63 protein-coding genes, 2 tRNA genes and 2 pseudogenes (2 of these 67 only partly in view) are annotated in these 55,621 nt (G+C 50.4%); 46 read left to right on the forward strand and 21 right to left on the reverse strand.

The features are described from left to right. From IB214_RS09640 to ldtA, 11 genes are all read left to right on the forward strand, one after another. A protein-coding gene (locus IB214_RS09640) for a sirohydrochlorin cobaltochelatase (RefSeq protein WP_115258164.1) crosses the window boundary here: on the forward strand, positions 1 to 105 show its 3' end. The gene continues 690 nt to the left of window position 1, outside the view; 105 of the gene's 795 nt are visible here — the last part of the coding sequence; the start codon falls outside the window, past its left edge; its stop codon occupies positions 103 to 105. Beyond that, positions 102 to 815, forward strand: a complete 714-nt coding sequence (locus tag IB214_RS09645; RefSeq protein WP_117343324.1) for a cobalt-factor II C(20)-methyltransferase — start codon at positions 102 to 104, stop codon at positions 813 to 815. The genes IB214_RS09640 and IB214_RS09645 overlap by 4 nt, the downstream gene beginning before the upstream one ends. Beyond that, on the forward strand, positions 812 to 1,549 hold the full coding sequence (gene cbiM / locus IB214_RS09650; protein ID WP_117343325.1) for a cobalt ECF transporter S component CbiM: 738 nt from the start codon (positions 812 to 814) through the stop codon (positions 1,547 to 1,549). The genes IB214_RS09645 and cbiM overlap by 4 nt, the downstream gene beginning before the upstream one ends. Positions 1,550 to 1,551: 2 nt before the next feature. Beyond that, entirely contained in the window at positions 1,552 to 1,833 is a 282-nt protein-coding gene (locus IB214_RS09655) for an energy-coupling factor ABC transporter substrate-binding protein (RefSeq protein ID WP_096756667.1), read from the forward strand. Then, on the forward strand, positions 1,820 to 2,497 hold the full coding sequence (locus IB214_RS09660; protein WP_117343326.1) for an energy-coupling factor ABC transporter transmembrane protein: 678 nt from the start codon (positions 1,820 to 1,822) through the stop codon (positions 2,495 to 2,497). Before IB214_RS09655 ends, IB214_RS09660 begins: the two co-directional genes overlap by 14 nt. A gap of 8 nt (positions 2,498 to 2,505) precedes the next feature. Next, a complete protein-coding gene (locus tag IB214_RS09665; protein WP_096756669.1) occupies positions 2,506 to 3,321 on the forward strand; it encodes an energy-coupling factor ABC transporter ATP-binding protein in 816 nt (271 codons plus the stop codon). Then, positions 3,318 to 4,838 carry a cobyric acid synthase gene (locus IB214_RS09670; protein ID WP_117343327.1) on the forward strand — a complete coding sequence of 507 codons (1,521 nt, stop codon included), beginning with the start codon at positions 3,318 to 3,320 and terminating at the stop codon, positions 4,836 to 4,838. Before IB214_RS09665 ends, IB214_RS09670 begins: the two co-directional genes overlap by 4 nt. Then, a complete protein-coding gene (cobU, locus tag IB214_RS09675; protein WP_096756671.1) occupies positions 4,835 to 5,380 on the forward strand; it encodes a bifunctional adenosylcobinamide kinase/adenosylcobinamide-phosphate guanylyltransferase in 546 nt (181 codons plus the stop codon). Before IB214_RS09670 ends, cobU begins: the two co-directional genes overlap by 4 nt. Next, positions 5,377 to 6,120 carry an adenosylcobinamide-GDP ribazoletransferase gene (gene cobS, locus IB214_RS09680; protein WP_117343328.1) on the forward strand — a complete coding sequence of 248 codons (744 nt, stop codon included), beginning with the start codon at positions 5,377 to 5,379 and terminating at the stop codon, positions 6,118 to 6,120. Before cobU ends, cobS begins: the two co-directional genes overlap by 4 nt. 25 nt (positions 6,121 to 6,145) lie before the next feature. Then, complete coding sequence (gene cobT / locus IB214_RS09685) at positions 6,146 to 7,210, forward strand: nicotinate-nucleotide--dimethylbenzimidazole phosphoribosyltransferase (RefSeq protein WP_117343329.1); 1,065 nt, start codon at positions 6,146 to 6,148, stop codon at positions 7,208 to 7,210. A gap of 117 nt (positions 7,211 to 7,327) precedes the next feature. Next, entirely contained in the window at positions 7,328 to 8,254 is a 927-nt protein-coding gene (ldtA, locus tag IB214_RS09690) for a L,D-transpeptidase (RefSeq protein WP_117343330.1), read from the forward strand. Positions 8,255 to 8,284: 30 nt separating this feature from the next. Here the strand turns inward: ldtA and IB214_RS09695 are convergent, their stop codons facing one another. From IB214_RS09695 to IB214_RS09715, 5 genes are all read right to left on the reverse strand, one after another. Further along, a complete protein-coding gene (locus IB214_RS09695; protein ID WP_115258170.1) occupies positions 8,285 to 8,959 on the reverse strand; it encodes an ABC transporter ATP-binding protein in 675 nt (224 codons plus the stop codon). 10 nt (positions 8,960 to 8,969) lie between these two features. Next, complete coding sequence (locus IB214_RS09700) at positions 8,970 to 10,658, reverse strand: iron ABC transporter permease (RefSeq protein ID WP_115258171.1); 1,689 nt, start codon at positions 10,656 to 10,658, stop codon at positions 8,970 to 8,972. After that, positions 10,642 to 11,679 (reverse strand): extracellular solute-binding protein, encoded by a 1,038-nt coding sequence (locus IB214_RS09705; RefSeq protein WP_115258172.1) that lies wholly within the window; start codon positions 11,677 to 11,679, stop codon positions 10,642 to 10,644. The genes IB214_RS09700 and IB214_RS09705 overlap by 17 nt, the downstream gene beginning before the upstream one ends. 221 nt (positions 11,680 to 11,900) lie before the next feature. Beyond that, on the reverse strand, positions 11,901 to 12,968 hold the full coding sequence (dctP, locus tag IB214_RS09710) for a TRAP transporter substrate-binding protein DctP (protein WP_117343331.1): 1,068 nt from the start codon (positions 12,966 to 12,968) through the stop codon (positions 11,901 to 11,903). 52 nt (positions 12,969 to 13,020) lie between these two features. Continuing rightward, positions 13,021 to 13,611, reverse strand: coding sequence for a nuclear transport factor 2 family protein (locus IB214_RS09715; RefSeq protein ID WP_117343332.1), 591 nt, complete (start codon positions 13,609 to 13,611; stop codon positions 13,021 to 13,023). Between the two features lie 109 nt (positions 13,612 to 13,720). Here IB214_RS09715 and IB214_RS09720 point away from each other — a divergent pair, with 109 nt between their 5' ends. The 8 genes and pseudogenes from IB214_RS09720 (at position 13,721) to IB214_RS09755 (ending at position 27,993) form a co-directional block, all read left to right on the forward strand. Next, complete coding sequence (locus IB214_RS09720) at positions 13,721 to 14,608, forward strand: LysR substrate-binding domain-containing protein (protein ID WP_117343333.1); 888 nt, start codon at positions 13,721 to 13,723, stop codon at positions 14,606 to 14,608. Positions 14,609 to 14,774: 166 nt separating this feature from the next. Then, a pseudogene (locus tag IB214_RS09725) lies at positions 14,775 to 15,025 on the forward strand (IS110 family transposase); the annotation flags it as partial. A gap of 1,231 nt (positions 15,026 to 16,256) precedes the next feature. Continuing rightward, positions 16,257 to 16,760, forward strand: coding sequence for a hypothetical protein (locus tag IB214_RS09730; protein ID WP_135953068.1), 504 nt, complete (start codon positions 16,257 to 16,259; stop codon positions 16,758 to 16,760). Positions 16,761 to 17,506: 746 nt separating this feature from the next. Then, positions 17,507 to 18,361: a winged helix-turn-helix domain-containing protein gene (locus IB214_RS09735; protein WP_117343334.1), complete on the forward strand. Its 855-nt coding sequence runs from the start codon at positions 17,507 to 17,509 to the stop codon at positions 18,359 to 18,361. Beyond that, on the forward strand, positions 18,354 to 18,836 hold the full coding sequence (locus IB214_RS09740) for a hypothetical protein (RefSeq protein ID WP_115258179.1): 483 nt from the start codon (positions 18,354 to 18,356) through the stop codon (positions 18,834 to 18,836). The genes IB214_RS09735 and IB214_RS09740 overlap by 8 nt, the downstream gene beginning before the upstream one ends. A gap of 327 nt (positions 18,837 to 19,163) precedes the next feature. After that, positions 19,164 to 24,656 carry an autotransporter outer membrane beta-barrel domain-containing protein gene (locus IB214_RS09745; protein WP_117343394.1) on the forward strand — a complete coding sequence of 1,831 codons (5,493 nt, stop codon included), beginning with the start codon at positions 19,164 to 19,166 and terminating at the stop codon, positions 24,654 to 24,656. An 86-nt stretch (positions 24,657 to 24,742) separates the two neighbouring features. Further along, positions 24,743 to 25,324 (forward strand): TIGR00730 family Rossman fold protein, encoded by a 582-nt coding sequence (locus IB214_RS09750; protein WP_117343335.1) that lies wholly within the window; start codon positions 24,743 to 24,745, stop codon positions 25,322 to 25,324. Positions 25,325 to 25,728: 404 nt separating this feature from the next. Then, on the forward strand, positions 25,729 to 27,993 hold the full coding sequence (locus IB214_RS09755) for an autotransporter outer membrane beta-barrel domain-containing protein (RefSeq protein ID WP_223240379.1): 2,265 nt from the start codon (positions 25,729 to 25,731) through the stop codon (positions 27,991 to 27,993). A 272-nt stretch (positions 27,994 to 28,265) separates the two neighbouring features. On the opposite strand, the gene IB214_RS09760 is transcribed toward IB214_RS09755, so the two are convergent. Beyond that, positions 28,266 to 28,341 (reverse strand) — tRNA-Asn (locus IB214_RS09760). A gap of 160 nt (positions 28,342 to 28,501) precedes the next feature. On the opposite strand from IB214_RS09760, the gene IB214_RS09765 reads away from it, so the two are divergent. Next, complete coding sequence (locus IB214_RS09765; RefSeq protein ID WP_223240380.1) at positions 28,502 to 29,989, forward strand: EmmdR/YeeO family multidrug/toxin efflux MATE transporter; 1,488 nt, start codon at positions 28,502 to 28,504, stop codon at positions 29,987 to 29,989. Between the two features lie 99 nt (positions 29,990 to 30,088). Next, positions 30,089 to 30,164 (forward strand) — tRNA-Asn (locus IB214_RS09770). A gap of 316 nt (positions 30,165 to 30,480) precedes the next feature. Here IB214_RS09770 and purT read toward each other — a convergent pair. Then, positions 30,481 to 31,659 carry a formate-dependent phosphoribosylglycinamide formyltransferase gene (purT, locus tag IB214_RS09775; RefSeq protein WP_117343338.1) on the reverse strand — a complete coding sequence of 393 codons (1,179 nt, stop codon included), beginning with the start codon at positions 31,657 to 31,659 and terminating at the stop codon, positions 30,481 to 30,483. A gap of 131 nt (positions 31,660 to 31,790) precedes the next feature. Here purT and yebG point away from each other — a divergent pair, with 131 nt between their 5' ends. From yebG to ptrB, 4 genes are all read left to right on the forward strand, one after another. Beyond that, positions 31,791 to 32,081 carry a DNA damage-inducible protein YebG gene (gene yebG / locus IB214_RS09780; RefSeq protein WP_115258185.1) on the forward strand — a complete coding sequence of 97 codons (291 nt, stop codon included), beginning with the start codon at positions 31,791 to 31,793 and terminating at the stop codon, positions 32,079 to 32,081. A 119-nt stretch (positions 32,082 to 32,200) separates the two neighbouring features. Beyond that, positions 32,201 to 32,554, forward strand: coding sequence for a protein YebF (yebF, locus tag IB214_RS09785; RefSeq protein ID WP_096756683.1), 354 nt, complete (start codon positions 32,201 to 32,203; stop codon positions 32,552 to 32,554). Between the two features lie 93 nt (positions 32,555 to 32,647). Beyond that, positions 32,648 to 33,307: a tellurite resistance TerB family protein gene (locus tag IB214_RS09790; RefSeq protein WP_117343339.1), complete on the forward strand. Its 660-nt coding sequence runs from the start codon at positions 32,648 to 32,650 to the stop codon at positions 33,305 to 33,307. Between the two features lie 86 nt (positions 33,308 to 33,393). Beyond that, positions 33,394 to 35,454, forward strand: coding sequence for an oligopeptidase B (gene ptrB / locus IB214_RS09795; RefSeq protein WP_117343340.1), 2,061 nt, complete (start codon positions 33,394 to 33,396; stop codon positions 35,452 to 35,454). Here ptrB and exoX read toward each other — a convergent pair. The 3 genes from exoX to IB214_RS09810 all read right to left on the reverse strand — a co-directional run bounded on the left by exoX (position 35,451) and on the right by IB214_RS09810 (position 37,124). Next, on the reverse strand, positions 35,451 to 36,113 hold the full coding sequence (gene exoX, locus IB214_RS09800) for an exodeoxyribonuclease X (protein WP_117343341.1): 663 nt from the start codon (positions 36,111 to 36,113) through the stop codon (positions 35,451 to 35,453). The genes ptrB and exoX overlap by 4 nt on opposite strands. Before the next feature lie 23 nt (positions 36,114 to 36,136). Next, complete coding sequence (locus IB214_RS09805; RefSeq protein WP_115258187.1) at positions 36,137 to 36,793, reverse strand: carbon-nitrogen hydrolase family protein; 657 nt, start codon at positions 36,791 to 36,793, stop codon at positions 36,137 to 36,139. A gap of 106 nt (positions 36,794 to 36,899) precedes the next feature. Further along, the gene (locus tag IB214_RS09810; protein WP_096756688.1) at positions 36,900 to 37,124 is read right to left on the reverse strand and encodes a DNA polymerase III subunit theta; all 225 of its coding nucleotides are present in this window, start codon (positions 37,122 to 37,124) and stop codon (positions 36,900 to 36,902) included. 144 nt (positions 37,125 to 37,268) lie between these two features. Between IB214_RS09810 and yobA the strand changes: the two genes are divergently transcribed. Genes yobA through IB214_RS09825 form a run of 3 tightly spaced genes read left to right on the forward strand, consistent with a single transcriptional unit; the run spans position 37,269 to position 38,875 of the window. Next, positions 37,269 to 37,643 carry a CopC domain-containing protein YobA gene (gene yobA / locus IB214_RS09815; protein ID WP_115258189.1) on the forward strand — a complete coding sequence of 125 codons (375 nt, stop codon included), beginning with the start codon at positions 37,269 to 37,271 and terminating at the stop codon, positions 37,641 to 37,643. A gap of 4 nt (positions 37,644 to 37,647) precedes the next feature. Next, positions 37,648 to 38,520, forward strand: coding sequence for a copper homeostasis membrane protein CopD (copD, locus tag IB214_RS09820; RefSeq protein WP_115258190.1), 873 nt, complete (start codon positions 37,648 to 37,650; stop codon positions 38,518 to 38,520). Between the two features lie 16 nt (positions 38,521 to 38,536). Next, positions 38,537 to 38,875, forward strand: a complete 339-nt coding sequence (locus IB214_RS09825) for a YebY family protein (protein WP_115258191.1) — start codon at positions 38,537 to 38,539, stop codon at positions 38,873 to 38,875. Between the two features lie 336 nt (positions 38,876 to 39,211). Here IB214_RS09825 and IB214_RS09830 read toward each other — a convergent pair whose 3' ends face one another. From IB214_RS09830 to IB214_RS09875, 10 genes are all read right to left on the reverse strand, one after another. Then, entirely contained in the window at positions 39,212 to 40,297 is a 1,086-nt protein-coding gene (locus tag IB214_RS09830) for a tyrosine-type recombinase/integrase (protein ID WP_117343343.1), read from the reverse strand. After that, the gene (locus IB214_RS09835; RefSeq protein ID WP_032170291.1) at positions 40,266 to 40,538 is read right to left on the reverse strand and encodes an excisionase; all 273 of its coding nucleotides are present in this window, start codon (positions 40,536 to 40,538) and stop codon (positions 40,266 to 40,268) included. The genes IB214_RS09830 and IB214_RS09835 overlap by 32 nt, the downstream gene beginning before the upstream one ends. A 63-nt stretch (positions 40,539 to 40,601) precedes the next feature. Further along, positions 40,602 to 40,844 carry a DUF4060 family protein gene (locus tag IB214_RS09840; protein WP_117343344.1) on the reverse strand — a complete coding sequence of 81 codons (243 nt, stop codon included), beginning with the start codon at positions 40,842 to 40,844 and terminating at the stop codon, positions 40,602 to 40,604. Further along, a complete protein-coding gene (locus IB214_RS09845) occupies positions 40,831 to 41,463 on the reverse strand; it encodes a hypothetical protein (protein ID WP_117343345.1) in 633 nt (210 codons plus the stop codon). Before IB214_RS09845 ends, IB214_RS09840 begins: the two co-directional genes overlap by 14 nt. Continuing rightward, on the reverse strand, positions 41,456 to 41,800 hold the full coding sequence (locus IB214_RS09850) for a hypothetical protein (RefSeq protein ID WP_117343346.1): 345 nt from the start codon (positions 41,798 to 41,800) through the stop codon (positions 41,456 to 41,458). The genes IB214_RS09845 and IB214_RS09850 overlap by 8 nt, the downstream gene beginning before the upstream one ends. A 34-nt stretch (positions 41,801 to 41,834) precedes the next feature. Beyond that, on the reverse strand, positions 41,835 to 42,947 hold the full coding sequence (locus tag IB214_RS09855) for a RecT family recombinase (RefSeq protein WP_117343347.1): 1,113 nt from the start codon (positions 42,945 to 42,947) through the stop codon (positions 41,835 to 41,837). 11 nt (positions 42,948 to 42,958) lie between these two features. Continuing rightward, positions 42,959 to 45,772 carry a RecE family exodeoxyribonuclease gene (locus tag IB214_RS09860; protein ID WP_117343348.1) on the reverse strand — a complete coding sequence of 938 codons (2,814 nt, stop codon included), beginning with the start codon at positions 45,770 to 45,772 and terminating at the stop codon, positions 42,959 to 42,961. Positions 45,773 to 45,911: 139 nt separating this feature from the next. After that, complete coding sequence (locus IB214_RS09865; RefSeq protein WP_057064861.1) at positions 45,912 to 46,073, reverse strand: YdaE family protein; 162 nt, start codon at positions 46,071 to 46,073, stop codon at positions 45,912 to 45,914. Positions 46,074 to 46,084: 11 nt separating this feature from the next. After that, the gene (locus IB214_RS09870; RefSeq protein WP_016156718.1) at positions 46,085 to 46,291 is read right to left on the reverse strand and encodes a hypothetical protein; all 207 of its coding nucleotides are present in this window, start codon (positions 46,289 to 46,291) and stop codon (positions 46,085 to 46,087) included. Positions 46,292 to 46,580: 289 nt separating this feature from the next. Next, complete coding sequence (locus tag IB214_RS09875; RefSeq protein ID WP_164496621.1) at positions 46,581 to 46,994, reverse strand: helix-turn-helix domain-containing protein; 414 nt, start codon at positions 46,992 to 46,994, stop codon at positions 46,581 to 46,583. 111 nt (positions 46,995 to 47,105) lie between these two features. On the opposite strand from IB214_RS09875, the gene IB214_RS09880 reads away from it, so the two are divergent. The 13 genes and pseudogenes from IB214_RS09880 (at position 47,106) to IB214_RS09940 (ending at position 52,979) form a co-directional block, all read left to right on the forward strand. Further along, positions 47,106 to 47,327 carry a YdaS family helix-turn-helix protein gene (locus tag IB214_RS09880; RefSeq protein ID WP_117343350.1) on the forward strand — a complete coding sequence of 74 codons (222 nt, stop codon included), beginning with the start codon at positions 47,106 to 47,108 and terminating at the stop codon, positions 47,325 to 47,327. 11 nt (positions 47,328 to 47,338) lie between these two features. Then, a complete protein-coding gene (locus IB214_RS09885) occupies positions 47,339 to 47,878 on the forward strand; it encodes a toxin YdaT domain-containing protein (RefSeq protein WP_117343351.1) in 540 nt (179 codons plus the stop codon). Between the two features lie 84 nt (positions 47,879 to 47,962). After that, positions 47,963 to 48,874, forward strand: coding sequence for a replication protein (locus IB214_RS09890; protein ID WP_117343352.1), 912 nt, complete (start codon positions 47,963 to 47,965; stop codon positions 48,872 to 48,874). A 2-nt stretch (positions 48,875 to 48,876) separates the two neighbouring features. Then, complete coding sequence (locus IB214_RS09895; RefSeq protein ID WP_117343353.1) at positions 48,877 to 49,626, forward strand: ATP-binding protein; 750 nt, start codon at positions 48,877 to 48,879, stop codon at positions 49,624 to 49,626. Between the two features lie 18 nt (positions 49,627 to 49,644). Continuing rightward, on the forward strand, positions 49,645 to 49,956 hold the full coding sequence (locus IB214_RS09900; protein WP_117343354.1) for a hypothetical protein: 312 nt from the start codon (positions 49,645 to 49,647) through the stop codon (positions 49,954 to 49,956). Further along, positions 49,953 to 50,408, forward strand: a complete 456-nt coding sequence (locus IB214_RS09905) for a hypothetical protein (RefSeq protein WP_223240382.1) — start codon at positions 49,953 to 49,955, stop codon at positions 50,406 to 50,408. Before IB214_RS09900 ends, IB214_RS09905 begins: the two co-directional genes overlap by 4 nt. Further along, positions 50,405 to 50,689: a hypothetical protein gene (locus IB214_RS09910; RefSeq protein WP_208642065.1), complete on the forward strand. Its 285-nt coding sequence runs from the start codon at positions 50,405 to 50,407 to the stop codon at positions 50,687 to 50,689. Before IB214_RS09905 ends, IB214_RS09910 begins: the two co-directional genes overlap by 4 nt. Continuing rightward, entirely contained in the window at positions 50,686 to 51,183 is a 498-nt protein-coding gene (locus tag IB214_RS09915; RefSeq protein WP_188249413.1) for an ead/Ea22-like family protein, read from the forward strand. Before IB214_RS09910 ends, IB214_RS09915 begins: the two co-directional genes overlap by 4 nt. A gap of 2 nt (positions 51,184 to 51,185) precedes the next feature. Next, positions 51,186 to 51,374: a hypothetical protein gene (locus tag IB214_RS09920; protein ID WP_117343355.1), complete on the forward strand. Its 189-nt coding sequence runs from the start codon at positions 51,186 to 51,188 to the stop codon at positions 51,372 to 51,374. Between the two features lie 3 nt (positions 51,375 to 51,377). Beyond that, positions 51,378 to 51,554, forward strand: a complete 177-nt coding sequence (locus tag IB214_RS09925) for a hypothetical protein (RefSeq protein WP_223240390.1) — start codon at positions 51,378 to 51,380, stop codon at positions 51,552 to 51,554. A gap of 169 nt (positions 51,555 to 51,723) precedes the next feature. Continuing rightward, positions 51,724 to 52,470: a hypothetical protein gene (locus tag IB214_RS09930; protein ID WP_223240383.1), complete on the forward strand. Its 747-nt coding sequence runs from the start codon at positions 51,724 to 51,726 to the stop codon at positions 52,468 to 52,470. 18 nt (positions 52,471 to 52,488) lie between these two features. After that, a pseudogene (locus IB214_RS09935) lies at positions 52,489 to 52,685 on the forward strand (DNA cytosine methyltransferase); the annotation flags it as partial. Between the two features lie 36 nt (positions 52,686 to 52,721). Next, complete coding sequence (locus tag IB214_RS09940; RefSeq protein WP_117343357.1) at positions 52,722 to 52,979, forward strand: DNA polymerase III subunit theta; 258 nt, start codon at positions 52,722 to 52,724, stop codon at positions 52,977 to 52,979. 9 nt (positions 52,980 to 52,988) lie between these two features. On the opposite strand, the gene IB214_RS09945 is transcribed toward IB214_RS09940, so the two are convergent. Further along, positions 52,989 to 53,213 carry a hypothetical protein gene (locus IB214_RS09945; protein ID WP_161959042.1) on the reverse strand — a complete coding sequence of 75 codons (225 nt, stop codon included), beginning with the start codon at positions 53,211 to 53,213 and terminating at the stop codon, positions 52,989 to 52,991. An 817-nt stretch (positions 53,214 to 54,030) separates the two neighbouring features. Between IB214_RS09945 and IB214_RS09950 the strand changes: the two genes are divergently transcribed. The 5 genes in view from IB214_RS09950 to IB214_RS09970 are tightly spaced (at most 2 nt apart) and all read left to right on the forward strand, a layout consistent with a single transcriptional unit that may run on beyond the window. Continuing rightward, positions 54,031 to 54,630: a DUF1367 family protein gene (locus IB214_RS09950; RefSeq protein ID WP_117343360.1), complete on the forward strand. Its 600-nt coding sequence runs from the start codon at positions 54,031 to 54,033 to the stop codon at positions 54,628 to 54,630. Then, the gene (locus tag IB214_RS09955; RefSeq protein ID WP_117343361.1) at positions 54,630 to 54,836 is read left to right on the forward strand and encodes a hypothetical protein; all 207 of its coding nucleotides are present in this window, start codon (positions 54,630 to 54,632) and stop codon (positions 54,834 to 54,836) included. The genes IB214_RS09950 and IB214_RS09955 overlap by 1 nt, the downstream gene beginning before the upstream one ends. Positions 54,837 to 54,838: 2 nt before the next feature. Beyond that, entirely contained in the window at positions 54,839 to 55,447 is a 609-nt protein-coding gene (locus IB214_RS09960) for a recombination protein NinG (protein ID WP_117343362.1), read from the forward strand. Beyond that, positions 55,444 to 55,581 (forward strand): YlcG family protein, encoded by a 138-nt coding sequence (locus IB214_RS09965; RefSeq protein WP_016156248.1) that lies wholly within the window; start codon positions 55,444 to 55,446, stop codon positions 55,579 to 55,581. The genes IB214_RS09960 and IB214_RS09965 overlap by 4 nt, the downstream gene beginning before the upstream one ends. After that, positions 55,578 to 55,621, forward strand: the 5' end (the start) of a protein-coding gene (locus IB214_RS09970) for a bacteriophage antitermination protein Q (protein WP_117343363.1). It continues 646 nt past the right edge of the window; 44 of the gene's 690 nt are visible here — the first part of the coding sequence; the start codon lies at positions 55,578 to 55,580; the stop codon falls past the right edge of the window. The genes IB214_RS09965 and IB214_RS09970 overlap by 4 nt, the downstream gene beginning before the upstream one ends.

The raw sequence follows: 55,621 nt of genomic DNA on the forward strand, positions 1-55,621 counted from the left end.
GCCACGCCGTGGCTGAGTGGTCTGGGTGAGAACCCGGCGGTACGCGCCATGTTCGTGGCACATTTACAGCAGGCGCTGAGCGTGGCGCTGGAGGAAGCAGCATGAGTGGCAAATTGTATGCATTGAGCACCGGGCCAGGTGCCTCCGATCTGGTAACCGTGCGCGCGGCGCGCACGCTCGGCTCGCTGGATATTCTCTATGCGCCCGCCGGGCGTAAAGGTGGCGACAGCCTGGCGCTGTCTATCGTTCGGGAATATGTCGGTGAGCAGACTGAAATTCGCTGCTGCCATTTCCCGATGAGCGCCGACAGTACCGAAAAAGAAGCCGTCTGGGATGAGGTCGCCGCTGCACTGGTTGCGGAAGTGGAGGCCGGCAAGCAGGTCGGTTTCATTACCCTCGGCGATGCCATGCTGTTCAGTACCTGGGTCTTTTTACTCCAGCGTATTGGTAATCCTGATTGGTTAGAAATCGTCCCCGGCGTGACCTCATTTGCTGCGATTGCCGCGCGCTCAAAAACGCCGCTCGCCATGGAACAGCAGTCGCTGGCGGTCGTCTCGTGCACTGCACCGGAGGCAGAAATCCGGCAGGCGTTAAAGCAGCATGACAGCCTGGTGCTGATGAAGGTCTACGGTCGGTTTGCACGCATCAAGGCGTTGCTGCAAGAAGAAGGCATTCTGGACTGCGCGTTAATGATGTCCGAAGCCACGCTACCGGGTGAGCAGTGCTGGCGCCAACTCAGTGAAGTGAGTGACGATCAGCCGCTACCGTATTTCTCGACCATTCTGGTCAATAAACAGTGGGAGTATGAAAGATGAAGCTTGAACACCAGCTAAAACAGCTGTCTTTCAGCGGGTTGGCTGCGGCGCTATTACTGATGGTTGTGCCTGAGCAGGCGTTTGCTATGCACATTATGGAAGGCTTTTTACCGCCGATGTGGGCGCTGGCCTGGTGGCTGCTGTTTTTACCCTGCCTGTGGTATGGGCTGGTGCGCCTGCGCCAAATTGTGCAGGAAGATAACCACCAGAAAGTGTTACTGGCCCTGTGTGGCGCGTTTATTTTCGTGCTGTCAGCGCTGAAAATTCCATCTGTTACCGGGAGTTGTTCGCATCCGACCGGGGTCGGTCTGGCGGTGATTCTGTTCGGGCCAGGCGTGGTGGCCATTCTCGGGGCCATCGTTTTGTTATTCCAGGCATTATTGCTGGCACATGGCGGTTTGACCACGCTGGGTGCTAATGGTATGTCGATGGCGGTTATTGGTCCGGTCGTCGGCTATATGGTGTGGAAGATGGCTTGCCGTGCGGGGTTCCGTCGTGATGTCTGCGTCTTCCTCTGCGCCATGCTGGCCGATCTGGTGACCTATTTTGTGACGTCGGTGCAACTGGGTGTTGCTTTCCCGGACCCGTCCGTAGGTGCTACGGGCTCCATCATCAAGTTCATGGGGATTTTCTGCCTGACGCAGATCCCAATCGCTATCGCAGAAGGCTTGCTCACGGTGATGATTTATGACCAGCTCACCAAACGGCAGCTCATCACCGCACAAGGACATTAACCATGAAAAAGACGCTGATTCTGTTAGCAATGGTGATTGGGCTGGTTGTCCTGCCATTTTTCATCAACCACGGTGGAGAATACGGAGGATCAGATGGCGAAGCAGAAAGCCAGATTCAGGCCATCGCTCCGCATTATGAGCCGTGGTTCCAGCCGCTGTATGAGCCAGCCAGCGGTGAAATTGAAAGTCTGCTGTTTACGCTTCAGGGATCGCTCGGTGCAGCGGTAATTTTCTACATTCTGGGTTACACCAAGGGCAGACAACGCCGTGATGACCGGTCTTGACAGGCTGAGCTACCAGAGCCGCTGGTTTCATGTCGCACCGCAGCGCAAATTTCTGCTGTGGTTAGTGATGATGATTCTGGCGTTTACCCTGCCTCCGTTGGGGCAGGGTATCGAGCTGTTACTCATTGCCGCACTGAGCTGCTGGCTGCTGCGCATCTCTTTCTGGCGTTGGTGTCGCTGGATGGCGTTGCCGTTTGGTTTTTTGCTGGTCGGGGTAGTGACGATCCTATTCAGTGTGAGTCGCGATCCGCATAGCTTACTGGTTAGTCTGCCGGTGGGTAGCTACTGGTTAGGCGTCACTGAAGCGGGTGTACTCACTGCCAATGCAACATTCTGGCGAAGCCTGGCGGCGCTGGCATCCACCTTTTGGTTGGTACTTAATCTGCCGTTCCCGCAATTAATTCTTTTACTGAAATGGGCGCGCGTTCCGCGCCTGCTGACTGAGCAGATCCTACTGACCTGGCGATTTATTTTTATTCTTTTAGACGAAGCGCTCGCTATTCACCGCGCGCAAACGCTGCGTTTTGGTTATCGTAGCGTGCCGCTGAGCTATCGCTCGTTGGCAATGCTGGTGGGGCTGTTGTTTACGCGTGTGTTAATCCGCTATCAGCAAATGACCACCACACTGGATATCAAACTGTATCAGGGTGATTTTCACCTGTAAGGATAAGTATGCTTGCCACCTCAGCGCTTTGGTTTCGCTATCAGGATGACCCGGTCCTCAAAGGGCTCACGCTGGATTTTTCCGCGCAGGCCGTCACTGGACTGGTGGGGGCCAATGGGTGCGGAAAATCCACGCTGTTTATGAACCTGAGTGGCTTGTTGCGTCCACAGCAGGGGGCGGTGATGTGGCAAGGAAAACCGCTGGATTACAGCAAGCGAGGCCTGCTGGCACTGCGTCAGCAGGTGGCAACCGTATTTCAGGACCCCGATCAGCAAATCTTTTATACCGATATCGACAGCGACATCGCCTTTAGCCTGCGCAATATTGGCGTGGATGAAAAAGAAATTGCTCGCCGGGTGGAAGATGCCCTGACGCTGGTGGATGCACAACATTTCCGTCATCAGCCTATTCAATGCCTAAGCCACGGACAAAAAAAACGCGTGGCGATCGCTGGCGCGCTGGTACTGCAGGCGCAGTATTTGCTGCTGGATGAACCGACTGCGGGCCTTGATCCCTCGGGCCGTACGCAAATGATTGAGATTATTAAACGGATCGTGGCGCAGGGAAATCATGTGGTTATTTCCAGCCATGATATCGATCTTATCTATGAAGTGAGCGACGCGGTTTACGTTTTGCGCCGGGGAGAAGTGCTGACGCACGGCACCCCCGGTGAGGTATTCGCGCGCACGGACCTTATTGAACAAGCAGGATTAACTCAGCCCTGGCTGGTGAAGTTGCACACAGAGCTAGGCTTTCCATTGTGTAAAACAGAGGCTGAATTTTATCGTTGTATGCGAGAGAACGCACTGAAGGAGGCGTCATGACGCAGGCAATAATGTTGCAGGGAACGGCATCTGATGTAGGCAAAAGCGTATTAGTCGCCGGGCTGTGTCGTATTTTTTATCAGGATGGACGACGTACTGCGCCGTTCAAATCGCAGAACATGGCGCTGAACTCGGGTATTACGCCTGAGGGGAAAGAGATGGGGCGCGCGCAAATTTTCCAGGCTGAAGCGGCAGGGATCACCCCAGATGTACGTATGAATCCGGTGCTATTGAAACCGACCAGCGACCGCAAAGCGCAGGTGGTATTGATGGGCAAAGTGGCGACCGATATGGATGCGGTAAGCTACCACGAGTACAAACCGCGTCTGCGCGAGCAGATCATTTCGGTTTATAACAGCCTGGCGCAGGAATTTGACGTTATTGTGCTGGAAGGGGCGGGAAGCCCGGCTGAAATTAACCTGCGCGATCGCGATATCGTCAATATGGGGATGGCGGAGATGGCGCAGTGCCCGGTTGTGCTGGTGGCGGATATCGATCGCGGCGGCGTGTTTGCCTCGATTTATGGCACGCTGGCGCTGCTGCATGATCATGAACGCGCGCGCGTAAAAGGCGTGATTATCAATAAATTTCGTGGCGATGTGGCGCTGCTCTATTCCGGTATTGAACAAATTGAAGCGCTGACCGGCGTTCCCGTACTCGGCGTGATGCCGTGGCTGGATGTTGATCTCGAAGATGAAGATGGCGTCGCGCTGCAAAAAGGGAAGTATTTACGCACCGACAAACGCGATATCGAGATTGCTGTGGTGCAACTGCCGCATATTTCCAACTTTACGGATTTTAATGCGCTGGCCGCCCAGCCGGACGTTCGGGTGCGCTATGTTCGCCACCTGGAAGAGCTGGCAGGCGTCGATCTGGTGATTTTGCCGGGCAGTAAAAATACGCTCGGCGATTTAGTCTGGCTTCGCGAAAGCGGTCTTGCGCACAGCGTGTTGCAGCTACATCGTCAGAATGTGCCGGTGGTGGGGATTTGCGGTGGCTATCAAATGCTCGGCGAGACTATTATCGATGACGTGGAGTCGGGCCTGGGAACGCTGCCGGGCCTTGGCTTGCTCGATACCGTTACCCATTTTGCGCAGCACAAAACCACGACCCTGGTTGAAGGGCAAATGTCGGCCACATTGCCGGACTGGCTGGCAGACGCCTCAGGGTTAGCTGTTCGCGGCTATGAAATTCATATGGGTGAAACGGTGTTATCCGGGGAGTGTCAGTCGGTGATGACGCTGCAAAAAGAGGGCGGTAACGTCGCTGATGGTGCGGTGACTCACGACGGTCTGGCGTTCGGCACCTATCTCCACGGCCTGTTTGACAGCGATGAATTCACGCGCGCGCTGGTGAATGGCCTGCGGGTGCGCAAAGGGTTAGCACCACTGGATTCAACCTTCCATTACGCGCAATATAAATCACAGCAGTTTGATCTGCTGGCGGATGCGATGCGGCAACACATCGATATTGAGAAAATTTATACCATCATGCAGCAACACCAGGAGCCAGTATGATGATTCTGGTTACCGGTGGTGCCCGTAGCGGCAAGAGCCGTCACGCAGAGGCGCTGATCGCGGACTCCCCAAACGTGCTGTACATCGCGACGTCGCAGATTTTCGACGAGGAGATGGCGGCGCGAATTCAGCACCATCGTGATGGACGCCCTGCGCACTGGCGTACAGCCGAGCGCTGGCAACATCTTGATGCGCTGATTACGGCCGAGAACGATCCGCACGAGGCGATTTTACTGGAATGCATTACCACGATGGTGACGAACCAGCTGTTTGCGTTAGGCGGCGACAGTTCACCGGATGGCTGGGACTACGCCGCGATGGAACGGTCCATTGAGGATGAGATCCGTGTGCTGATTGACGCTTGTCAGCGTTGCCCGGCAAAAGTCGTGCTGGTGACTAACGAAGTGGGGATGGGGATTGTTCCGGAAAATCGTCTGGCGCGGCATTTTCGCGATATTGCTGGACGGGTAAACCAGCGCTTGGCGGCAGCGTCAGATGAGGTCTGGCTGGTGGTATCTGGAATTGGAGTCAAAATTAAATGAGTAAGTTGTTTTGGGCAATGCTCTCTTTTATCAGTCGCTTGCCCGTTCCTGCACGCTGGTCGCAAGGACTGGAGTTCGAACAGTACTCACGCGGCATCGTCATGTTCCCGCTGATTGGCGTGGTGCTGGGAGGGTTGACGGGATTGGTCTTCATGGCGCTGCAAACCTGGTGCGGTATCCCGCTGGCAGCGCTGTTTAGCGTGCTGACGTTGGCGCTGCTGACCGGCGGTTTTCATCTTGACGGTCTGGCGGATACCTGTGACGGCGTGTTTTCTGCTCGTCGGCGCGAGCGGATGCTGGAAATAATGCGCGACAGCCGCCTGGGGACCCACGGCGGACTGGCGCTGATCTTTGTTCTGCTGGCTAAAGTGCTGGTGGTGAGCGAACTGGCTCTACGCGGAACGCCAATGCTGGCTGCACTGACTGCAGCCTGTGTGGCAGGGCGTGGAACCGCAGTTCTGCTGATGTACCGGCATCGTTATGCCCGCGAAGAAGGGCTGGGAAATGTCTTTATAGGCAAAGTAACCGGACGACAAACCTGCGTTACGTTGGGGCTTGCGGCGATCCTTGCTGCTGTACTGCTTCCCGGCATGCGTGGAGTGGCGGCGCTGGTCGTCACGATGGTGGCAATTTTCATTCTTGGGCAATTATTAAAACGCACGTTGGGTGGGCAGACCGGCGATACGCTTGGCGCGGCCATCGAACTTGGCGAGTTGATCTTCTTACTGACTCTGCTTTGAGCCAGTCAACACATTGAGAACCCTTATGCAGACTTTATCCGCTTTACTCCACGCGATCCCTTCTCCCGACAGTGCTGCAATGTTACGCGCACAGCAGCATATTGATGGCTTACTTAAACCGCCGGGCAGCCTGGGACGTCTTGAGTCCCTGGCCGTGCAACTCGCCGGTATGCCAGGCCTGAAGGGCGTGCCGCGCGTGGGGGGGAAAGCGATGCTGGTGATGTGCGCCGATCACGGCGTCTGGGATGAAGGTGTGGCCGTTTCGCCGAAAGTGGTTACGGCGATTCAGGCAGCAAATATGACGCGTGGCACGACCGGCGTTTGCGTACTGGCGACCCAGGTTGGCGCAAAGGTTCATGTGATTGATGTGGGGATTGACGCTGACCCTATTCCTGGCGTGGTGAATATGCGCGTTGCGCGTGGCTGCGGCAATATTGCTGAAGGCCCGGCAATGCACCGTTCTCAGGCCGAGGAACTGTTGCTGGAAGTGATGCGCTATACCCGTGAACTGGCGAAAGAGGGCGTCACGCTGTTTGGCGTCGGCGAGTTAGGCATGGCCAATACCACGCCTGCGGCGGCGATTGTTAGCGTACTGACCGGCAGTGATGCTGAGGCGGTGGTGGGGATTGGCGCTAACCTGCCACTCTCGCGGGTGGGCAATAAGGTGGATGTGGTGCGTAGGACGATCGCCATTAATCAGCCCGATCCCACAGATGGTATTGATGTGCTGGCCAAAGTCGGTGGCTTTGATCTTGTGGGGATGACGGGTGTGATGCTGGGGGCTGCCTCCTGCGGTCTGCCGGTGTTGCTGGACGGGTTCCTTTCTTATTCCGCTGCGCTGGCAGCCTGTCAGATTGCGCCAGAGATTAAGCCGTACCTGATCCCTTCACATTTTTCCGCCGAAAAAGGTGCCCGTACCGCCCTGGCGCATCTGGAGCTGGACCCGTATCTCAACATGGGCATGCGTTTAGGTGAAGGCAGCGGTGCCGCGCTGGCGATGCCGATCGTTGAGGCCGCCTGCGCCATGTATAACAATATGGGGCATTTAGCCGCCAGCAATATTGTGCTTCCGGACGGTAAGGAAGCGTAGTCAAGCTGCACCCCGCTCAACGGCGGGGTTCTTGTTGGTAGGGTCCGTCGTAACCCCGTTAACCCGATAAAAAAGCTATAATTAACGGATATCTGCTGCGGCGAAGGAAAGGACAAGATGCGTCGTGTAAAACTGTTGTGTTCACTTATCATACTGCTTGCCGGCCAGGGAGCTCAGGCGGTGAGCTATCCGTTGCCGCCAGAGGGCAGCCGCCTGGTCGGCAGTCCGCTGACTATTACGGTGCCGCCAGCCAATACGCAACCGCTGGAAGCATTTGCGGCGCAGTACGGGCAGGGGCTGAGCAATATGCTGGAAGCCAATCCGGGGGTGGATGTCTATTTGCCGAAGTCGGGCTCTACGTTGGTGGTGCCACAGCAGGTTATTTTGCCGGATACCGTGCGCGAGGGCATTGTTATAAACGTCGCTGAAATGCGTCTTTACTATTACCCCAAAGACAGCAATACAGTTGAAATCTTACCCATCGGTATCGGTCAGGCGGGGAGAGAAACGCCGCGCAACTGGGTGACGACGGTACAGCGCAAGCAGGAAGCACCGAGCTGGACGCCAACAGCAAATACCCGCCGGGAATACGCCGCGCGTGGCGAAAGCTTACCGGCGTTTGTTCCGGCCGGGCCGGAAAATCCGATGGGGTTGTACGCCATTTATATTGGCAAGCTGTACGCTATTCACGGCACCAATGCTAATTTCGGAATTGGGCTGCGAGTCAGCCAGGGCTGTATTCGCCTGCGCAATGACGATATTAAATACCTGTTTGATACCGTGCCGGTGGGAACGCGGGTTCAACTTATCGACCGGCCTGTTAAATACAGCACTGAGCCAGACGGTAGCCGCTGGGTTGAAGTTCATGAACCGTTGTCACGCAACCGCAGCGAATATGAGTCGGATAAAAAGATCCCACTGCCGGTGACTCCGGCATTACGCAGTTTTGTGAGCGGAGAGGGAGTGGACGTCAGTCGTGCTAATGCAACGCTGGAACGCCGCTCCGGGATGCCAGTGAATATCAGCCAGGTGCAGAGATTCTAATCACTACCCCGCGCGGCCTGTATGTTACTGTCAGGCCGCGTGCTTCGTTTGAAACTGACCCATTTTCACAAAACCAATATGGTCCGCCATCAACTGCGCTTCATGCTCACTGTGGGTGACCAGCAGCGCCGTTTGTCCGGCGGCGCGCAAAATATCCCGTACCTCGCCACCCAGACGCTCGCGGGTGCTTTTATCCAGACTGGAAAACGGTTCATCCAGCAGCAGAATATCCGGATGTGGCGCCAGGGCGCGGGCCAGGGCGATACGCTGCTGCTGCCCGCCAGAAAGCTCATGAGGGTAATGGCTGGCGTGGCTGTGTAGTTCAACCATTTTTAACAGCTCGGTGACTCTGGCCTGTTGCGCTTCTCGTGGCAGGCGGCGCAAACCAAAGGCCACGTTTTGTTGGGCTGTCAGATGTGGGAATAACGCGTATTCCTGAAACACCATGCCAACATGCCGTTTTTCCGGCGGCAGATGCACGCCGGGGCCAGCAACACGCCGCTGTGAAACATAAATCTCTCCGCGTTGCAGGCGTTCAAATCCGGCGACCGCGCGCAAAACCGTGGTTTTCCCACAGCCTGACGCACCCAGCAGGCAGGCGATTTCGCCTTTGCGCACCGACATTGAAAAGCCGGTCAGCACCGGTTGCTGGCTGTTGCCGTAGGCCACGTGTACATCCTGGAGTCGTAACGCGATTTCTGACATTGTTGCTCTCTCAACCACGGCGCGTCATCTGATGACGAACCAGCAAAATAACAGGCAGTGTGCCGGCTAACACAATCATTAGCGCAGCAATTGCCCCTTCTTCATAGGTACCTCGCGCCGCTTCTGCATACAGCAGCGTGGCCAGCGTTTCGAAGTTTACCGGGCGTAGTAGCAGGGTAGTGGGCAACTCTTTCATTGCATCGGCAAACACCAGCAATGCACTGCTTACCAACGCTGGACGCAGCAGCGGGAAATGCACGCGAGCAAACGTACCTGCCCCATTTTCTCCCAGTAAACGTGAGGCTTGCTCAAGGGAAGGAGGAATACGGCCCAGCCCGGAATCCAGCGCGCCGATGGCTATGGCCTGAAAACGCATCGCACAGCAAATGATCAGCAAAATACCGGCAGACATCAGCGGTAAACCGCGCATGTCGAGCAGATCGGCCAGCCAGCGGTCAACCGCCATCGCCGGGGGAAGAAAACCAATCGCCAGAATCGTACCAGGCACGGCGTAACCTAACGAGGCCAGACGCATCACACCGCGACGAAAGCCAGGCATGGCGTTGTCTGCGGCGCTGCGACGTGCGCTCCACGCCACCAGCATGCTGACGCAAATCACCACCAGCGTGGTACCAGCCGCTAGCGATAGCGTGTTTTGCAATGCAGAAAGTAATGACGCGGACAGCGGATTCTCACCGCCTAACCGTTTGGCGCTCTCCCACAGTAAAAACAATACCGGGGCCAGGAAACCCAGTACAACCGGGAGCGAAATAACCACGCCGAGCAGCCAACCGCGCCAGCCATGCACGCGCGTGGGTTGAATTTCTCGCAGACTGCGACTGCTGAATCCTTGTTTTCTGCGACCGTAAAACTCCAGCGTCAGGATAAAGAAGATAAACATCAGCATCATGCAGGCGATTTGCGCCGCAGCGGATAAATCAGAGCGCGAGATCCACGTGGTGTACACGGTGACGGTTAAGGTTTGTACCCCAAGGAATTCCGACGCGCCGATGTCATTGAGCGTTTCCAGCAGCGCCAGGCTGATCCCGACCGCCAGCGCCGGACGGGCCATTGGCAGGGCCACGCGGAAGAAGGTTCCGCTGGCGCTGCAGCCCAGGGTACGTGCCGCCTCCAACAAATGCGCGGGCTGGCTGATAAACGTGGCGCGAGTGGTTAAATAAACATACGGATACAGCACTAAACCGAGCAGCAGGATCGCGCCGGAAAGGGAGCGTAAATCCGGCAAGCGGAACTGTCGCGGGCTGTCGAAACCGAGTAAAAAACGGATGAAGGTTTGCAGTGGGCCAATGGGATGCAGTAAATCGAGCCAGGCAAAGGCCACGATATAGGTCGGCATCGCCAGCGGCAGCAGCAGCGCCCAGCTCAGTATTTTGCGCCCAGGAAAATCCCATGCAGTGACTGCCCACGCGCTGCCAACGCCAATCACGCCGACCATGACCGCGACACCTGCCAACAACAGTACAGTGTTTTTTAACGCAGAGGGCAACACCCAGGTGATGAGATTATCCCAGTGGGACAAATCAGCCTGTGTGGCCTGCCAGATGAGCGCCACAATAGGAGTCAGGACGCCGAGTGCAATACACAGGGCACCAAGATGTAACGGCGTTAATAATGACTGCGGCCCGGAAACCAGGCCGCGTAACGTCGGAAGCAATAGCGGTTTATTGATCGAATCCAACTTTATCTACCAGCAGACTAGCTTGTTTACGGTACTTCACGATTTCGGTTAACGGGATCTTGTCGACGTCGATTTCACCGATAGTGGCGCTGATAACCGGGTCGAGCGTTACACCTTTGAGTACCGGATATTCGAAGTTCGCTTTCGCGTATTGTTGCTGGGCAGGTGCGGAAACCAGATATTCCATCAGCTTAACGGCGTCGGCTTTATTGGGTGCGTAACGGGCTACGGCAGCACCGCTAATGTTGACGTGTGTGCCGCCTTTCTCAAAGGTCGGTTTCACCACTTTAATGGCATCACCCCACTGACGTGCATCGGTGCCTTCTTTGGCATTTTTCATATGACCGACGTAATAGGAGTTGGCGAGGCCAATATCACAAATCCCGCCGAGGATATCGCGGGCAACGTCACGATCGCCACCGGTTGCTTTACGTGCCAGGTTCGCCTTCACGCCGCGCAGCCACTCTTCTGTTTTGGCCTCACCGTGGTGGGCAATCATGGCGGCAATCAATGCGGTGTTATACGGATGCTGCCCGGAACGGATACAGACTTTGCCTTTGTACTCCGGGCTTGCGAGCTGCTCATAATGCCAGTTATCGATAGGCATCGATTTCTCAGCGTAGAGCACGCGTGCACGCATGGAAAGCGCAAACCACTGATTATCTGCACCGCGCAGGTTAGCCGGAATGGCGGCTTTCAGCGCATCGGACTCTACCGGTTGCGTTACGCCCGCTTCGACTAAATCGATGAGGTTACCGGCATCGACGGTCATCAGCAGGTCGGCAGGGGAGTTCTTCCCTTCCGCTTTAACACGCTCAAGCATGCCATCCTTGATATACACCGTGCTCACTTTTATACCGCTGGTTTTTGTCCAGCTATCGAGCAGGGGTTGGATCAGGCCTGGTTCACGGGTGGTATAAAGCGTTAACGTATCCTGTGCGAAAGCCGGCAGGCTGACGGAGAGGACCAGGGCAGATGCAAGCGTGATACGGCGCAGTCCGGTGCGAGGCAGAGCATTCATCGTTTATATCCCAGAGTAATTGGAACGTACAGTGACCCGAGCAGGCGCTCGTTCTTTTGGCCCGCGTACAATAAATGATAATCACTAGCACTTACAATAATGGCAAAGTTTAAACGATTTACATTTACATAACTTTAAACAACGGTGTGATGTGGGGTTTACTCGGCGAAAAGTGGCGGGTAGAGAGAGGGTGAGACTCCCTGCCACTAGTTCATGGATAACTACCGTTTTACGCGCGCTTTTTGTGACAGGGTTTCATCCATAATGGCGCTAACTTGTTTCATCACCATGCCTGCGTTTTTGACGCCTTTCGCTTCCTGCTCGTGGACCCACTTGGTTTGCGCAGCCCGGTAATGGGTGGCGGTGTTCCACTGTGCGACCTCCTGCGATTGCAGAACGCGTACCGAGGCCCCAGCCTGGCGTAAATCGTCTATCTGGGTGTTAAAACACCTGTCCATGACTGAACCCAGAGATTGATACGCTGTTTCAGCCGCACGCTGAATGGCGACCCGATCTTCATGAGAAAGCGCGTTCCAGGTTTTTTTGTTCATCGTCAGAATATAGAGATGCCCCAGCCACAGATTTTTGGCGAGAAGCACATTGGGTGCGAACTGATACGCTTTAAGAGCGTAACCGCTGTCCACGTTCAGCATCATGCCATCGATTGCCCCCGTTTTTAGCGCGTTATAGGTCTTTTCACCCCAGGGCATGGTCACCGGTTTAGCCCCAGCGTTTTGCAGAAAATCACGGTGCCAGAAGCTGGCAGAGCGCCATGTGCCGCCTTTGATATCGCTCAACGTCGCTATGGGCTTAGCGCTGAAAAAGGCCAGTGGATAGCCAGTGGCAAGGAAAATACTCACCACATTATTTTTCTCAAGCTCAGCCGGGAATGCCGGGATGTCAGCGTAGACGTGGCGGAAGAAGGCCACCTGTTGTTCACTGGCCGGTCCGACGGGAAAGCTTTTAAATATCTGATTCAGGGGCAGCGCGTCGGCGGTGTATTCAGGTACGACAGTCGCCATATCCACCTTTCGTTCGTTGCCGACGTTGCGTAATGCATCGTAGCTGTTACTGAGCTCACCGCTCCAGTGCGCCTCTATTTTCAGCCGTCCGTTTGACTCTTTCTCAATGGCGGGGAAGAGCACGTCGTTAAGAAAGCGAGTGCGCATCCCACCCAGCGGTTCATGATCACTGTATGTCAGGATTTGTGTAGCCGAAACCGTGGTGGGTAGCAGCAGGGCGATGAACAGCATTGCCAGATATTTTCCGTATATTTTGTTGGGGCGCATACATTTCCTTTGCGTTGCTGAGATGAAAAAGGGTCAATGGCGGATGAAATTGTCAGGCCGTCTGCCCGGCTAACCAGCGTGTACCACTTGCTTTCATTTGTTGTTCCAGATCGCTGCCACGGGTGGCAAAGACGCGTTGAACCGGAAAACCACTTTTTTCCAGCAGATAAGCCAGCGCGGCGTATTCACGCGGATATTTCTCTGCCGCACTTTGGTCAATCGCGACCATGCCGAGCGGAAAGGTAAAGCTGGCCATATCGTAAATACTCTGGCGATGGAACAGCTTCCAGACGCCGTCGCGTTTTTCTGCCATGTCATAGAAACGGTTATGACCAATGCAGCCCAGATTCAGCTTAACGTGCTCAGCGATAATCATGGCGTTGGTTTCGACAATAGCCCTCGTCGCGTTGGCATTGAAGGTGACTACCGGCGTGCCAATCAGATGCTTGGTGCGCACATCTGACGCTCCCATCCGCATTGAGCCCTCAACGAAATCGCTGGCGAGGCCCTCAAACCACGTGATTTCAATGGTGCCGTCCGGGTGAAAAAGGTTGCGCAGCTGCTCCCATTCCCCCAGATCGCGGTGCATCCAGCCCGTGAGAAGATCGGTGATTTGCTGACGGTCGTCCAAATAATTTTGCATAACATGTACTCTGGTATGGGATTGGATTTCAGTTTCATCCCCAATGGAGATAAACTCAAATAGATAGATATGACTGATCAATCATTTTATTTGATGGCGGAGTAACGATATGGATCTGCGCCATCTGCGCTATTTTCTGGCTGTTGCCGAAGAAGGCCATTTTGGTCGCGCGGCTCAACGTCTGCATATCGTCCAACCTGCGCTGAGTATGCAAATCAAGGCCCTGGAAGAGGAACTCGGTGGTCCGCTGTTTGTACGCACCAGCCGCAAAGTGGAGTTAACGGACGCCGGGCGGCTACTACAGGTCGAGGCGCAGCGCACGCTGGAGCAAGCGGATCACGCCCGACTGACCGTTCAGCGCTCAATACGCGGTGAAACGGGTCAAGTACGCGTGGGGTTTGCCGGTAATGCCGTCTTTAGCGGCAAGCTCACCAACGATCTACGTGCTTTTCGCCGAACCTACCCTGATGCCGAACTGGTTGTGAATGAAGTCGCACCGTTGCTGCAAGCTGAGGCTATCCTGACGGGACAGCTCGATGTGGGTTATACCCCCGATCACCACAAAATCCATGATGCCGCGCTAATGGCTGAACAGATCGGTGTCTGGCACCGGCAAGTGGCGATGGCTGACGACCACCCGTTGGCCGCACGGGCGTCGCTGACAATCGATATGCTCGCCGAGCAGCCACTCATTTTTTATGACGCGCATGGGGCTGATGAGTCGCTTTACACCGCACTTACCGAAATTATGGGCCATGCTCCGCATATCGCCCATTGCACCGCAAGTACCCTAAGCGTGCTTGCACTCGCCGCCGCCGGCCAGGGGCTGGCGCTGGTGCCCGATCCTCTGCAGCATGTGAATATTCCTGGATTGGTATACCGCCCACTGGATGCGCCGGAACTGTCGGCGAATCTGATGCTCATCAGCAGGCAACAAGAGAATAAGGGGGCCGTACAGGCTTTTCTGCAGATAGCGCGTGAAAATGCGGGAGTATAAAAGCAAAAAAACCGCTTAGTTTCCTAAGCAGGCTTCTTAAATTTGGCTCCTCTGACTGGGATCGCCGTAGCCAATAACTGGCTAATAAGTAAGCTAAACTTGAATTCACTGCTTGTCAAGACCACCAGAATGACTACCAATTTGCTGAATAGGTATATAACGATCTGTGATAGAACAAAGTAGCCAAAAAACTTGGTTTCGGTGGTGATGGCAAAGTGCCAGGTTTTCCAGACAGATCTTGATTGAATGGGCTGCTAAGAGACGGTTAACTCATCAAACTGGGCCAGGTTGTACTGTAATGGACAGAGAGGAAAATATCACCAATCACCAATCACCAATCAGCGATCAGCGATCTAGGCCTTGGCATTCAAATGGGTAAAGATAATTTATCTCTGCTGGAAGACCAAAGTCCGCTAAGACGAAGTGAGATTTTTGCTGGCAGTTGAAGCGCTATACTTGCCCTAACTGATGCCATAAAACGCTTGTCGAATATCTTAGGACGTGAAGCGGATATGACTGACCCTACCTGCATTATGTGGGCATGGCCGTAATTAAGGTTCTTGTTTTCAAATTTGAATCACCATGGGCACTGTGACGACGCCACCGATTGTAATTGCACTCGATATAATTAAATACCATAGCTCTTATCATTTCTGGCTGATAACACCTTCCCCGTGGATATATTCTGACACTCAGCTAGTGGAAGATGTTTTCCGCGCACGCATTGCCTTAACAGTACCTAGTTCGCTTATGCGACTGTGTAGTTTATGCCGCCGTAGGGCCATTTGTAACATATTGCAGATCCGGCGGAGTTGCTGTCGTCGGTCCAGCAGATGGTGACGTCGACACCAGATATACTTAACTTCAGGGCTTCGCGATGTATGTCGGGCCTTTTGGAGAATAGTCATTTCTTTGTCATATTTAGCCTGCAGGTATTTGAGTCTGGTATTCTTGGCGGCAAGTTCCTGCTTTTGCTCAGAGCTTGTCAGGAGTTGATGTTGTTCTTTACGCCAGCCATAAGTTTACGATTTCTAATGACCGAGTTTGCGGGTAGTTGCGGCCACATTGATACGTTCAGCGATTCACTATTCATGGATGAGAGCAGAGGTGTGATGCCCGTAAACGTCAAGCTGTACTGAGAGAAACGGTTTATATCTTACACCCGAATTTCTATTTTTTCTGGGTTCCTTTGCTAGATGAATCACATGCAGACAGACTGGCCAACGTGTTGATTGAAATAATATCTTCGCGTGAACTACTGACCCTTTTTGTACCTTACCGACAGTTCATTCGGTCATTCGAGGTGTACGGTGTTCGGCCACGCATGAGAATATGTGCGTAAAGCTATTGAAGGTATGTGACGCGAGAGAATTTGAACTGTATAGATTGTGAAAGGGGGGGCTGGAATTATCGCGAGTATTGAATGTTCAATATATAGAAAGCAAAAAATCTGCTTGCTTTCTTAAGCGGGTTTCTTAAATGCTCTTAAATAACCTTAATTGTAGTATGCTATCTTAAATTTAGGAAAATAATCTTATATCTTATTAAGAAACGAGGGAACTTCTTAAATCCTATTTTGTTTGAATCTGTAATTATCTATTATATTTACAAACAAAGATGAAGTAATGGTTTTTGAGTATTGAATAAAATGTTTATTGATATAATATCTGAAGACAAATACTGTGGTTTAGGTTTGCGTTGTTTTTTATTGTTCTATAATAAAAAATCATTTTTTGAATTTGATACCGTTCTTGACTCTGGATGTGATTCAATTTTTCTTTTGAAGAAAAGTGAAATATACCAGCACAAGAGTAATTTCATTTCTTTCTGCAGGACAAGAAAGGTTGTTATTTCAAAATCATTACCTTTAAGAAATATCCATGACTTAATTATGAACTATGAATGTATTCAGGGTAAAGGAAAGGGGATGTTGTCAAGTTCAGAATTAAATACGCTTTTTTTATTATTCAATGGCATGACTCCAAAAGAAATGGAGTTTATGTTTAAAATAAGTCATAAAACTATTAGCGCTCAGAAGTTGAGTGCCTTAGAAAAATTAGGGTGTAAAAATTTAAAAATACTTTTTCGGACAATGAATGCTTGGGAAAATTGTATTAATAAGGGAGTACCTTTTCGCAAGTCGGATACATAGTTAGCCGGTTTTTATACTTACATCAGCGAAATTAACATTATTTATGAAAGCATCAAACCCTTTTAACTCATTTTTTTAATTATTGTTGCTTTTTTTCATTTTTCACACTATTGCTTTAGTATTTTCTAAAATATCCATTGCTTCTTTAGAAGATGAAAGTATGGGAAAAATATAGATGATATTGAGGATAGTACAGAAGCATATATTCTTGCCTGGAATTTGCAATCTCGAGATGAGGTGTTAGCGGTAGATAGAGGCATTATCGACCTATCTACCGTTACTCCAGAGCAGTTGCGTAGTAGCTTATCCGGAAAGATGAGATCTGAAGTTGAAGGCGGTTATCAAGATTTGGAACAGTTCAGGTTCGTGCGAATACTGACCAAATTTATACGCTTAACAATTACTCTTTTGAATTAATTCTATCTCTGACGATGCGCGAGAATGACTTATTTTTTCACACTAGGGTATTCATCGTGAAGATGGATGCCCCTTGATGAATAATTAAAATATTCCTTAAAGTATTTTTGATTAACAGAAAGCAACCATCTGATAGATGGCTTAAATAATAATGTTATCCATGGGTTATATAAGAGCAGATCATTCTCGCTTAGTAATTCTTTATTAAATTTTATGTGCTAGATGTGGCATTGTATCGCTTAATTCATACTCAAATTTTTTTCACGTGGCTTTGACAACGTAATAATACAGAGTATAATGTTATTAATTTATATTTATGGTGTCAGTATATGTTCTGGATTATTAACGATAATATTAAATTCTATCCAGACAAAAACCAGCTGGTATCGGTGAGTAACCCTGATCTGAGCGCAATGCTGACAGCGCCAGCTAGTCGTTGCTTGGTCCTGTTATTGGAATCTTTTCCAAATATAGTTCCTCAAAAAGATTTTTTCACTTTCGTCTGGGCTGAAGATGGGATGCTTGTCCCGGCAAATACGCTTTATCAGAATATATCAATCGTTCGTCGTGGACTACGAACAACGGGAGAAACCAATGATACGCTGGTTTCAACAGTTCCTCGAAAGGGTTTCCAGATTGATAGTAGTGTGAAGGTTACTAAGGTTTTACCTAAAGAAGCAGAAGCAGAAGCAGAAGCAGAAGCAGAAGCAAGTGAAAAATCGGTTAAAAATGAGCTCCAGGATAAACATTTTTCCCCTGAAGCAGAAATTTCCGTTACTGAAACCCTGCAGTTGAAAACTGATAATAAGAAAGGGTGGAGCTATAACCTCATTGTACCGTTAATATTGATGCTAATATCATTTGGTCTCGGTGTTTTATTAATTCAGCATTCCTGGAATAGTGACGTAGAAAAAAACTTCTTTAGTACATATACCATTAACTCAATAGAGAATGGCTGTCATTTCTTATCCAAAAATGATGATATTAAAAGGTTTGGTAATTTTACAAAATTCAAAAATATGATTAAGCAAACAGGGGTTGATTGTAAGAAATATCCATGGATTTATTTTCTTTCATCCAGCTCAATGCCTGCCCTGTCAGCATTCATCTGTAAAGAACCTTATGAGAATACTTCACATTCAGGATGCGTCACCCTCTATTTTCGGGAGATAACAAGTGACTAAAAGGACGGTGGTTGTATATTGTTTGATTCTGTTTGTCGCAGGCGTAACATTATCATGGTTTTATAGTCTGAAAAAAGAGAGTGGGGATGATGCGGAAGTATGTTCAGCCTCAGTAGTTGTTTACCACAATAATATCCGTGCCAACCTGACGCTGGATTTTATGTATAATTTGAATGAACAAGCAGGCGTCGTCACAGTTAATGGTACTTATTCTAAAGATGATAAAGTTATCGGTGCAATCAGAAGGGATGTATCTTATATATGGACTGAAAACAAAGACTCTTTCAGTTTTACATCAGTCAAAGTGAATAATATTATAAATGATGACTCTGTCTCTGATGAGGCAATTAGTGAATTACTTCCGGATTTTTACATCTACCCTGAAAAAAATGTCGTTTATTCTGTCCTACCACAGGGCTCAGATAGTTTTATGTTCTCAGTAGGCAAACGCCCCGTATTTCTCTGCTACCGTTAAAAATCTCGTTCTTTCCCCTAATGCATACTAGATGTTTCTATCTCTGGTATGCTCCATGCTACTTCTTTTGCTTTTAATTTATTCTCTTTAAAAACAATATCTTGATTATGTTTTTGATGTTGTGTTTTTAACTCTTAAATTTAACTAAATATATTAGTAATGTCATTTAAGGAAATTTAAGAATAGTTAAGATGCATTTTGTTTACCTTTTTATGTTGCCAGTAGATGATCGGTATCATAAATCACTCTTAGTATATTTTTTCCAAAGTAAATATTCTATAAGTTGGTTGGCGTTTATATATAATTGATTTTTACGAGGTTGTTTAAATGAATCGTGTCTTTCGTGTCTTATGGAATAAGGCAGCAGAAAGCTGGGTTGTCGTTTCTGAACTTATGACCACAAGGAAAAAAAGTGGGCAACGTTCGATCTGTACAGTAACAGCTTTGGCGGCGTTGGGAGCTAGTGCTTGGGTATATGCTAATGATGTATCGAGTTTAAATTTTAACCCCGTAGATTGTGATAATGCAGTATGCTCTTTTGAGGTCTCTAATGGCGCATCTCATACTCTTAGCGGGTCGCTTGCGACGATAAATAAAGGTAAAAATAACCAGACATCTTTGACGTACGAAGAAATGGTTGATTTTGGCCTAATTGTCTCGGGATCAAGAGATTGGGAGCGATTAAATACAGGATCCAGGACAGAGGCGGTACTGGTACCTGATACCAATATCCCCGGTTCATATATTTCGGTTCCTGTTTATACCTCATCAAATTTCAATTCTGGTTCATGGGCTATTGATCCGGCTACAGGTGAAGCAATCACGTATTACGTAAATACCGGCGATATTCATGACATGCAGTATGTCAATTCCAGAATGGGGCAAGTAGCCAGTTCAGGAGGAACGTTAACACTTGATTTGGGCGATCCAACCAAAGGGATCTCCGCGAGCGAGAACTATTTTGCTTTGGTAGGAAAAGCGGGAGAAACAGGAAAAACGTCATCCTGGTTTTATGCCGATGGTACAGCGGGAAATAATAGCGAGATTGTCTGGAACTCTAAAAACACCGCATTCCTAGGTTATTACCCTGCTTCAGCCGTAGGTGGGCAAGAAGTTGAGTCGACACAGCGCTTTCAGGTTCCTGTTTATGCAGGAATGTTTAAAGTGACTGATGTAAAAGGGAATACCACGACGCACACCGTGACAGATGTTGCATCGCTGGGGGTATACAATAACTGGGTTATCGATCAACTGAAAAAAGGTAATCTCACCGCCTCTAGTTATAATACCGTTTTATCATATGGTTACAGTTATAAAACGGAGGAGTCTGTGTATAAAAGTTCCTCACTGGTCACTGCCGGTGATGAAGTTACTCTGGCTCCAGGGACGATGGCGCTAGCACAAGCAGATGGCGAAAATGCAAAAGTTCGCCTTACCCGTGAAGGCGACATCGAAGCGAAAGTAAATAACAGTAATATCATTTTTTATGGTTCTAGCGGTGGAACCATTGTTAATGATGGTGTGCTTTCCGGATTTAATTCTGGGACAAGTCTTTCAGCTATTAGCGCCCTGGTGAAAGTGGATACAGGCGGCCACTTTGAAAATAATGGGCTTATGAACGTAGGGTTTCTGACCAACGGTAATGAAATTGATACCTCCACCCCTGTTGATATGTTTACGGCTCGTGGTGTGCTTGTTGGCGCGAATAGCTCTGTCGATAACACCGGCATTATCAATGTAGGATCGGCAAACCAGGCGCGTCAGAATTTACCTAACCAATTGATACGCGGCATAACGCTCAATGCTACGGGTAGTAAGGGCACTAATAGCGGAACAATCAATGTCGCCGTTAATGCAGATGGTTTTTCTCCACTGACTACGGGGGTGGAGTTAATCGGCAAGAGTTCTTTTGGGGTTGCGCCGGAATTCACTAATAACGCTGATGGGGAAATATATATCGGTCGCACTGCCCAGTATCTCTCTGGTGCGGGGGGTAAGGATATCCCACTTATTGGTAGTATCGGAGTGATGGCTAGTGGCGCTTCGAAAATTAAGAATGCAGGAAAGATTACCATTGGCGCAGAAACGCAGGGCGCAGTGGGTATAAAACTCACAGCCGGGGCAACAGGGACGAATACCGAAACAGGGGTTATTAATGTTAACAGCGCGGTATTGGGGTTACAAAATCTCGCCGTTCAGGCTGGCGATGGGAGTAAATTCACACATAACGGCACCATTAATCTTAATGGTGTCAATCAGGTAGGGTTGAAGGCCACTACTGAAAACTTATCCGGTGAAAGTGGAAGGTCGGCCAAGATTATCGATGCTGGTATTGTGAATATCAATGGCAGTATGGGGACGGAAGGGGTTCGTAGCTACGGTTTAATGGCTGAGGGTGCTGGATCACTGATTGATATGCAAGGTGGAGAGATCAACCTGAATGGTGATGGTGGTATTGGTGCTTATGCCATCGATGGCGGTCGTATCAATATCGCCGCAGGTAGCAACATTAACTTCAATAGTGGCGTGAATGGAATCGGGTTCTTCGCATTTGGTGAGGGGTCAACCATAAATATTGGCGGTAACCAGCCGCTGGATATTTCTATCGATGATTCCACGCTTATCCGTATTGATAGTGGTTCGACGCTGGCTACTCAACCCAATCAGAAGTTGATAGCTTCCGGTAAAAATTCCACAGCATTGGTAGTAAGCGGCGAAAATTCTCACGCAAATATGGATTCTCTTAACTTCGCAATCACCGGTGAAAAATCCACAGCAGTACGAGTGGAAGGTGGGGCAAGAGGGGAAATGAGTGGGGCCTCGCAACTGGCGCTCAGCGATAAAACGACGGCAGTAGTGATAGATAACATCCGCTACGATGTTAATGGGGTGGCTGTAGGGCGTGGTGATTCTCTATTTACTAATACGGCTGATATTTATGTCAATAACGCCAAAAGTGTGGTGTTGTTTAATGTTAATAACGGCGCGAAATTGATCAACACCGGCAATATTGAACTGAGCGATGGTACTGCGATTGTGCTGAGCGGCGTAGGATCAACGGTTTCACCTGATACGGCGGGGCAATTTGGCTCGATAACTGTGAATGATGGTAACGCAGGCATTCAGGTGGCTAAAGGTGCAACGCTCAATACATCAGCATCGATCACTGTGGACGGTAGTGCTAGTGCGCTACTAGTAAACGCTGATGCGGGACGTGTTGTGCTCAATGAAGATGCTCATCTTACGGGGAAAAGTGGTGGGTATGGAAACATTATCACTAACCAGTCCTCTTCCGGGAATGTTCTGGTTGATGGTGCAACCATTGAGATGTCGGGTTCTGGAGCAGCTTTACTGTCAGAGAATAATATCGACTCGCTATCCCATGGGTATATTCTTGTCTCCAGTAACACGGGGGGCAAAGGGATTGCATTATCCGCAGCGGATGGCTCAAGAGGTGAAGGTAGTCTGGAAGTCAGCGATAACTGGAAAATTGATGTTCTGGGTGATGGCTCCGGGGTATATAGCAACACCACTGGCTCGTTGGTTGTTTCAGGGGTTATCGATGTATCCGGAACGGGTAATGCGGTGAAAAGCGATGCGACGGATATTTTGTTTATTAACCCTTCGGCTGTGCTCACTGGCCAAAATTCCAAAGCTGTACTTGTTTCAGGTACCTTAAACCAGATGGTGAATTCTGGCCAGATTCTAGCACATTCTGTGACTGACATGGCGGTAGAGCTGAGTGATTCCGATGAAATACTGATCAACACAGGCAACAGCAAAACTTCAGGTGTGATTCATACCGGTGCAGGAAATGACACAGTACTGTTTACCGATAACAGTTTGCACAATGGAATACTTAAAACCGGTGATGGTGACGATACTGTGACTATCCAGGGGAATAACGTCTCGGTTGAGCATCTGGAAGGTGGGGCCGGGCATAATACCTTTATTCTGAGCAATGTCACCCAAGCAGTGGCTGATGAAAAGCTCAGCAAGATGATCAATGGTTTTCAGTCTATACATCTGTCGAATGCAACTATTCTCGATCTACAACGTGATTTTTGGGAAGACGATCTCTCTAACCGGGCGACAATAGCAGGACGTACTCTTGATATCGATGAGAGCAGTAGATTAACAATTTCCAATGATCAACGGTTAACTGCCGATGTGAACAATAGTGGGAATATTGCTTTCCTGGGAAATAGAAATACCTTCGCATTTGAGCAGAATATTGTTAACAGCGGAATGTTTGCTCTTAATGCAAATAGACGTGTCGGAGATACGTTACAGGTTAACGGCGATTACCATGGCAATGGTGGTGAGATTAGTTTTGATGTTGTGTTAAACGGTGATACGACCTCTCCCGGCGATCAAATGATTGTGGAGGGTAACACCAGTGGAATCACTAAAGTACTCGTCACCAATACCGGTGGTAATGGTGCTCGGACTGTAGAAGGTATCAAATTAATCACCGTGAACGGGGCGTCTACTGGGGATTTCATCAAAAAAGGGCGTATTGTCGCTGGGGCGTATGACTACGATCTTGTTCGAGGTCAGGGGATGAATTCGGGTAACTGGTATCTAACAAGCTCAACGGGCGAACCGCCGGTTTTATTTGACCCGGAACCTGCACCAACTACACCGGATGTGCCGGTAATACCAGAGGTGCCCGCAATACCGGATGTACCAGTAATACCGGATGTGCCTGTAATACCGGATGTGCCTGTAATACCGGATGTGCCTGTAATACCGGGTGTACCAGTAATACCGGGTGTACCAGTAATACCGGATGTGCCTGTAATACCGGATGTACCAGAAATGCCAGGACCTGTTCCTGCACCCATCGTCGCGCAGGTAAGACCGGAAGCAGCTGCGTATGTGGACAACCTTTATGCTGCTTATTCGTTATTCAACATAACGTTGCAGGATCGTATGGGTGGAGCTCGAGGAGTTGATTCAGACAGGAATGAGCAGTCTGGTTTGTGGTTGCGTCAAACAGGTGAACATCTCCGCTCCCGCGACAGTAGTGGGCAGAACAACACGCGGTCAAATCGATATGTTACTCAATTAGGTAGTGATGTTGTTCGTTGGAGCAGCAATGGACAGGACCGCTGGCTGTTTGGGGTTATGGCGGGGTATGCGAACCAAAACGGTAAAACGCGGAATCATATTAACGACTATTCTGCCAGAAGTTCTGTAAATGGTTACAGTGCAGGAATCTATGGTACCTGGTTGCAAGATGGTGATGATAATCCAGGCGCGTACGTTGATCTTTGGGGCCAATATAATTGGTTCAATAATAGCGTGAAGGGAGAGTCCCTTACTGGAGAAACTTACCGTTCCAATGGCGTAACTGTCTCTGTGGAAGCAGGTTATAGCTGGAAAGTGGGGGAGAGTGCGAATCAGTTGTATTTTATAAAGCCTCAGGGGCAGATAACTTGGGGTAACGTGCAGGCGGATAAGTATGTTGAAACCAATGGTACGCGAGTGACATTCTCTGGAGAGGGAAATGTGCAAAGTCGATTGGGGATCAAAGGGGCAATGAAAGGTAAAAAACATACTGAGGAGGATGGCAAAGTACACTCTATGTCACCATTTGTTGAGATTAACTGGCTTCACAACACGCACGATTTCGACACATCACTTGATGGGATGCACGTCAGTAAAGCGGGTATACGAAATCTTGCGGAATTGAAAACAGGGATTGAAGGGAGCATGGGTGATGGTGTTGATTTGTGGGGGAATATATCCCAGCAGATTGGTGCCGAGGGGTTCAGGAATACTCAGGCAACAATAGGTATTAAAATGGCATTTTGATTTTTTACTATGCCCCTTTACTGGGGCATTAATTGTTATTGCACAGTTATTGTCTAAAGCTGATTCAGCCATGATAAGGAAATATCATGAAGTCTATAGGTGTTTTTTGTGGTTCCTCCGAAGGTTTATTACCTGTTTATATGCATTCTGCTCGAAATGTGGGTAAACATCTAGCGAGTACTGGTTTCCAAATTGTTTATGGTGGTGGCCGTGTTGGATTAATGGGAGCTATAGCAGATTCAGCATTACAACATGGAGGGCATGTAACTGGAGTGATGCCTTTGGCCCTTGTTAAACGTGAAATTGCACATACAGGTTTATCAGATTTGCAAATTGTTGATGATATGCATCAGCGTAAGAAAAGAATGGCAGAACTTTCATCATTTTTTATCGCGCTGCCTGGTGGGGCCGGTACCCTGGAGGAGGTATTTGAACAATGGACATGGGGGCAACTAGGAATTCATCATAAACCTTGTGCATTTTTGGATGTTAATGGATTTTATCAGCCGCTTAGAGTAATGATTTCTAAAATGGTAAGTGATGGGTTTATGCAGCAAATGTATGCTGACATGTTACTTATTTCTGATTCTCTTGAGGAGATTGTAAGTCATTTTTCTGCCTATTCCCCTCCGAAATCAAAGTGGAGTGAAATTGAGTCTGGTATGTGAAGTGAAAAGGCATTGTAATAACCATTACTTAGCTTGAAAACATCCCAGATCATTTGGTGTTTTTGTAATGGAGTGGCTATGCGTAAGGTTGTGTACATTGCTTTGGTCTTAAATTTGAGATTATAAACTTTAAATGCAATTATATTTAGTTGTTTGTTCTGTGCTTTTGTTTAAGACCATTTCAGTTGGTTTTGTTCTCAGTGTATAGGAATATATACCCACGAGTATTTCTATTTATCTTTTGAATCACTTTGCTTGGATTCGAATTGTCTATTCTATTGTCTGTTTTGTGTGACTATATCTAGCGTGGATTTCTTATGTGTAATAAATACGGATTGGTGTGTGTAACTTCAGGATTATGGCGAGAAAAAACAAACCCCACTATCAGCCGCAAGGGTGATAGTATGGCTCGTCAATTAAAAACATCATGCAAACTTATAGCAGTGATGGTTGCTGCAATTTTTTCCGGTTCTGCAATGTCAGTGAGTGCGGAATATAATTACATGGGTGATATTTATCTGCTTTACACAGATAATGGTAGAGAGGGAGTGTTACCTGTATTTGAAGCCGGGACAAACTATGTTGTTGATAATCTGAATGTAAATGCAATACTTACTGATACGGGGTACGTATCTTTGTTTAGCCCAAGGGGAGTTACTGTTAATGTGAATGGTGATGTTTCTCTTGGTAGTAAAGTTTTTTTAGATAACAATTCACAAAAGGACGTTAGCGCACTATATTCACAGGTGACACTACACGCTTATGATAATGAATTAAATATTATAAATAATAACAAGGTAAATATATGGGGTAGAATAAGATCTGAAACTACATATCTGTCATCTTCCACCCTGAAACCCTCAGCTATTAATATTATCTCAGGTGATGACTCTTATTTTCAGGGGGTAACGGATTTAGCTTATAGTACAGGAGGCGTACGCCGGGATGTTGATACGCGACTATACACGCCTTCAGCCGGACCGCTCATAAATTTAACTTTCAACGGCAAGAATAGTGTTTGGGACATGAACGGTGATTCTGAACTCACCAACTTGACGTTGAATGACGCTACCCTGAACTTTATGGCGGGTCGTCAGACCGAGGGTTCAGTACTGACTAATTCTGGTCGTGTACCAACCATCAACGGTGGGGTGTTCCAGTCTCTTACTGCTGGCTCTGACTTCAAGACCCTCATTGTTGCCGGTGATTACCATGGCAACAACGGAAATATTATCATGAACACCATACTTGGAGATGACGACTCTCTTACCGATCGTATGGTTGTACATGGCGACACCTCTGGTAGTACTCATGTTGCTATTCGTAATGCTGGTGGAGTCGGGGCAGAAACGCTGGAAGGCATTGAACTTATTACCGTGCTCGGTAATTCCTATGGTGAGTTTAAGCAAAATGGCCGCATTGTTGCGGGGGCTTATGATTACACGCTGCATCGCGGAATAGGTACAAAAGAGGCTAACTGGTATCTCAGCAGTGCACTGACACCGCCATCGCCTGAACCAGAAGAGCCAGTTACAGAGCAACCTGAAGACCCCGCTGCTGAGCAACCGGAAACGCCTGCGCTTCCTGAAATGCCTGAAGAGGAAGAACCGGCATTTCCAGAACTGCCAGATGCGGAAGAGCCAGCCGTGCCTGTTATACCCCAACCATCTGTTCCGGTACCGATTCCACGTGAACACGCGGTACGCCCTGAAGCTGGTTTATATGGCATGAACCTTGCTGCGGCAAACACTCTGTTTCACACGCGCTTACAGGATCGTCTCGGTGAAACTCGCTACACGGATATCGTGACCGGTGAAGAGTACGTTACCAGTATGTGGCAGCGTAATATCGGTGGCCATACCCGCCAGCATGACAGCAGCGGTCAACTTGATATTCAGGCTAATCGGTATGTAATGCAGGTCGGCGGTGACATCGTTCAGTGGGGCGCCGCTAATACCGATCGTTTTCATTTTGGGGTGATGGCCGGCTATGCAAACCAGAAGAGTAACGCCGTTAACCAGCGCAACCGAAACAAGGCGAGCAGCAGTATTAGTGGATATAACGTAGGTCTTTACGGCACCTGGCTACAGAATAGTCACAGCCAGGAAGGGGCATACGTTGATAGCTGGTTACAATACAGTTGGTTTGATAATACGGTTTCTGGAGTAGGCGTGGCGGCAGAAAGATATAAGTCGAAAGGTTTTACGACGTCAGTGGAATCTGGTTACAGCTGGAAACTGAAGGATTTGAGCAAGCGTAATGCGCTATATGTACAGCCGAAAGCACAGATAACGTGGATGGGTGTGAAAGCTGATTCTTTCAAAGAAACCAATGGTACTCGTGTGGAAGGCGAAGGTCAGGGAAATATTCAAACTCGCCTTGGTGCCCGCTTGTATGGTCATGGTCACAGTAAACAGGACGAGGGTAAGGGACGGTCATTCCAACCATTTGTGGAAGTTAACTGGGTACACAACACAACGGACTTTGGCACTTTACTAAACGGTGAGCGGGTTAGTTTGGCGGGTAGCCGAAATATCGGTGAGATCAAGACCGGTGTCGAAGGGCAACTGACAACGAATATCACTATGTGGGGGAACGTGGGCCAGCAACTGGGCGATCAGGGCTACAGTGACTCTTCCGTAATGTTAGGTGTTAAGGCGACTTTCTGAGGCAGTAGAAAAATTGCGCGGTGCAAGCTAAACCGCCCTGAGTCAACGATAGCAACGACGAACCGGCCACCAAGGCCGGTTTTTCGCTAAGTCCCTGTTGGTACCATTCATATTGATATATAACTCGCTGTCTGACCAAAAGCTCTGAAGAATCAAAAGCCTAATATTTTCAAGGGTATAAATGCGGCATCCAAAGGCATCGTTAATTGATGCAATGGATATTCGCAGAAAGCAAAAAACCCGCTTAGTTTCCTAAGCAGGCTTCTTAAATATGGCTCCTCTGACTGGACTCGAACCAGTGACATACGGATTAACAGTCCGCCGTTCTACCGACTGAACTACAGAGGAATCGGTGTGGAGGCTTATCTTAGCGGCGAAAAATTTTTTGTCAAACCCCATTTCCTTCAATGCGTATCAATTGGTGCTTCTCTCGACAGTTTGTTGCATTTACAGACATTTTATATGGAAAAAACTTTGCAGCTTTTTTGATTCTCCCTCATCATTTGAAATGAGGTTTCAACTTTCTTCATTAAGGTCCACTTTGAACGTCTCCGCTGCCTTACGCCAGGTCGTTTCCCGCACGCCCTGGTACGCCAAACGCAAGAGTTATAAAGTTCTATTCTGGCGCGAAATCACCCCGCTTGCCGTACCTATTTTTCTGGAAAATACCTGCGTGCTCTTAATGGGGGTACTGAGTACCTTCCTGGTAAGCTGGCTGGGCAAAGAAGCGATGGCAGGCGTCGGCCTCGCCGACAGTTTCAATATGGTCATCATGGCATTTTTTGCCGCCATCGATCTTGGCACCACGGTAGTCGTGGCCTTTAGTCTGGGAAAACGCGATCGTCGTCGAGCCCGAGCCGCAGCCAGACAGTCGCTGGTGATCATGACAATTTTTGCCGTCGCGCTGGCCGCGATCATTCATCACTTTGGGGAACAGATCATTAATGTCGTTGCCGGAGAAGCGACACCTGAGGTTAAAGCGCTGGCGCTAACGTATCTTGAACTGACGGTGCTCAGTTATCCTGCGGCAGCCATTGCGTTGATCGGCAGTGGGGCGCTACGCGGTGCTGGAAACACCAAAATACCGCTGCTGATTAACGGCGGTATGAACATACTGAACATCATCATCAGTAGTATCCTGATCTACGGTATTTTTTCCTGGCAAGGGCTGGGGTTTGAAGGCGCTGGGCTGGGGTTGACGATTTCTCGTTACATCGGCGCTGTCGCCATTATCTGGGTATTGATGATTGGTTTTAACCCAGCGCTGCGGATTCCCCTGAAGAGCTATTTTAAGCCGTTGAATTTTGCCATTATCTGGGAGGTGATGGGGATCGGTATTCCTGCGAGTATCGAATCAGTACTGTTTAACGGCGGTAAGCTGCTCACTCAGATGTTTGTCTCAGGGATGGGAACCAGCGTCATTGCCGGTAACTTTATCGCCTTCTCTATCGCAGCACTGATTAACCTGCCCGGCAATGCTCTGGGTTCTGCCTCCACCATTATTACCGGGCGGCGTCTGGGAAATGGACAGATTGGCCAGGCTGAGATTCAGTTGCGGCATGTATTCTGGCTATCCACAATTGGTTTAACCGCCATAGCCTGGTTATCAGCTCCCTTTGCCGGATTAATGGCCTCGTTCTATACCCGCGATCAGGATGTAAAAGAGGTCATAGTTGTTCTAATTTGGCTCAACGCGGCATTTATGCCTATATGGGCGGCATCGTGGGTTCTTCCTTCCGGGTTTAAGGGGGCTCGCGATGTCCGTTTTGCGATGTGGGTTTCCATGCTGGGCATGTGGGGCTGTCGCGTGGTGGCAGGTTATACCCTCGGGATCGTCTTAGATTGGGGTGTCGTCGGGGTTTGGATGGGGATGTTCTTCGACTGGGCAGTGCGTGCTGCGCTGTTTTACTGGCGCATGATCTCCGGGCGATGGTTATGGAAGTATCCGCGTCCGGAACGGGAAAAGTCTATAAAACAACCCGTTGCGTCTGAATAAGCAACGAAATGAAGAAATATTCGGCAAACGATCGCATTTCTCCATTCAGGCTTTGACAATGCTAACTGGCATCGCTAATATTCGCCCCGTTCACACGATTCCTCTGTAGTTCAGTCGGTAGAACGGCGGACTGTTAATCCGTATGTCACTGGTTCGAGTCCAGTCAGAGGAGCCATATTTAAGAAACCTGCTTAGGAAACTAAGCGGGTTTTTTGCTTTTAGCGCAGTACAGCCGTTTGAGTCGGGATAGCAAGCCAGGCGGCGGTTTCACCTATCGAAAATTGTTTATCCAAAACGTTTTGCTGTGCGAAGGGTCCGATCCTTTTTGGAGAGAATACGGTCAACTAACGTCAGTTTCGTTTCCTGGGAATATTGTGATTTAGTCAAAAAAAACTGCACCTTATTCAGTTGGATAACCAATCTTGGGGTGCAGTCCACTACGCTTTTCGGTCCGACGGAATACCTTAAAACGGGCCAGAAGGCCCGATATTTTATCCTTCGACGTTCACCTGTGCGGCAGCATTCTTTGCCCGTTCAACCGCCTCGTCAACGCTTTCATCTGTTGCCAGCACAACGCCTAAGCGACGTGAGCCATCAATTTCCGGCTTACCGAACAGACGAAGCTGCAAACCTGCGCCAACGGCACTTTCTACGTGATTAAACGTCACATTCTGACTGGTGAGTTGTGGCAGGATAACGGCTGATGCGGACGGACCATATTGGCGGATTGCGCCGATGGGTAATCCGAGGAACGCGCGGACGTGCAGCGCAAACTCGGACAGATCCTGCGAAATTAACGTCACCATGCCGGTGTCGTGTGGGCGAGGGGAGACTTCGCTGAAAATTACCTCATCACCGCAAACAAATAGCTCTACGCCAAACAATCCGTGACCGCCCAACGCCAGCACGACCTTGCGGGCAATTTCCTGTGCGCGTTTCAGCGCCAGTTCACTCATCTGCTGCGGCTGCCAGGATTCGCGGTAATCGCCATCTTCCTGGCGATGGCCTACCGGCGCGCAGAAGTGCACACCGTCAACGGCGCTGACGGTGAGTAGGGTGATTTCAAAATCAAAATTCACTACCCCTTCCACGATTACACGTCCCGCACCAGCTCGGCCGCCCTGCTGGGCATATTCCCAGGCTTCGGTAAGCTGCTCAGCGGAGCGAATAAAGCTCTGACCTTTGCCGGAAGAACTCATTACCGGTTTCACGATACATGGAAAGCCGATTTCAGCCACCGCATCTCGAAAGCGGGCTTCGCTATCGGCGAAGCGGAAAGAGGATGTGGGTAATAACAGCTCTTCAGCAGCCAGACGACGAATGCCTTCACGGTTCATGGTCAACTGTGTGGCGCGCGCGCAAGGCACGACGTTCATACCTTCCTGTTCCAGTTTTACCAGCATATCCGTCGCAATAGCTTCAATTTCTGGCACGATATAATGGGGTTTTTCGCGCTCGACAACCTCGCGCAATGCCTCGCCATCCAGCATATTAATCACGTACGCACGGTGGGCTACGTGCATCGCTGGCGCGTCGGGGTAACGATCCACGGCGATGACTTCTACACCCAGGCGTTGGCATTCAATCGCCACTTCTTTACCCAGTTCCCCTGAACCTAATAACATCACTCGCGTTGCTGCCGGACGCAGCGCTGTGCCTAATAACGTCATAAATTAATCCCCTGTTTTATCTGGGCGCAGTATATACGAAAACGTTTGCGTCTGTCTTTATTACCAGGTTGATTTTGCGGCTGAAAAAGAATATACTGTACATAATTACAGGTAATTTAAGAGGCTGCAAAATGGCGGTTGAAGTTAAATACGTAGTCATTCGGGAAGGTGAGGAAAAAATGTCGTTTACCAGCAAAAAGGAAGCCGATGCGTATGACAAAATGCTGGATACAGCAGACCTGCTAGACACCTGGCTGGAGCAGTCGCCGGTCGCGCTGGAAGATGAACAGCGTGAAGCGCTTTCTCTGTGGCTGGCCGAGCAAAAAGACGTGCTAAGTGCGATCCTAAAAAACGGCAAACTGCCGTCGCCTCAGGCAGTAGAAAACACGGCGTCCGACGGAGATGACACACAAGCAGCCTGATCCGACTTGCGCTCCCGGCGTTTTGTACCATGCTTTTCCCTGAATCATTGTGCTGTACCCAACTGATTTCGCGTTGCATTTCTGCGGCCTGAAGGACGAAGGGGATAAAGGAGAAAAGAATGAATAAAAGAAAAACGCTGTTAAGCCTGCTGCTGTTATCCGCCAGCGTGTCGACCTTTGCTGCAAATACGGAAAGTAAGACCGTTCAGTTTCCCAAGTGTGAGGGACTGAACGCCGACGGTATTGCTGCGAGCGTGAAACGTGATTATCAGCAAAATCGTATCGTGCGCTGGGCTGACGATCAGAAAAAACTGGGACAACTCGATCCTGTTGCCTGGGTTAATCCACAGGACATTGTCGGCAAAGACGGGCAGTGGACGGTACCACTTACCGTGCGCGGTAAGAGTGCGGATATTCGCTATCAGGTGAAGGTTGATTGCAAAACGGGCAGCGCAGAGTATCTGGCGCAGTAACCTGGTATTTGCGCATCTTTTGCTACAATAGACACTTCCTGACATCCCCTCGGGTACGCTGTGATAATTAATCGTCAGTATTTGAGGGGCAAAATGGCTAACTGGCTGAATCAACTGCAATCTCTTCTTGGGCAAAAAGGATCTTCCGCGTCTTCTTCGGGCGATCAGGGACTGAGCAAATTGCTGGTTCCCGGCGCATTAGGCGGACTGGCGGGGTTACTGGTAGCCAATAAATCCTCGCGCAAATTGTTGACCAAATACGGCACCAGTGCGCTGCTCGTCGGTGGCGGCGCGGTGGCTGGCAGCGTGCTATGGAACAAATACAAAGATAAAGTCCGCACGGCGCATCAGGATGAGCCGCAGTTTGGCGTGCAAAGTACGCCGGTGGATGAGCGGACTGAACGCCTGATCCTCGCGCTGGTCTTTGCAGCAAAAAGCGATGGCCATATCGATGCAAAAGAGCGTGCGGCCATCGATCAGCAGCTGCGTGAAGCGGGAGTAGAAGACCAGGGGCGCATCCTGATTGAACGCGCCATTGAGCAACCGCTGGATCCTCAGCGTCTGGCACAGGGGATCCGCAACGAAGAAGAGGCGCTGGAAATCTACTTCCTCAGCTGTGCGGCGATTGATATCGACCACTTTATGGAGCGCAGCTATCTGAGCGCGCTGGGCGATGCGTTAAAGATCCCACAGGATGTTCGAGAAGGTATTGAGCAAGATCTTAAGCAACAAAAACAGGCATTGCCGGGCTAAATAGTTACGGCGCAGGAGCATATTTCGCTTGCATCATTGCTGACTTTTGCCACCCTTATAGGATGATTAAGCAAAAGAACAATGACATGCTACCGAACGCTCCTCGTATTCCACACGCCATGACGCAACATGGCGACACCCGCGTCGATAATTATTACTGGTTGCGAGATGACACGCGCTCGCAGCCAGAGGTCCTCGATTACCTGCAGCAAGAAAATGCTTATGGTCGCCAGGTTATGGCCTCACAGCAGGCATTACAGGATCGCGTGCTGAAAGAAATTATCGACCGTATTCCCCCGCAGGATGTTTCGGCTCCCTACGTGAAAAACGGTTATCGCTACCGGCATATCTATGAGCCCGGTTGTGAATATGCCATTTACCAGCGTCAGTCTGCGCTCAGCGAAGAGTGGGATGCCTGGGATACGTTGCTGGACGGAAACCAGCGCGCAGCTCACAGCGAGTTTTATACACTGGGCGGTCTGGCAATCTCCCCGGACAACACCATCATGGCGCTGGCTGAGGATTATCTCTCGCGCCGGCAATATGGTGTGCGTTTTCGCAATCTGCAAAGCGGTAACTGGTATCCGGAAGTCCTCGACAACGTCGAGCCTGAACTCGTCTGGGCCAACGACTCGCAAACTTTCTACTACGTGCGTAAGCATGAAACAACGTTACTGCCGTATCAGGTCTGGCGACACACCATCGGTTCGCCGTCATCCGAAGACAGGCTGGTATATGAAGAGGCAGACGATATGTTTTATGTCAGTCTGCACAAAACGACTTCGCAGCATTATGTCGTTATTCATATTGCCAGTGCGACCACCAGTGAGGTTCTGCTGCTTGACGCTGAGCTGGCCGACGCTGAACCGTTGGTTTTTTTACCGCGGCGTAAAGACCATGAGTACAGCCTCGATCACTATCAACACGCGTTTTATCTGCGATCTAACCGACAGGGTAAAAACTTTGGTCTGTATCGTACCCGTGTGCGTGATGAAAAGACCTGGGAAGCGTTAATTCCGCCGCGTGAAAACGTTATGCTGGAAGGGTTTACGCTGTTTACCGATTGGCTGGTGGTGGAAGAACGTCAGCAGGGCTTAACCAGCCTGCGGCAGATCAACCGTAAGACGCGTGAAGTGGTTGGGATTGCCTTTGACGACCCGGCTTATGTCACCTGGCTTGCTTATAATCCCGAACCGGAGACGTCGCGGCTGCGCTATGGATATTCATCCATGACGACACCGGACACGCTATTTGAACTGGATATGGACACCGGAGAGCGACGGGTGCTCAAACAGACGGATGTCCCCGGTTTTGATGCGACAAACTACCGCAGCGAGCATGTGTGGGTAACCGCCCGTGATGGCGTAGAGGTGCCGGTTTCACTGGTGTATCATCAGCGGCATTTCCAAAAAGGGAAAAATCCACTGCTGGTATATGGATATGGTTCGTATGGCGCCAGCATGGATGCTGATTTCAGCAGCAGCCGTTTGAGCCTGCTGGATCGCGGCTTTGTATATGCTATTGCCCACGTCCGTGGCGGTGGCGAGCTGGGGCAGCAGTGGTACGAAGACGGTAAATTCTTGCAGAAGAAAAATACCTTCAACGATTATCTCGACGTCTGTGACGCGCTGCTCAAACTGGGCTACGGAGCGCCTTCACTCTGCTACGGCATGGGAGGAAGCGCGGGTGGAATGCTGATGGGGGTCGCCATTAACGAACGTCCGGAGTTATTTCACGGCATGGTTGCCCAAGTGCCGTTTGTTGACGTAGTCACAACGATGCTGGACGAGTCGATCCCGCTCACCACCGGAGAATTTGAAGAGTGGGGCAACCCGCAGGATGTAGAATATTACGCTTACATGAAAAGCTACAGCCCATACGATAACGTCACCACACAGGCTTATCCGCATCTGCTGGTCACCACCGGGCTTCACGACTCCCAGGTGCAATACTGGGAACCGGCAAAGTGGGTAGCGAAACTGAGGGAGCTGAAAACGGACGACAATCTACTGTTGCTGTGTACGGATATGGACTCCGGTCACGGCGGCAAGTCCGGACGCTTTAAATCTTATGAAGGTGTGGCCCTTGAGTTCGCCTTTTTGATTGGCCTGGCGCAGGGGACGTTGCCCGGCAACGCGGCCGTCTAGGCGTTATCCAGATAGTGCTTCAATGTTAACCGCAGTTCCGGGCTCATACTGTCAAGGTTATTAAACAGCCAGCGCAGATAGCCCGGATCGCGTTCTGCCACCTCGGAAACGGGTTTACCGCGGTATTTACCAAAGGTAAATGTGGTTAACAGCGCAGGGCGACCGGTGATCTCGACCATTTGCTCTGCCGACCAGCCTGAGGTGTTCATGATGTCGATCAGCAGCGCCGCGGTAATGTAGCAATCGTATAGCGCGCGGTGCTGATGCAAACCAACGGGGGTTTGTACGCTCAGCTTGCGGGAATTATACAGCGCCATGTTGCTGTATTTTATCCCCGGCCACAGGCGGCGGGACAGCTTCATCGTGCAAATCCATTCCCCAGGTATGTCCGGCAATACGCGACGGTCGAAACTGGCGTTGTGCGCGACGTACCACTCGCTACCGTAATAATGATGGATGACGTCTTCAATCCACGGTTTATCCGCCACCATGGCTTCCGTAATCCGATGTATCGCCATTGCCTGCGGGCTGATGGGGCGGTCGGGTCGCACCAGGTGGCTCATCGGATTCACAATTTTGCCATCAACCACATCGACAGATGCGATCTCAACAATGCCTCCCTGCAGACCGCAGGTTTCTGTATCTATTATGCGCAGCATGCCATGCTCCTGGCCGAAAACGCCTAGCGTAATGGAATGATATCGCCTTGCCAACCCTGAGAGGTGCGCTTGCCGGTTAAGAGCAGTGAGCCGCTGTCCGCGCGAACAATTAAACGGCCCCGTTCATCCCATAATGCGCTGCTTCCGCGCGCATTGGCCATCAGTACCGCAATGGCGAACTGATGCGAGAAACGTTGCAGACGAGAGGTTGATGAGAGAAGTTCAGATTCGCTGACGCACTGGCAGGTGGTAAACAGTGAAAACGCAGGATCAATATCGATGCCTTCTGGCTGGCTGTCGACAACGCTAATGGTATTTCGCTGTCTGGCAATACAAGCCCCATGGCTCTGGTGGAACATTAAGGGGGCGGTCATCCACGGCGAAAAAAGCGCCATACCTTTCACAAAACGTTCGTTATGTTCAACCGGCAATCCCACAATAATGGTCATGCGATACGTCGCCGCGGCGTGGGCGAGGGGCTGCAACAGAGATTCATCGGGTGGGGCTGGCAGCTCATCGCTTTCATCCATACAACCTAATAGAGAAAGGGAGGGGAAAACCAGCAATTCACATTGGCATTTGGCCGCCGCCCTGATGAATTGCAGGTGATGGGCGACGTGTTCAGTTAGTGAGGTTTGAAGCGGTTCATACTGCGCTGCGGCAATTTTCCAGTGTGACATAATGACTTCCTTTTCATAGTGTCTACAATCATCTCTAAAGTATAGATTAAGAATATACTTATACTGTAGCAGTCATCATGTAAGGAATCGTAACGTATTATAAGGTTTATTTAACTTTCGGCTCGTAAGGTAAACGTGAGAGGGAAACGGACGCTAAACGATGCGCAATTAACCGTTCACGAAACCAGTCTCGCAGGTGTGCGGGTTGCTCACGTTCAACGACTTCGGCAACAACAGGCATGTTATAGCGCTCTTTAAAGGCGACACCAGCTGCGGCCAGGTCAACATTGACCTTATCCATTTCAGATTGTTCGAGTTTGGCCAGATTCATGCGTTTCTCCTTATAGGTATCCCGTAGCGCGCAAAAGTTACTAAGAGTGTGCGCTAATGGCAAGCCTGAATTGATGATTCTCGACTCGTTCATTGTAGAAGGTTATTCTCTACAGATTAGACATAACAAAAAGGAATAGTTGATATGGCTTCATCTGCATCCTCACTTCGCTTTGCTCTCATCGCTCTCGTCTCCACGTTGATTTCTCCTGCCGCACTGGCACATGCACACCTGACGCAACTAAATCCGGCGGCGAATGCGCAGATTACCGCGTCTCCTGAGGCGCTGACCCTGAATTTTTCAGAGGGCGTTGAACCTGCATTCAGCGGTGCAACGCTGACAGGCCCACAGCAGCAGCCGATTAAAACGGGTAAGGCGACGCGTAATGAGCAGGATAAGACGCAACTGATCGTTCCTGTGGAACAATCGCTGGACGCCGGAAAATATACGGTTGACTGGCACGTTGTGTCGGTAGACGGTCACAAAACCAAAGGACACTATACCTTTAGCGTGAAATAAAACGATGCTGGCATTCACCTGGGTTACGCTGCGGTTTATCCATTTCACCTCTTTAATGCTGGTATTTGGCTGTGCGCTGTACGGCGCCTGGTTGGCACCTGTTTCGGTACGACGTTTAATGATGCGCCGTTTTATGCGCCTGCAACGCCATGCCGCGATGTGGAGCTTTATCAGCGCGACGCTGATGCTGGCTGTCCAGGGGGGATTAATGGGGTCTGGCTGGCAGGATGTTTTCTCCGTTGATATATGGGGAGCAGTCCTGCAAACGCAGTTTGGCGGCGTATGGCTGTGGCAAATTATCCTCGCTCTGGTTACGCTGGTGGTGACCCTCATTGTGCCGCGCAGTATGTCACGACTGCTGCTGATGCTGACGATTGCGCAGTGTATTTTATTAGCCGGTGTCGGACATGCGACGCTGCATGACGGCGCAACGCGGGCGGTGCAGCAGCTTAATCACGCTCTGCATCTGGTCTGCGCAGCTGCCTGGTTTGGCGGCTTGCTGCCCGTTCTTTACTGTATGAGAATGGCGCAAGGCCGCTGGCAACAACAGGCGATCGCCACCATGATGCGTTTTTCCCGCTTTGGGCATCTTTTCGTAATTGGCGTCTTGCTTACGGGCATCACCAACGGCCTGTTTATTGTCGGATTATCCTTTCCCTGGCATGCAGCCTATGGGCAACTTCTGTTGTTAAAATGTGTGCTGGTCGCGCTAATGGTGGCGATTGCGCTGGCGAACCGGTATGTTCTCGTACCACGTATGCAGCAGGATAATCGCTGCATGACTCTCTATTTTATTTGGATGACTAAGATTGAATGGGGAATAGGGGCCGTCGTGCTGGCAATCGTCAGCCTGTTTGCAACCCTGGAACCGTTCTGATGGACTGGCAAAACGTATGAAAAAATTGATTATCTCTGTGTTACTGCTGGCAAGTTCAGGAGCTGCATTGGCTGCGCCGCAGGTTATTACCGTCAGTCGCTTTGAGGTTGGCAAAGACAAGTGGGCGTTTAATCGCGAAGAAGTGATGCTGACGTGCCGACCGGGTAATGCGCTGTATGTCATCAACCCCAGCACGCTGGTGCAATACCCGCTGAACGATATTGCCAGACAGCAGGTAGCAAGCGGTAAAACGACCGCCAAACCGATCGACATTATCCAGATTGACGATCCGGCAAAATCTGGCGAAAAAATGAGCCTGGCCCCGTTTATTGAGCGTGCAGAAAAGCTCTGTTAATTGTCAGATGTAGCTTTCTGATTTCCAATAAAAAACCGCAACGTTCTGGCTGCAGAACTTGCGGTTTTTGCATTCTAGCGGGTGACAATCGTCCTTTTTTTCAGGCCACTTTGGTCGCGGACTGGAAAACCTGGCGCTGTCATCTATTCTTAAATGGCAGGGTAACTTAGCCTGCATTAATGCCAACTTTTAGCGCACGGCTCTCTCCCAAGAGCCATTTCCCTGGACCGAATACAGGAATCGTATTCGGTCTCTTTTTATCTATCTGTTTTCATTGGGTTTTTTCGGTGCTTTCACGAAATCCCACGAAAATTACTCGAAATTTCCATATCCTGTCTAAACCATAACATATTCTGCACCGCGTGCGTCCAGGTATTTTTTGGTCATTGTTAAATTTTTATGCCCCAGCAGTCTCTGTGCGAAATCCTCTCCGCGCTCTCTTTCATAGAGTCTGCTCGCCAAGCTCCTGATCTCATGGAACGGGGGAGGGTTGGGGCCAAACTTTAACTCTGTAGAATCCCTGATATCAGAAAATGCTTGGGTGATTCCGTCCGGAGTTAACGGACCTGGCTTCCTGCCACCACGCCTTACCGCAGAATAAAGCATGAAGTCTGACGGGTTGTTTTTACGACAACGGTCGATAACATCCTGCAATACCAAATCAGCAGAGTCCAGTCGCAAATCAAGTGGCAACGCCAATTTGTGACCTGTCTTTTCCTGCGTGACAAACAATCTTCCATCCCTGATATCGCTGAATCTAAACAGCGATACGTCCTCTCTTCTCTGCCCGGTGACCAGCGCCAGGTCACATGCATTTGCAGCCCATCCAGAATGAGCGGTAGCGGCTTCCCTTATTATCTCAAACTGCTCGAGCAAAAGACGCTCACGCTTCACTTTTGGCGTCGGCGTTCTTGTCGGCTCTGCCGGGTTCCTTTCAATATGCCCCTCGACAATTGCCTCCCTGAAAATATCCAACAATACCGAACGCAGGCCGGAGGCCATGCTCTTCTTATCGCAGAGTATGTAACTCTCCAGGAAAGTAGATACATCCTTCGTGCTGACCGACGATAGCGGCATACGTCCGAATTCATCACTGATAGTGGCGATCTGATTGCGCCTGACCTTCATCGTGTTGGGCTTCAATTCTCTTCGCTCAAGAATTACTTCGTAGCGCTCGAGCCACGCTTTCACCGTAAATGTTGGTGTTTCCTTTATACGATCCAGCAGCGCTGACGGAAGGTAATTCTGGTCGATGTAGTTGTTGGCCTCGATGGCCTGAGAAATGGCGTCCTTTCTGTCGATCCGGCCAAGAGATAATTCTTGACCGGTAATCGGGTTTCGCCAGCTATAAAGCCTGTCTCTTTTACGATAGGTCAGGTTACGGGGCAGGTTAGCGTCGTAACGTACTGGCCTTTTCGCCATGAGTCAGTCTCTCCAGTAGAGTGCCGCCAGTTGGCAGCGCTAAGCGTTTTGATTTGGGACGAAGGTTCTTCTTGCTCGGATCCACATAGATGGCGTCAGGCTGAACCTTATATTCTTTGCCGTGAAGTTCCGGAGCAGGGTAAATGCGCCCCTCCCGCGCCCAGCGGCGAAGTGTTGAAAGAGACGGCGGGGTTGAATAAGTCGAATTCGCCCATTCCTGCAGATTAAGAAGCTTGGCCATACTACCTCCGGATCCGGCAACTCATTATAGAGCTGCCGGAAAACTGTTAATGAAATATCGTTATCAAGAAACCTGACCCGGCAGTGCGCGCAGCCGGCGCATACCTGTCATCGCCGTGGCCACGTAGCTGGCCTTGCGGTTCACCACTTCCACCCAGACCTTCACGCCTTCAACTCTCACCGTGTACGTCTCTTTCATCTTGCTTCGGCCATAGTCGCCGTAGCGTTGCTGGTGGGTAGCCAGTGCGATGTCGCATGCCTGGCGCGCTAACGGGGATTGCTGATTGGCACGGTTAATTAGTCGCATGGCTATTTCCTTCGATACGCTTAAACTCGATCACCCACACCCACGGATTCGAATCGAAACTCCCGGCACCATTGGCCTTATCCCACCACGCTTTAAAACCGTGCATTTCCGGGTTCAGACCCACCTGGACGCCAGCGATCGCATAATGCTCTGCATGGTTGAAGGCACGGCCAGCAACGGAATCGCAGTCCTCAAGCATGTCGCCAAGGTTATCCAGGAGGGCCGATTCATCAGCCGCCTGAAGGCGCTCGACGCGCACATCGGTGATCTCCAGCAGAATACGGCTGGCCCAGCGCGGCATGTGGATGGAAGGTTTCCATTTTCCATATGGGGTGCCGCAGTCAGCTGCATACAGAAGAGCTGAACAGCCAACCGGCTCGTCATGATCAGGCACCGCGCTAAACGTCTCACGCACCCAGAGACGATCACCTGGCTTGCCGTGGGGGCTGTTCCTGTAATTTCCCGCCGATAACTCACCAGCCAATTCATTCCCAGATAGTTCGCACATTGCGTCTTTATCAATATGTGGAAACTTCACGGGCCGCCGAACCTGCGTTATGCTTCCATCAAGCAGGGCGCGCACCTGGTACTCGTTGAAAATCATTCCGCGTTCAGTCATTCCAGGCCTCCAGCTCGTTCTGAATCTCTTCGTCAATCTCATCAGTGCTGGCATCTTCATTGAGGTAGCTCAACGCTTCTTTTCTATACTGCGCACGGCGCTCGCCGTACCACGCTGAAAACTCAGGTGACCAACCGCGACCATTACCTTGAAAATCAACCAGAGCGTTGTCCTCAGCCATACGCTCAACCATGCAGTCGGCAGTTGTCAGGGCGCATTCCCGGATGTAACCGCGGAGGTGGTGTTTGCGCCACCAAGGACTTACTTTCGAGTCGCAACGGCCTTTGAACTCAATTTCCCAGCGACGGATGCAGCGTGCGTTTAAAGATTTACTCATATCGTTACCGGGAGGGCGAACCCTCCCGCCTCCCTTAGGCCACGTATTCCGGTTTCATATCTGCCAGGGTGATGCTGAACTGATCGTGCAGCTCGTCGCCCATGTGACGCTTATTGGTTGCCAGCACTCGCTCAACTTCGGCGAATCGTTCTGCTGCGCCCGGTTCATCCGGAGACGGCAGGGAGTTGATCGCGGCCTCAACCTTGTTACGTGAATCAACCAGGTAGTAGCGCTTCACCGCTTTGTTCTTCAGCTCAGTGAACAGGGCAGAACCGAGCGTGACCTTCGCGCTTTCGATATCAGCGCGCAGTGCTTTGGCGCTATCAACATCCTGCGCAGCATCGATGCGTTCGCGGAAATCATCGGCCAGTGAGCCGATATTTACCGATGATTCCTGTGCGCTCTGTGTGGTGGTGACGGTGTCACCTGAGATATCCGCCAGGCTAACGCGTTGCGGCGCTGGGTTAATCTCCTTCTCTGTGCGCTGCTCGACTTCATCCGGGGTATACACGCCGAGAACGACCGCAGGGCAGTACAGTCGCGCCCAGTATTTAAGGGCCAGATATGCGATCTGCTGTTTCGGGTTCGAAATCCACAGTGGAGAGTTACGTGTAATCACGCTGGAGAGGAATACCGGTTCGCCCCAGGTAATCTCGCTTTCGCCGCGAATGACGGCGCCCACACGAACCGACAAACCTTGCTCATCGGCGCTGTTCCAGCCCCGTACCATTTCTTTCTTGTCGTAAGTCCCACCGCCTTTTGCAGGCTTCTTCACGATCTCTTCGCGGCTGCTGGCGCATTTCGACCAGTCGCCTTCGTACTCATAGTGAAAGCGGCCAACGATGGCGTTAGAGCTGGAGATCACCGCGTTTACCAACTGAGCTTCATAGCCCAGCACACCGTTGACCAGGTGAGTTTTCTGCGCCACTGCGTAAGGGTTCATGCCCCATTGCATGGCCTGCATGATGATTGCCATGCAGTCGGCAGGATTCCCGCGAAGATGCTCGGGAACCGTGACGGCAGCCTGTGCCATCAGGCCCGCCACCGACTGAAGCTGAGTTAATGCCTGAACGTTAAAAATGGCGTTGCTGGCAGAAATAGTGTTCGGAGCCTGTTGCTCTGCAGTTACGATATTCATGTTTTCCATCATCGTTCCCCTTATGCCTGAGTACGCAGCGCTTCAAGGCGGCGCAGGTCGAAGTCGTTCAGTTCGTCGGTGTAATCAGCTGTGATCGGCGCTGGCCATTCGCCAGTGTCAAAGCCGGTAGCGATAGCGCGCATTGATTTACGGTACTCAAGCATGCCCAGCTCCAGCAGTTCGGCGGATGCCTCGATGATGGCGATCCAGTGGTAGTTCTCGTCTTTGTTGACGAAAATCCAGAAGAACTGGTCCAGTGCTGCGGTCTCGCAATACATGGCGGCGCTCAGGTGATAGTCACGGTCGATGATTTCCCGGTGCAGTTTGGCGCGAAGGCCTTCCTGCTTAACGTTCCACATGCTGATGGTTTTCAGGTCGGCACCAATGCGCACGCCGTCCAGGTCGATTTCCAGATCCGGGCGCACGCGGACTTCAAGCCCGGTCTCTTCGTCGATACCGAAGTAGCTCGTTTCGACGGCGCGATCAGGGTGCAACAGCAGCTTCCCGGCGGTCGGGTGAGAGTGCAGGGCTTTCTGAATGGCCAGTGCTGTTTCCATCTGCTGGTGGGTGACCAAAATCTTGTCGTCCGGGTTCTCGCGCCACGCATCGAGCAGTTCGTCAGCGAATACGGCATCCGGGTTAACGGATTTCACAGCCTGGATCAGGTCCGCTTTGGTACCGGACACTTTCAGCGGCGCAGGTTTCTGCGCTTCCTGTGCGACCAGGTCAGGGTTGATGATTGCCAGTTGCTCGAGCAGAGCGTCACGGCTGCCGCTGGTTTTCACCTGTACGGGCAGGGTGGCGTTGTACTCTTTGATGCAGGCCTTCATTGCGGCAGCGGTCTGCTTCTGGTCTGCCTCGATACGTTGATATTCCGCCGGCAGCGTCATATAGTTCTGAGCTGTTTCACCCAGGTCGGCACCCAGTGACACCTGCGCGGGCAGGGTGGCGTTGTACTCCTCAATGAATCGCTTGATGTCATCTGCACTGAGCAGCACTGGCAGGCCGAGATTGTATTCATCGATAAAGGCGCGAATGGTCGCCGCGGTGGTGAATGCCCCTTCCGGGATCACCGGCTCAACGCTGAATTCCTCATCGAGGTTTTCAGGCTGCAGCGCCAGGCCATGCACCAGGTTGCCCATATCCAGCACCTTAGAACCTTCGCGGGGGATGGTTTTAGCAACGTGGCGGGCGTTGAAGTACATCAGGCTGACGCGTGCATCTTTCACCTGTGTGCTGCTGATGCCGTTGGCGCCGTGATAGACGTTATTCGGCAGACCTTCATAGCGGCCAGGCTCGAAGTAGGCTGGATACACAACAGCCGGTTCTTCAGATTGCGCTTCTGGCTCGGTTTGCGCAGCAACTGGTTCGGTTTGGTTTACAGAATCGCTATTTTGTACGACAGAGTCCGCATTCTGGTTTACATCGGCTTGCTGGCCGGTATGTGACTCTTCACCAGTTTCCAGACCGCTTTCGCCTGACTGCACTTCATCACCAGCCTGTTCTTCATCACTGACAGTTTCTTCCATCTGCACATCGCTGGTGGTTTCCTCATTAAGTGGTGAACGGTCATCTGTTTTTGGTTGTTGATCACCCATTAAGCCTTCAATGGAGAATACGCCGTTGCCCATGTTGGCGATTTGTGGCTGTTCGTCAGCGACCTGCTTATTAATTTCGTTTTCCCAGCTGACGTCCGGCGCATGACCAGCATCAGCCAGCGTTTCTTCTGAGGGATTTGAGTGGTCATTTTCGGTTAGATTGGCATTGATATATGCTCGCAACCGCCCAGGAAAGTTAACCAATTCGGATGATGTGCCCCGGATGAGTGCAAAGATGGCTGCGCGTGAATAGTCCAGGATGCCAGCTGTCTTGCGCAGCGCTTCAGACCATTCGCTGAACGGACTTTCTTTCTTGCTGACAATCTCTTTAGCGCGACGGTAGACCCCACCAGGAATGTCGTAGATATTGAAATCCATTGGCAAGGTGGCCAGCGCAATTTCAACATCCAGCGTGTCCAGTGTGTGGACGTAGTCGGTATTACGATCGGTCTTATTTCCACCGACTGCATTGGTTTTGACGTCAGCGCATTGAATCTGCGCAACACGGTTGCCTTTCTGCCATTCCTTGACCAGCAGGCCGCGATCAATATGTTCGGTGTTGAACCAGATCCTGATGAACCGCATAACAAGAGACAGTTCAGTCCGTTTCCCTTCAACCGGGAAGACGGTTTTCAGTGCGGCTACAACCCGGGAGATGTCAATCTCAGCAGCATTCTTGAAAAACTCCACGTTTTCAGCAGCAAGCAGCAGGTTCTGGACGTAGCTGTTATCCACGTCCAGCTCGAGTCCCTGAATAATTTTCTTTTGCTCAGCATCGATGTGATAAGCGTATTCGTCAGAGATGAACTGAGCCAAAAGACGCTGGCGCAAGGGTAGGGTGGCGACGACGATCAGGTTCGGGTGCTCTGACTGCTGAGACTCTTCTTCATGGCCTGCTTCACCATCAACGACATTATCATCAGCCTGGTGGTTTTCTTCCTGCACCACATCATCAGCTTTCAATTTCACATTCCAGGTGCGCTGGTCTTCGGCCAGTTCGTAACGTTCGCACCAGGTGAAATCAACTTCGCCTTCTTCTGGCAGGTCGTTGTACACCGGGAAATCAGTGCGAATCGGTTTGGCGTAGTCCTTACCACGGCCGGTTTCGATGCCAGCATCTTCCAGTGCAACATCCAGCTGCAGGTTGGCGCGAGCCTCGGTTTTAGCAGTGAACCAGACCACTGCATCTTGCTTTCCGGATTTCTGAGTGGCTTTAACCACATTAAAGAATTCCATGTGAGATCCTCATTTTTGGGTGTTAGAATCCCCGGACCATTGATAGCGCCCATTGGGTTAACTTTGGTTTTGATGTTGTTTCCGGTGTAACTTTGGTCGGTGCCACCGGACGTAGATCCCGCCTTGCGCGGGGTGTACGTTAGCCTTCGTGAGCCATCTGGTCGTGCGAAGCGCAACGTCTGGAACAGTACTCTTTCTCTTTGCGCGCCAGCAGTGAGCCGTTGCGATAGAGAAGGGTGCTTTTGATTACTTCTTCCGGTTTAACCGGCTTGCTGCAGTAACCGCATTTCTTGTCTTGCATGACACTCTCCGTTAATGGCTGAGGCCATTCCCCAGACCGTTCAGATAAACTTCAACCAGCAAATCCCTGGTGTAAGTCATCTCAACGCCGCGATGCAGATACAAACGACCACGAGCATTAGCTGATGCCGTCCAGGTTGAATCCTTGTGTTTGACGAGCATTCCAGGCTGAACTGCGCCGCGGTTTACCGTCTGTGTACCGTAGTGCTGATGAACCATGATGTTCTCCACTATTGCTGAGTGAACTTCGCTGGTGGTGCCGTGGTGCTGATCTTCACAGTTGAGCGATTTAACTCTGCAGTTCACCACCGCGAAGCTCACTTCTGTTTTGCCCTTGTCGCCAGGCTGGCGGAACGTTTCTTGAACCTGACAACGATGCGCTTGTTGTCGATGGAAGTAATACTGCAACATAAAGTTTCATATGTAAAGGCGTAGAAAGCAAAACTTTCAAAAAAGGGCAAAAAAAAGCGCCCTGATAGGCGCTGTGTTGTTTCATTGAAATCCTAAGCTATGGTTTAGAGCTGTTGATAATGTCGTAAACGTCGCTTTTTAAGAGCTCGATTTCATGAAGAACTGTTTTGGTGTGAAGAATAAGCCGAAGCTTTTCAGCCTCAGGAAGCTGATTAAAGAGCGAAAGGAGAGCCTGTTCTTTCTCATCAAGCTCTACGGCAGGTAGTCCCTGTACGTGGACTTCTGCACCTTCTTGATCCGAGTCCATAAAGAACCAATGTTCAGGTTTTCCCGTTACAGCAGCAAGCCTCTTTAACCGCTCTCCACTGGCTACGTTCCTTCCCTTTGCCCAATTTTGAACAGCCGTATGCGAAAGCATGACTTTTTTGGCGAGCTCAGATTTCGTCCAGCCATTTTCAGCCATAACTTGTTGAATTCTTCTAGCGAAGGTCGGGAAAGTTATTTCATTCATACGCACATTTTACAACCTAAGGTTTCAATCAGCATTAAAACAATATCTTTCGCGATGTTGAAACATAAACTTTCGTCATGTATGCTTTGATCCATCATTGAAGGAGAGCACATGAACAAAGAAACCCAAGAAAAAATAAGCAAAGCGGCATCGCGGACTCGTATTGGTAAGCACTTCGGCATTAGCAGTCAGGCTGTCGGCAAATGGATCTATGCGAACGGGGTGCCACAAAAGAGGATTATCCCTCTGTGTCAGTTCCTCAATTGGAAAGTGACCCCACATGAAATCGATCCGAGTGCATATCCAAACCCAACAGATGGTCTACCACGTTAGGAGGCTTAACCATGCAGACACTTACTTATCAGAATGATAGCGACCTTCTTCAAGGAGTAATGATAAATCGCGCTCAAGCACGTAGGGGGCCGAGCCATGAAGATATTCGTGATGCGGTTCGCTCCTGGGCTGGAGCTGATGGTCAGGACGTAGTCACGGCTCTGATCATCGAAGAGTACCAGGCGCAGGGTGGTGATGACATCACTTTCCCTGACGATCTCTGCCGAAAGCGCCAGAAGCTGTTTCGCTTCCTGGACAATCATTTCAACAGCGAGCGGTACCGCGAGAACGTTCGCCAGCTGACTCCCGCAATCCTCGCAGTTCTGCCGATTGTGTACCGCAGTCGCCTGCTGCCAGAAGACAACATCATGGCTCGCCTGGCGCGTATGGAGAAGGAAACCAGCGAAGCGAAGATAGCTGTCGCAATGGATGCACCGCGTCATCAGAAACTGAAAGAGCTGAGCGAGGGGATCGTGGAGATGTACCGCGTTGACCCTGGCTTAACCGGTCCGCTGATGGAGATGGTGCAGTTGATGCTGGGGGTTGTATGACGGGTTCAAAAATGGCGAAAGCCGCGGTGCTACAACACCAACGGCTTTCAGGTGCAAAAACTGAGCGTAATTGCGGAGAACAGTATGTCAAATACTGCTGAAATATTCAAATTCCCCACACAGCAGGGGAAACAGGAGAGCAGCATGGCTGATCTGGAGAAAGGCTATTTGCGCCTGGCCAACCAGATTCAGGATGCCCTGTGTATCGTCGAACTATCCGGGCGCGAGTTCCGGGTGCTGAATGCTATCGTTCGTCTGACCTATGGCTGGTCTAAGAGTTCTGACCGCATCGCCAATAGCCTCATTGCAGATAAAACGACGCTGAAGGTGAAGCACGTCTCTGAGGCCGTGTTGAGCCTTGCCTATCGGAACATCATCATCCTGCGCCGCATTGGGCAAACCAGATACATAGGGATTAACACCAGCCTGGATAAATGGGCGTATACCAAGCCAAATTGCATGAAGTGTCCAGCGGTGTTTCCTACTGCTGAAGTTGTCACATGGGTTATTACCATCCCTGAATTCAGGGATGGTAATTTTACCCATTCAACCATCCCTGAAAACGGGGATAACCATCCCCAAAAACAGGGAGAGGTATCCCTGAAAACAGGGAACACCAAAGACATTCTTCCAAATACAAATATAAATACAGATCTAACCCCCTCTAATCCCCCAAAGGGGAAGGGTAAGTTTGACCCGCTGACAATTCTCGTTCCTGAGTGGCTTGATTCTGTGTCCTGGGGTGAGTGGGTTTCCTATCGCCAGCAGTCTGGCAAAGCCATCAAGACCGAACTGACGGTCACCAAAGCGTTCAAGTTGCTGAAGGCATGCCTGGACGAAGGGCATGATCCGGTTGATGTGATTAACACCAGTATCGCCAACGGGTACCAGGGACTGTTCAAACCGAAGTTCGCTCTCAACGACCGCAAAACGGGAAGGGATGTGAACCGCATTTCTGAGCCAGATAAAACCATCCCAACCGGATTCAGGGGGTAACGGTGAAAAATATTGTTAATTCCGGCAACGCTCTTGAGCGCCTGAAGAAACTCATTCCGCCAGGCGTACAGCCGAAGTTCACCAGCGCAGCAGAACTGCTGGCGTGGCAGCGTGAAGAAGGCCTGAAACATTGCGAAGAGCTGGGAAAGCGGAATCAGAAAGCGCGCACAGAGAAAATCTTCGGTCGATCTGGCATCCAGAGTCTGCACCGCAGCTGCACGTTCGCCAACTACGAAGTATCCGGAGAGCAACAGCGAAAGGCCTACACCATGGCGAAAAGCTACGCGCAGAACTTTGGGGCTGGCTTTGCGAGCTTCGTGTTCAGTGGCGGGCCTGGTACCGGTAAAAACCATCTGGCAGCAGCGATCGGAAATCATCTCCTGTCCGGTGGCCAATCAGTGCTGGTGGTGACAATCCCTGACCTGATGCTGCGCGTTCGCGAGTGCTACGACGGTGGTCAGTCAGAGGCTTCACTTCTGGACGACCTCTGCAAAGTCGATCTGCTGGTGCTGGATGAAGTCGGTATTCAGCGCGGTAGCAACGGGGAGAAAGTCATCCTGAATCAGGTTATCGACCGTCGCCTGTCATCGATGCGCCCGGTTGGCGTTCTGACGAATCTGAACCATGACGAACTTCTCGGCGCATTGGGTGCGCGAGTTATCGATCGCCTCCAGATGGATGGCGGGATGTGGGTGAACTTTGACTGGGGCAGCTATCGCAAGAACGTTAGCCATCTCCGGAACGTTAAATAACCTCGAAGGAAAATCACTATGGCAAGCAAATCACTGTGGGCAATCGTCGATTTCCTTCGGGTTAACCAGACCGTAACGCCGCGTCAGGTTCAGAACCTTCTGGGATGCGACTGCAAGAAGGCACACAACCTGCTGCTTCACCTGGTACGCAGAGCGGTAGTAATCCGCACTGGCGAGCCGCATCGCCCGGTCTATTCACTTCAGCCCGGCGGGGAGCTGAACATCAAGCAGCTCAAATCGAACATGAGCAAAAACATGGTCACATCAGTATGCCGTACAAGTCCGGCTATGCAGCGTGTACTGGCGTTTTACGGGAGGGCGGGATTATGAGCGAAGTTAAAAGATTGGAGTGGGAAGCATGTGATGCTCACAACTGCCATTGCGACATCGTGGAAAGCAAAGATGGCGACATGGTTAATTACGAAGACTATGTAGCGCTTGAGAAAAAACTCACAGACATGGCAGTACAGCTCGCTAACGCCGAGAGCAAGTGCAGGGAGTTGGCTTCGGAGAATGCGGGGCTGAATGACAAAATGAATAAGCTCGCAACCTGGCCTGGCATCGAGTTTTATTCTTCCGCGTGGGAATTCTGCAACCTTGACGGAAACGATGCGCTTGAGTTTATGTGCGACGTCAAAACCCCATCCACCGACGCTTTCCTGGCTGAGGTGCGTGCGCAGGGTGTGGAAATGTTTGGAGAACACGTTAAGGAATACAACCACAGTGCTGGATGGCAGTCAAAACACTTTGCCGCCCAGCTTCGCAAAGGTGGTGAGGCATGAACAACTCTATCGACGCGCACCTGACCGATGAGGTGATCAATGCCGCTTTCGAGAATACCAACTTCGGACGCACTGATTTCCGCGCCATCCTGGCTGAGACAGTAATGAAACGTGCCGCCGGATATCACTCAGGATGGACTGCGACCACTATCTGCACACGTCTTAAGTTGCTTGGCAAGCAAGAGCGACCGACAAAACTCGGCCTGACGTTCGCCTTCCATCACTACTACAAGCCATGTGTGCGTAACGCGCTGATGCCACTTCAAGGATCTGCACAATGACAGCACTCAACAAACAGGCGCTGCGTAAGCTGGCAAAAGCATTATCCGGTAAGGAGTGGGTTGCCTTCGCCCATAAGGCATCTGGTACGTATGCAGTAGGTTCGTTAGGTCATGAGCGTGGCGAAGACATTATCAAATGGCCTGGCCTTGATGGTCAGGACAATGCAGAAAATAAAGCAAAATTCATCGCCGCAGCTAACCCTGCCGCTGTTCTGGCGCTGCTGGATGAGCTGGAAGAAAAAGACGATGCGCTGAAATCATCAGGGAAAAGGGAGTCGGCGGCACGCCGCAGAATTGATGAATTACTAGCTGAAAATGAAGTCGCAGAGAAGCGCATAGCAGAACTGGAGGAGAGGACGGTGAAACTTCCAACCGGCACTGAAGTTAATGGATTTCATATGCTGATTGAAGAAGAAGTAATAGCTCGACTGAGAGAGTCTGGAGTTAACCCAATTGTTGTCCGCGCCGCTGGCATTGGCGTGAAGGGAGAGTGAGCATGGCTGACAAATCTCCTTTAGAGCGTTTGCAGGCGGCAAACAACGAGAATCGGCAAATGGTCATGGTGAGTGTCGGAACGCTCAAAGCCGCACGCAGAGAAATTCTGGCCCACGTTGCCGTAAACGGGAAAGGCGTGATGACAGATATCGTTCTTAATCAAATTAACGCAGTTATCGGGAAGGACTAACCCATGACAACTAACCACCCGGCGCACGGTCCTGTATCACTCGATCGCCTGCACCAGATACGCGAAATACTCAGCAAAGCATCAGCACAAAGCGACGGCGGTAATCTCGGCTACGCAATGGCTGATGCTGTGAAGGTGATTGATATAGTGCTTGAACCGAAGAATGCGGGGTCGGAATGAACAAATAGGTTATGAATTGAATGAGTTGTCCATAGAATGAAAAACCATCTTATCACGATGGTTTTTTTATTACTTATGCGATAGAAATAGGGAGTATAAGTTATTTACCTGAACAGATAATCGAGTTAATCAAGTGACAACAAATAATCGACACGGACTTTCTCGGCGAGTGCCTGCAGAGGTTAAACGAGTTATTAGGCAGAGATGTGGATTTGGCTGTGTGATCTGTGGCTTCGGATTTTATGAGTACGAGCACTTCGATCCAGACTTTGCTGATGCTACCGAACACAACCCTAATGGAATGACATTATTATGTTCTCAATGTAATCAGAAACGAGCTAGGGGCAGACTGTCCGCTGAAAAGGTTGCGTCAGCTAATGCTCATCCTAAGTGCCTTGAACAAGGGTTTGCGAATGAGCTTTTTGATTTTCATAGCGAACCATTGGAAATAGTTTTTGGTGGATTAACGTTCTACAACTGCGAGCACCTTATAGTAGTAAATGATCGGCCTATCTTGTCTGTTCAGTCATCTCCTGAAACAAACTCTCCAATGTTACTCTCGGGAGTATTCTGCGATGTACTTGGAAGGGAGATGTTAAGGATCCATGAGAATGAATGGTCTGTTAATTCAGATAATTGGGATGTGGACTGTGAGGGGCCGAGAATAACCATTAGAAGTGCTCCCCGTCAGATTGCCCTTGTTTTGAAAATGAATCCCCCGAGGGGAATAATTGTAGAGCGATTAGACATGACTTTTGAGGGGGTAAGATTTATAGGGGATGAAAAGAACCTACAATTTACGATGGATGGGAGAAACTGGAATAAGTGGTCAGGAGGGGCGATCAGAAACGGCTTTGTAGGTATATTCATTGAGAGCAGATCTAAGGTAGCAAACGATCCTGTATATTTATTATAAATAACTTTCTATTTGTTAATGCTACAACCACATGAGCTTTACTGTGCTCAGGACTCCCCGGATTGGTACATCATCGATCAGGACTATCGGGGCAGAAGTACGCGAAAGACAAGCAGGTCGCACGCTGCGGTAATGCGGTCCCTCCGCCGTTTGCTGAGGCGCTGGTGAAAGCTAATTTGCCTGAACTTTGTCAGTCGAAACAAATAGCAGCCTGACCTATAATCCCTCTCAATGTATCGAGGGGGTTCATCATGTCTGGTCATAACATCGCAGAAAAATCAAAAGACGAGCAGGACAAGGTTAACGTTGATCTGGCGGCCAGCGGCGTTGCGTACAAAGAGCGTATGAACATGCCGGTTATCGCTGAGCAGGTTGCACGCGAACAGCCAGAGCATCTTCGTGAATACTTCATGGAGCGCGTTCGCTACTACCGCGAGCAGAGCCTGACACTGCCAAGGGCGTCCGATCCGCGCTATCTGGATATGGCGTCGCAGAACGAGAAGAAGTAAGTGGGCTGCCTAATCGTAAATGGCATCAAGTTTTATATCCTGGGAGAGGGGGAGGCTTACCCTGATCCGCACGCTGATAATCAATTCGTCGGTGCCTATGTCGTGTTCCCGTTTGAGGGAAAATGGGTAGCGCAGAAGAATTTCAGGGGAGGCCGATGGACTGATATCACAGACCGGCGATTCGATACTGAAAACGAAGCTTTCAACTTCACCTATGAATACGCCTTTACGCATAAAGACCGCTTCAAATTTTAGTCGATCGATAATACCGATCGATTCAATAAAATTGATCTATGAAATCGATTATCAAATAGACACAGCGCAGCAACAAATTGCCAACCTGAAACAGCGTTGCGCTGCCAGCGTATTATCACTTGTAGTAATAAACCACTACAGCTAAGCATCCCTAAAGTTTCCTAATCAGGTATTTACGATACCGGCTGGTAGTAGTCATTCACTGTTAAATTTAACGATCAATTTTTGCACGAAAGTAGCGATAAAATTTATCTAAATCAATTGGATGAATGAACTTGCGTAAACATGCCTTTCATGTGCATACTTAAGCCAAACGGATAAATACTGTTTATATATACAGTTATTTCATGTATGGTTTCATGGCTGCGGTATATAATTGAATTTCTCTTCCGGCAAACCTATTAGCAAAATTGTCTCGTCTGATACGGTGGTTGCATGAAGGGGGGATTTCCCCTGGCGGAAGAGTGAAATTTGTTGATAGCAAAGAAGGGGGTTGATGTGGCTGAGGTTTGTTCTGATGGGGGTGATTTTTACGATCTTGTTAGGCGTTCTGATGGAACGGTCACGAGCTCGTTAAAACTCAAGCCAGGGGATCGCGTGCTATTGAGCGTTGATGGTATTGAAATCGGGCACAAGCACCTTCAAAAGGACGAGCGCGTCACGTCACGTGAGACGTTGGTAGAAATTGTCAGGGAGTTATCAGCCAGCATTTGACCTTTTTAGTACCTGAATAGCATAATGTTTGTATCGGCCTGAACACCCGATAACCTGACCACAATGCGCCACGGAGAATACCATGGCGCACGAACTACACCTCATTAAGCATCAATCAGGAATCCTGATCGCGGCCACGCCGGAGACCAGTGATATTCTGCAATCAAAATTCAAGCTCGGCGCCGTGCTGGTGGCTGAGTTCCGGCAGGTACGCAACCCGGCTTTTCACCGTCGCTTCTTCGCATTACTCAATCTCGGTTTCGAATACTGGGAACCTACTGGCGGAGCAATCTCCTCCAACGAACGCAAGCTGGTAACCGGCTATGCCAAGTTTCTTGCCTCATTCGCGGGAAGTGAAGCCGCACTCCTGGATGCTGCCGAGCAATATCTGGACCGTATCGCCGATAAACGCGCCGGTAGTATCAGCATCTGCAAATCTTATGACGCGTACCGTGCATGGGTGATCATCGAGTCTGGCCACTACGACGCCATACAGCTTCCCGACGGCACCCTTCGCAAACACCCCCGCAGCATTGCCTTCGCCAACATGGACGAAACTGAGTTCCAGCAGCTCTACAAAGCCGCGCTCGATGTCCTGTGGCGCTGGGTATTGTCCCGGTCATTCAAGGACCAGCGTGAAGCGGAAAATGCCGCCTCGCAGCTCATGAGCTTTGCGGGGTGATGGCGATGAAATATTCCTGGTTTCACCATCATGAATGCACCACCGAGCAAGCCGACGAGCTGGTGGCCAATTACCGCCGCCGTGGCGCCACGGTAGAACGCAGCCTGAATCGCGACAACATCACCTGGACTATCAGCGTACATCTGCCGGAAAGCGAGAAAGCGCCGCGCCCGAGTAAGGTCTGGCAAAACAGGGCGTGGGGTTGAGCATGGCTAAGTTACCGCGCCGTAAGTGCGCCAACAAAGAATGCCGCCAGTGGTTCCATCCTGTGCGTGATACGCAGACTGTCTGCGGTTATGAGTGCGCCAGCGTCGTCGGCAAAGAGCAGACCAGAAAAGTCCGGGAAGATGCACAGCGAAAGGAGTCCGCCAAACAGCGTGCTACTGAGAAGAAAGAGCGAGCCGCCTGGCGCCAGCGTAAAGCTGCAGTTAAGCCGCTGAAGCACTGGGAGGATTTAACCCAGCGCGTCGTCAATGACTACATCCGCGAGCGTGATGCCGATCTGCCATGCATCAGCTGTGGGACGTTCGAAACCGTCCAGTGGGAAGCAGGTCACTACCGCTCACGCGGTAAGGCATCACATCTCCGCTATCACGAAGACAATATCAGTAAACAGTGCCACCACTGCAACGTGCAATTGTCGGGCAATCAGCAGCAGTACCGCCTTGGCCTTATAGAGAAAATTGGGCCTGAGCGCGTCGAGGCGCTCGAAAACAACAACGCACCACACCGATACACCATCGAAGAACTCGAAACCATTAGGAAGCATCACAGCGCGCTTCGCCGTGGATTAATTAAGAGTAGGGAGGCTGCATGACATTTGAATCCTATTTTGCCGATCACCTCCGCGTTCGTTGGCAACGATTGCGCTTATACCACTTTCCCGGCTCTGTACTGACGGACTACCGAATACTGAAGAACTACATCAAAACCATAGGCGGTGCTGTATGAACACTCAATTTCTCGAATACGTGCGCCAGCAGCTGATAGT

Origin of the sequence: Citrobacter sp. C1 (assembly GCF_014596895.2) — a bacterium.
Lineage (GTDB): Bacteria > Pseudomonadota > Gammaproteobacteria > Enterobacterales > Enterobacteriaceae > Citrobacter > Citrobacter gillenii.

Coding starts and splice junctions, on each gene's coding strand:
- IB214_RS09645 (WP_117343324.1), top strand. CDS start 102: ATGAGTGGCAAATTGTATGCATTGAGCACCGGGCCAGGTGCCTCCGAT.
- cbiM (WP_117343325.1), top strand. CDS start 812: ATGAAGCTTGAACACCAGCTAAAACAGCTGTCTTTCAGCGGGTTGGCT.
- IB214_RS09655 (WP_096756667.1), top strand. CDS start 1,552: ATGAAAAAGACGCTGATTCTGTTAGCAATGGTGATTGGGCTGGTTGTC.
- IB214_RS09660 (WP_117343326.1), top strand. CDS start 1,820: ATGACCGGTCTTGACAGGCTGAGCTACCAGAGCCGCTGGTTTCATGTC.
- IB214_RS09665 (WP_096756669.1), top strand. CDS start 2,506: ATGCTTGCCACCTCAGCGCTTTGGTTTCGCTATCAGGATGACCCGGTC.
- IB214_RS09670 (WP_117343327.1), top strand. CDS start 3,318: ATGACGCAGGCAATAATGTTGCAGGGAACGGCATCTGATGTAGGCAAA.
- cobU (WP_096756671.1), top strand. CDS start 4,835: ATGATGATTCTGGTTACCGGTGGTGCCCGTAGCGGCAAGAGCCGTCAC.
- cobS (WP_117343328.1), top strand. CDS start 5,377: ATGAGTAAGTTGTTTTGGGCAATGCTCTCTTTTATCAGTCGCTTGCCC.
- cobT (WP_117343329.1), top strand. CDS start 6,146: ATGCAGACTTTATCCGCTTTACTCCACGCGATCCCTTCTCCCGACAGT.
- ldtA (WP_117343330.1), top strand. CDS start 7,328: ATGCGTCGTGTAAAACTGTTGTGTTCACTTATCATACTGCTTGCCGGC.
- IB214_RS09695 (WP_115258170.1), bottom strand. CDS start 8,959: ATGTCAGAAATCGCGTTACGACTCCAGGATGTACACGTGGCCTACGGC.
- IB214_RS09705 (WP_115258172.1), bottom strand. CDS start 11,679: ATGAATGCTCTGCCTCGCACCGGACTGCGCCGTATCACGCTTGCATCT.
- dctP (WP_117343331.1), bottom strand. CDS start 12,968: ATGCGCCCCAACAAAATATACGGAAAATATCTGGCAATGCTGTTCATC.
- IB214_RS09715 (WP_117343332.1), bottom strand. CDS start 13,611: ATGCAAAATTATTTGGACGACCGTCAGCAAATCACCGATCTTCTCACG.
- IB214_RS09720 (WP_117343333.1), top strand. CDS start 13,721: ATGGATCTGCGCCATCTGCGCTATTTTCTGGCTGTTGCCGAAGAAGGC.
- IB214_RS09730 (WP_135953068.1), top strand. CDS start 16,257: ATGTTTATTGATATAATATCTGAAGACAAATACTGTGGTTTAGGTTTG.
- IB214_RS09735 (WP_117343334.1), top strand. CDS start 17,507: ATGTTCTGGATTATTAACGATAATATTAAATTCTATCCAGACAAAAAC.
- IB214_RS09745 (WP_117343394.1), top strand. CDS start 19,164: ATGAATCGTGTCTTTCGTGTCTTATGGAATAAGGCAGCAGAAAGCTGG.
- IB214_RS09750 (WP_117343335.1), top strand. CDS start 24,743: ATGAAGTCTATAGGTGTTTTTTGTGGTTCCTCCGAAGGTTTATTACCT.
- IB214_RS09755 (WP_223240379.1), top strand. CDS start 25,729: ATGGCTCGTCAATTAAAAACATCATGCAAACTTATAGCAGTGATGGTT.
- IB214_RS09765 (WP_223240380.1), top strand. CDS start 28,502: ATGAGGTTTCAACTTTCTTCATTAAGGTCCACTTTGAACGTCTCCGCT.
- purT (WP_117343338.1), bottom strand. CDS start 31,659: ATGACGTTATTAGGCACAGCGCTGCGTCCGGCAGCAACGCGAGTGATG.
- yebG (WP_115258185.1), top strand. CDS start 31,791: ATGGCGGTTGAAGTTAAATACGTAGTCATTCGGGAAGGTGAGGAAAAA.
- yebF (WP_096756683.1), top strand. CDS start 32,201: ATGAATAAAAGAAAAACGCTGTTAAGCCTGCTGCTGTTATCCGCCAGC.
- IB214_RS09790 (WP_117343339.1), top strand. CDS start 32,648: ATGGCTAACTGGCTGAATCAACTGCAATCTCTTCTTGGGCAAAAAGGA.
- ptrB (WP_117343340.1), top strand. CDS start 33,394: ATGCTACCGAACGCTCCTCGTATTCCACACGCCATGACGCAACATGGC.
- exoX (WP_117343341.1), bottom strand. CDS start 36,113: ATGCTGCGCATAATAGATACAGAAACCTGCGGTCTGCAGGGAGGCATT.
- IB214_RS09805 (WP_115258187.1), bottom strand. CDS start 36,793: ATGTCACACTGGAAAATTGCCGCAGCGCAGTATGAACCGCTTCAAACC.
- IB214_RS09810 (WP_096756688.1), bottom strand. CDS start 37,124: ATGAATCTGGCCAAACTCGAACAATCTGAAATGGATAAGGTCAATGTT.
- yobA (WP_115258189.1), top strand. CDS start 37,269: ATGGCTTCATCTGCATCCTCACTTCGCTTTGCTCTCATCGCTCTCGTC.
- copD (WP_115258190.1), top strand. CDS start 37,648: ATGCTGGCATTCACCTGGGTTACGCTGCGGTTTATCCATTTCACCTCT.
- IB214_RS09825 (WP_115258191.1), top strand. CDS start 38,537: ATGAAAAAATTGATTATCTCTGTGTTACTGCTGGCAAGTTCAGGAGCT.
- IB214_RS09830 (WP_117343343.1), bottom strand. CDS start 40,297: ATGGCGAAAAGGCCAGTACGTTACGACGCTAACCTGCCCCGTAACCTG.
- IB214_RS09835 (WP_032170291.1), bottom strand. CDS start 40,538: ATGGCCAAGCTTCTTAATCTGCAGGAATGGGCGAATTCGACTTATTCA.
- IB214_RS09840 (WP_117343344.1), bottom strand. CDS start 40,844: ATGCGACTAATTAACCGTGCCAATCAGCAATCCCCGTTAGCGCGCCAG.
- IB214_RS09845 (WP_117343345.1), bottom strand. CDS start 41,463: ATGACTGAACGCGGAATGATTTTCAACGAGTACCAGGTGCGCGCCCTG.
- IB214_RS09850 (WP_117343346.1), bottom strand. CDS start 41,800: ATGAGTAAATCTTTAAACGCACGCTGCATCCGTCGCTGGGAAATTGAG.
- IB214_RS09855 (WP_117343347.1), bottom strand. CDS start 42,947: ATGGAAAACATGAATATCGTAACTGCAGAGCAACAGGCTCCGAACACT.
- IB214_RS09860 (WP_117343348.1), bottom strand. CDS start 45,772: ATGGAATTCTTTAATGTGGTTAAAGCCACTCAGAAATCCGGAAAGCAA.
- IB214_RS09865 (WP_057064861.1), bottom strand. CDS start 46,073: ATGCAAGACAAGAAATGCGGTTACTGCAGCAAGCCGGTTAAACCGGAA.
- IB214_RS09870 (WP_016156718.1), bottom strand. CDS start 46,291: ATGGTTCATCAGCACTACGGTACACAGACGGTAAACCGCGGCGCAGTT.
- IB214_RS09875 (WP_164496621.1), bottom strand. CDS start 46,994: ATGAATGAAATAACTTTCCCGACCTTCGCTAGAAGAATTCAACAAGTT.
- IB214_RS09880 (WP_117343350.1), top strand. CDS start 47,106: ATGAACAAAGAAACCCAAGAAAAAATAAGCAAAGCGGCATCGCGGACT.
- IB214_RS09885 (WP_117343351.1), top strand. CDS start 47,339: ATGCAGACACTTACTTATCAGAATGATAGCGACCTTCTTCAAGGAGTA.
- IB214_RS09890 (WP_117343352.1), top strand. CDS start 47,963: ATGTCAAATACTGCTGAAATATTCAAATTCCCCACACAGCAGGGGAAA.
- IB214_RS09900 (WP_117343354.1), top strand. CDS start 49,645: ATGGCAAGCAAATCACTGTGGGCAATCGTCGATTTCCTTCGGGTTAAC.
- IB214_RS09905 (WP_223240382.1), top strand. CDS start 49,953: ATGAGCGAAGTTAAAAGATTGGAGTGGGAAGCATGTGATGCTCACAAC.
- IB214_RS09910 (WP_208642065.1), top strand. CDS start 50,405: ATGAACAACTCTATCGACGCGCACCTGACCGATGAGGTGATCAATGCC.
- IB214_RS09915 (WP_188249413.1), top strand. CDS start 50,686: ATGACAGCACTCAACAAACAGGCGCTGCGTAAGCTGGCAAAAGCATTA.
- IB214_RS09920 (WP_117343355.1), top strand. CDS start 51,186: ATGGCTGACAAATCTCCTTTAGAGCGTTTGCAGGCGGCAAACAACGAG.
- IB214_RS09925 (WP_223240390.1), top strand. CDS start 51,378: ATGACAACTAACCACCCGGCGCACGGTCCTGTATCACTCGATCGCCTG.
- IB214_RS09940 (WP_117343357.1), top strand. CDS start 52,722: ATGTCTGGTCATAACATCGCAGAAAAATCAAAAGACGAGCAGGACAAG.
- IB214_RS09945 (WP_161959042.1), bottom strand. CDS start 53,213: ATGCGTAAAGGCGTATTCATAGGTGAAGTTGAAAGCTTCGTTTTCAGT.
- IB214_RS09950 (WP_117343360.1), top strand. CDS start 54,031: ATGGCGCACGAACTACACCTCATTAAGCATCAATCAGGAATCCTGATC.
- IB214_RS09955 (WP_117343361.1), top strand. CDS start 54,630: ATGGCGATGAAATATTCCTGGTTTCACCATCATGAATGCACCACCGAG.
- IB214_RS09960 (WP_117343362.1), top strand. CDS start 54,839: ATGGCTAAGTTACCGCGCCGTAAGTGCGCCAACAAAGAATGCCGCCAG.
- IB214_RS09965 (WP_016156248.1), top strand. CDS start 55,444: ATGACATTTGAATCCTATTTTGCCGATCACCTCCGCGTTCGTTGGCAA.